Below are 57,528 nucleotides of genomic sequence, written 5' to 3' on the forward strand. Positions count from 1 at the left end.
CGGGCGGCGCGTCACCCAGGTGGTGGTCGTGACGCGGGAGATCTCGTCCAGCAACTGCACCGCCGAGATGCCGCCGCCGACGACGAGCACGTGCTGTCCCGCGAAGTCCTGCGCCGAGGAGTAGTCCTTGGTGTGCACTTGGCGGCCGGCGAACGACTCGGCGCCGGGGTACCGGGGAATGAAGGGGCGTTCCCACGTACCCGTCGCGTTGATCAGACCGCGGGCCGATACGACGCCGCGGTCGGTCTCGATCCGCAGACGCTCGCCGCGGGCACACACCACCCGCGTGTGCACGGGACGGTGCACCGGCAGTTCGAACTGTTTCTCGTACGTCGCGAAGTACTGGGGAACCGCGGCCGCCGCATGCACCAGTGCGGCCTCCGGGTCGTTCGGGTCCACGCCGATCGTGTCGGCGAAGCCGAGCCCGGGAAGGTCGTGGACACCGTTGACGGTGCTCAGTGTCAATGACGGCCACCGGAACTGCCACGCGCCGCCGGGCCCCGGGGCGTGATCGAGCACCACGAAACCGGATTCCGGTTCCACCCCGAACCTGCGCAGATAGTAGGCGGCAGACAGCCCCGCCTGCCCCGCGCCGATCACGGCCACGTCCACATCGCTGTTCATGTCGGTCCTCACCTCCACCCTCACAACTACCGGAGAGCCTCGTGTGTTCCGGCCGATTCGGTTGTGGTTGGCTGACAGACGTCCAGTCGGGTGGGCAGGGGAGAATTCGTCAGTGGACAGCAATCACGAAGAAAGCGAGTGGACATGATCGGGACGAGTCGTGACGGCGACGTCTTCACCCTCGAACTGCAACGCCCCGACCGTCGCAATGCGTTGAACACCGAGATCTGCGAACTCCTGCGGGAGGAAACCGAGAAGTCCGTCACCGACGGCGCGCGGGTGATCGTCCTCACAGGGCAGGGCAGCGCGTTCTGCGCCGGCGCCGACCTGTCGGGCGACGTGTACGCCGACGGATTCACGGACACCCTGCTCGAGATGCTGCACACCATCGACTCGGTGCCCGTCCCCGTCATCGCCGCGATCAACGGCCCCGCGATCGGCGCGGGCAGCCAACTGGCGCTCGCCGCGGATCTGCGTGTGGTCGCTCCCGAGGCGCGCTTCGCCATCCCGGCCGCCAAGCTCGGCATCTCCGTGGACCGGTGGACGGTGCACCGTCTGGCCGCCCTGATCGGCGGCGGACCGGCACGAACGATCCTGCTCGGCGCGGAAGAGGTCGGCGCCGACGAGGCGCTCGGGCACGGCCTCGCCAACAAGCGCGGCGACCTCGCCGTCGCGCGGCAGTGGGCGCACTCGATCGCGCGCCTGGCGCCGCTGTCGCTGCAACACCTCAAGATGGTGCTCAACGACGACGGCACCCAGAGCCCGCCGCCGCCCGAGCAGCTCGCGGCGTTGCATGCGGCGTGGAAGAGCTACGACGCGCAGGAAGCGCGCGCCGCGCGCGCCGAGAAGCGTCCGCCGGTGTTCCGGGGTCAGTAGCCGCTCGCCGCACCTTTCCCGCACGCGTGGTTACAGTTGTCGGGGTGAAAGCGAAGAACGCTGTGACGACAGTTCTGGCCACCGCCGCCCTCGGGTGGCTGACGCGGGCCGCGTGGGGGCTTCCGTCTCAGATCGGTGCGTCGCGTGCCAAGGTGCGCCCGTACGCCGCGACGTCGCCGCGGTACCGCGACCGGCAGTTCCACAACACCGATCCGAGCAGCACGATGATGCCCGGATCGGAGTCCGGGATCGTCAAGGCACTGATCACGCGGGGCAGCGCGGGCCGCCCGCGCAGGCCGATCCCGCTCGCCACACCCCTCGCGCCCGTCGAGGCCGCCGACGCAGCGGTCACCTGGTACGGCCATTCGAGCGTGCTCGTCGAGGTCGACGGGTACCGGGTGCTGGCCGACCCGGTGTGGAGTCATCGCGTGTCGCCGTCCGCGATTCTCGGTCCGTCCCGCATGCACCCGACCCCGGTGCCGCTGGCCGACCTGCCCGTTCTGGACGCCATCGTCATCTCGCACGACCATTACGACCACCTCGACATGGCCACCGTGCAGCAACTCGCCGCCACCCAGAAGGCGCCGTTCGTCGTTCCGGTGGGGCTCGGCGCGCACCTGCGTCAGTGGCGGGTGCCGGAGGAGCGGATCGTGGAACTCGACTGGGACGAGTCGACCACACTCGGCGAACTCACGCTCACGTGCACCGAGGCCCGGCACTTCTCCGGCCGCGGGCTGGTGCGGAACACCACCCAGTGGGCGTCGTGGGTGCTCGCCGGACCCAACCGGAAGGTGTTCTTCGGAGGCGACAGCGGGTATACGCCGCGATTCGCCGACCTGGGCCGCCGGTACGGACCGTTCGATCTCACACTCCTGCCCGTCGGCGCCTACGACACGCGGTGGGCCGACATCCACATGAACCCGGAGGAGGCGGTGCAGACGCACGCCGACCTCAACGGCGGCGACGGCACCCGTGGACTGCTGGTTCCGGTGCACTGGGCCACGTTCAATCTCGCGTTCCACTCGTGGTCCGAGCCGATCGTCCGGTTGCTCGCCGCCGCGCAGGACAAGGGCACCCCGGTGGCCGTCCCGATGCCCGGACAGCGCATCGACGCGTTGAAGCCGACGGCCCAGACACCGTGGTGGTCCGCGCTCGGCTGAGTCCGGCGCGCATCCCCTCCGAGCGAAGCCGCGTTGCGTAGCCTTTGACCATGGCATACGACGAAACGGGCACCGACTACGTTGCAGTCGTCGCAGTGGAGGGGCTGACGGCCGCCCAGGTGGCGGAGCGGGTGGCGGCAGGCAAGACCAACGACGTGCCCGATCGGGCCAGTCGATCGGTACGCGACATCGTGCGCGCCAACGTGTTCACCCGGATCAACGCGATCCTCGGTGTCCTCCTGATCATCGTGCTGGCCACCGGTTCGATCATTGACGGCATGTTCGGCCTGCTGATCATCGCCAACAGCGGGATCGGCATCATCCAGGAAGTGCGGGCCAAGCGGACCCTCGACAAACTTGCGATCGTCAGCCAGACCAAACCGGTGGTGCGCCGCGACGGGGCCGCCGTCGCGATGGCACCCCGGGAGGTCGTGCTCGACGACATCATCGAACTCGGCGCCGGCGACCAGATCGTCGTCGACGGTGTCGTGGTGGAGGCGATGTCCCTCGACATCGACGAATCCCTTCTCACCGGTGAGGCCGACCCCGTGCACAAGGACGCCGGCCAGCAGGTGCTGTCGGGAAGCTTCGTCGCGTCCGGCAGCGGCTGCTACCGCGCCACGAAGGTCGGAAGCGACGCGTACGCCGCCAAGCTCGCGGACGAGGCCAGCAAGTTCACGCTCGTGCACTCGGAATTGCGCAGCGGCATCGACAAGATCCTGAAATTCATCACGTACCTGATGATTCCGGCGGGACTGCTGATCATCTACAACCAGTTGTTCTCCAGCGGCGAGTCGATCCGGCCTGCGCTGAGCGGGATGGTGGCCGCGCTGGTCCCGATGGTCCCCGAGGGACTGGTGCTGATGACGTCGATCGCGTTCGCGGTCGGGGTGGTCCGGCTCGGTCAGCGGCAGTGCCTCGTGCAGGAGCTGCCCGCCATCGAAGGTCTCGCGCGCGTCGACGTGGTGTGCGCCGACAAGACCGGAACGCTCACCGAGAACGGCATGCGGCTGTCCGAACTGCGTTGCGCCGACAGCGCCGACACTGCACCGTCCCGTGCGGCCCTCGCCGCGATGGCGGCGTCCGACCCGCGGCCGAACGCCAGTGTCCTCGCGATCAAGGAGGCGTTTCCCGACGACCCCGGGTGGGGTGACGCTACGGCGGACGCACCGTTCTCGTCTGCCAAGAAGTGGAGCGGGCAGTCGTACGGCGCCCACGGCAACTGGGTCCTCGGTGCGCCGGACGTGCTGCTCGACCCCGGCAGCGACATGGCCCGGCAAGCCGAGGACGTGGGGTCCTCGGGACTGCGGGTGCTCCTGCTCGGCAGTTGCGACGTTCCGGTCGACCACCCCGCGGCGCCGGGCGCGATCACACCCCGGGCACTGGTGATCCTGGAGCAGCGGGTGCGTCCCGACGCCCGCGGCACCCTCGAGTACTTCGCGAGCCAGAACGTCACGGTGAAGGTCATCTCGGGGGACAACGCCGTGTCGGTCGGTGCGGTGGCCGGATCGCTCGGACTGCCCGGCGGCGACCGTCCCGTCGACGCCCGCGCACTGCCCGACGACCGCGACGCCCTCGCCGAGACCCTGGAGACGTCCACCACGTTCGGCCGCGTGCGCCCCGATCAGAAGCGGGAGATGGTGGGGGCCCTGCAATCTCGCGGGCACACCGTCGCGATGACGGGCGACGGTGTCAACGACGTGCTCGCCCTCAAGGACGCCGACATCGGGGTGTCGATGGGCTCGGGCAGCCCCGCCACCCGCGCGGTGGCGCAGATCGTGTTGCTGGACAACAAGTTCGCGACCCTGCCCTACGTGGTGGGTGAGGGCCGTCGGGTGATCGGCAACATCGAACGCGTCTCGAACCTGTTCCTCACCAAGACCGTGTACTCGGTGCTGCTGGCGTTCCTCATCGGCATTACCGGTGTGCTGTCGCAGATCTTCCACTTCGAGCCCGTGCCGTATCCGTTCCTGCCGCGGCACGTGACGATCGCCGCCTGGTTCACCATCGGCATTCCCGCGTTCATCCTGTCGCTGGCCCCGAACAACGAGCGGGCGCGCTCCGGGTTCGTGCCGCGCGTGATGCGTCTCGCCGTGCCGTCGGGCGTGATCATCGGTGTCACGACGTTCATTTCGTATCTTCTCGTCTACGCGGGACCGGATCAGACGGAGACGGAGAAGGTCCAGGCGAGCACGTCGGCACTGATCACGCTCATCATGATCGCGCTGTGGGTGCTGGCGGTGGTCGCGCGGCCGTACGTGTGGTGGAAACTGGTGCTGATCTTCGGATCCGTAGCGGGATATCTCATCCTGTTCGCGTTGCCGTTCACACGGGAGTTCTTCAAGCTCGATCCGACGAACGTCGGAGCCACCACGTCCGCGCTCGTCTGCGGGCTCGTGGGAGTGGTTCTCGTCGAGATCGGTTGGTGGGTGACGGGCCGCCTGCACGGTGAGCATCGCCGCCTGTTCGCCGCGCCGGAAGACCTGCCGGGCGTGCACTGACGCGAGTACCGCTCGCGACGATTCGAACGGTTGGCGTCGCCGAGTCAATGCTGTGAGACTGGTGGCACGGCGAGTGATCGAACTCGCGCGGACAGTGCGTGCGCATGCACCGGAGGAGGAAGAACGATGAGTTTCGTCGACACACTGAAGGGCCTGCTCGGCAAGGGGAGGGAAGCCGCTTCGCAGAACGCGGACAAGGTTCACGGCGCCATCGACAAGGCCGCCGACGTCGCGGACAGCAAGACCGGCGGCAAGTACAGCGACAAGATCGACAAGGCCGCCGACGCGGCGAAGAAGGCTGTTCCTCCGAAGGAGTGAACACTTCTCGTACAGACGCGCGTGGGCCCCGGTTCTCGGACCGGGGCCCACGCGCGTCTTCGGAGATGACCCGCACACGGCGGGCGGGCGCGGCAGAATCGGTGTCGTGAACGGCGTCCTCGTGCTCCTCGTCATCATCGCGGCCATTGCCGTGACGAGTTTCGCGAAGCGCCGCGACCTCCAGGCGCCGCTGGTCCTCGTCACCATCGGGTCGGTGGCGTCGTTCATCCCCGGGATGCCGCGGCTCGAACTGGACCCGGACGCGATCCTCGGTGTGGTGCTGCCGCCGCTGCTGTACTCCGCGGCGCTCAAGTTCTCGGTGGCCACGTTCCGGCGCCACCTCGCACCGATTCTCCGGCTGGGGATCTTCACCGTCCTGGCGACCGCCATCGGGGTGGCCTTCTTCGCCAACTGGCTGGTCCCCGAATTCACCCTCGGCGCCGCGCTGGTCCTCGGCGCCGTCGTCGCGCCGACGGACGCGGTCAGTGCCGTCGCGGTCGGCCGCAGGCTCGGCCTGCCGAACCGGGTGATCGCAATCCTCACCGGCGAGGGACTCGTCAACGACGCCACCGCGCTGACCGTGTTCACCGTCGCCGTCTCCGCCGTCGTCGGGGCGAAGATCCCGGTCCATCCCGTCGTGTTCTTCGGCTACGAGGTGGTCGGCGGGGTCCTGATCGGGCTGGTGCTCGCGAAGATCGTCGAGTGGGTGCGCCATCGCATGTACGACTCCCCGCTGGAAACGGTGCTGGGGCTGATGCTCCCGTTCGCCGCCTACCTCGCCGCCGAGGAGGTGCACGCGTCCGGTGTGCTGTCGGTGGTCGCCGCGGGGTTCCTGATGGGGCACAAGGCCACCGACGCCTCCGTGGCCACCCGCATCCAGGAACGGTCGCTGTGGGAGAGCGTCGATCTCCTGCTCGAGATGTTCGTGTTCGCCTACATGGGACTGCAACTGAAGTTCGTCATCGACGACGTCCGCGACCAGGGCCTACCGGTGCACCACGTCTTCTTCTACGGCTTCGCGGTCCTCGCCGTGGTCATGGCGATACGGCCGGCGTGGATCCTGCTGCACTGGCTGCGCCGCCGAGTCGGGCTGGCGATCGAGGCGCCCGGCGGCTCGGTGGAACTCGGGTGGCGGGAAAGCCTCGTCGTGTCCTGGGCGGGGATGCGCGGGGTCGTCACCCTCGCCGCCGCGTCCGGTGTGCCCGTGGTGATCGCGAGCGGACAGCCGTTCCCGGGACGCGAGGTGATCCAGGCGATCGCGTTCGTCGTGGCCGTCGGCACGCTACTGATCCAAGGTGCCACCATGCCGCTGCTGATCCGGAAACTCGATCTGGCGGATCCCGGCGAACGCGAGCGCGAGGAGGAACAGGTGAAACTGGCCCGCGCGATCTCCCGCGACGCAGGCGAACGGGCGCTCGTCGACTTCACCGAACACCCGCCGGAGGGAATCGACCGAGCCGACCTGACCGACATCCTCGAACGGGTGCGGCGGTCGATGCGGGCCAGGCTCCAGGCCGAGGAGGCGGAGGACGCCGCGGAGAAGCAGCGGGCCGGCGCACTGTTCGACCACTACCGTCGCGCCGCCCTGCGCGCGCAGCGCGAGGCGATCATCGCCGCCCGCGACGCGGGAACGCTCGACGACGAGGTGATGCGTAGCGTGTTGGAAGGCCTCGATGTGGAGGAGGCAGCAGCCGAGGAGCGGGTGCGGAGACGTCGCGAATGAGGTGCGAGGTGGGTGTGCGTCCGGTGCGAACCGCCGTGGTCGCACTTACCGCTGTCGTGGCGCTGACCGCTTGCACCACGGACGAGGCGTCCCCGAGCCCATCTCCCACCACCTCGGTGGCCGCACCCTCCGCCCCTTCCGTTCCGCAGGCGCCGACAGGGGATCAGCGTGGCGCTCTGATCAGCCAGGAGCCGGTGCCCGACATCGATCCGGCGATCACCGCCCTCGGCGCGACGGCCACACGGGTCGTCTACCGGTCGACGTCCGGTGTCGACGGCGGCGGCTCGGAGGTCGTGGGCACGGTGTTCACTCCGGCCGGCCCCGCACCGGACGGCGGCAGGCCCGTCGTCACGGTCGGGCACGGCACCACGGGCGTCACCGACGAGTGCGCCCCCTCGTCGTCACCGACCCTGCTGGGCACGACGAACCTCGTCCGCCCGCTGCTGCAGCGGGGCTACGTCGTGACCGTCACCGACTACCAGGGACTCGGCACCGACGGCCCGCATCCCTACCTCGAACCCGACACCGCCGCCTACGACCTGATCGACGCGGTCCGGGCCGCGCGCAACGTGGTGCCGGAGGCGTCGACGCGCTGGGCGGCGATCGGGGTCTCGCAGGGCGGTCAGGCGTCGTGGTCCGCGGCCGAGCACGCCGAGAACTACGGCGACGGGCTCGAGTTCGTCGGCTCGGCGAACCTGTCACCCGCGGCCGATCTGTCGGGGATCGTCGCCGACGGGACCGTCGAACCACTGTCGTTGCCGCAGAAGATGTTCCTCCCGTACCTCCTCGAGGGACTGAAGGTGGTGCACCCCGAGCTGAATCCGGACGACTACATGCGCGGCGCCCTCGCCGCCACACCCGACGTCACGCTGTCGTGCGTCGCCGCGAAACTCCCCGAGAAGTGGACGGTGGCAACCCAACTCACCCCGGCCGACACGGGACCGCGGACGGAGGCCGACGCCGAGCGCATGCGAGGATGGCTCGAGGACATCGCCGTGCCGAAGAACGGCGCGGGCGGGCCGATGCTCGTCGTGGTGGGAGAGCGGGACAACCTCATTCTGCCGCAATGGACTTCGCAGGCCGTCGACCGCGCGTGCGCACTCGGCGACATCGTCGAGTTCGACTCCCGGCCCGGGGAAGGGCACGCCGACGGGCGCTCCGTCCCCGGCGCGGTGCAGTGGATCGCCGACCGCTTTGCCGACGTGCCCGCCCCCGACACGTGTCCCGAGGGAGGAACACCGTGAAGAAAGCCGACCTCGAACGGCTGCGGACGCTGTGCCTCGCCCTGCCCGAGGCGACGGAACGGGTCAGTCACGGCGAACCGGCGTGGTTCGTCCGCAAGGCGCCGCAGTTCGCGTCACTCGCCGACCGCCACCACGACGACCGGGTGGCGTTCTGGGCGGCGGCTCCGCCGGGCGCGCAGCAGGATTGGGTGCAGCGTGACCCCGGCAGGTTCTTCGTCCCGCCGTACGTCGGGGGACGCGGGTGGATCGGCGTCTATCTCGACGTCCCGCAGGACTGGGACGACGTCGCCGACATCGTCGAGGACGCCTACCGCGCCGTCGCCCCGAAAACCCTGATCGCCCGACTGGACGCCGGCGAATGACGGGAACCGTCGTCGCCGTCGTCGCGTTGCTCGTCCTCATTCCCGTCGTCGCGTTCACCGCCGTGTGGCTGCGCGCCCGGCGCGAGCTGACGACACCCACCGAACGGGCCGTTCACACGACCCTCCACACGGCGTCGCTGGCGGCGCGGCCGTTGCGGCGGGGGCTGGACGAGACGTCAGCGGAGGAGGCCGCGCCGCACCTTCGCCAGCTGACCGGCGCGCAGGCGCTGGGTGTCTTCGACGCCGGCGGTGACCTCCTCGCGTGGAGCGGACCGCACGAGGCCATGACCGAACAACTGCACGACGCGGCCGCCCGCGCCGTCGACGGGGAGCGTCGGGTGCTCGTCGCGTACGGCGGCCTCGTCCGGGGCGCGGGTGACAACGCGGTGCGAGGGTTGATCGCCCAGCCCCTGCTCATCGAGGCCATCGGCGTGGTCGGGGTCCTCGGCATCGTCACCACGGAAGACCCCGGCCCGGGCATGCTCGGCGCCGTCACGGAAGTCGCCCGGTACGCGTGCAGCCAGATCGAACTCGCCGACCTCGACGCGTCCCGCGCCCGACTCGACCGCGCCGAGGTCCGGGCGCTGCGCGCACAGATCAGCCCCCATTTCATCTACAACGCGCTGAACACGGTGGCGTCGTTCGTCCGCACCGACCCCGATCGCGCCCGGGAGCTGATCCTCGAGTTCGCCGACTTCACGCGGTACTCGTTCCGTTCGGCGGGGGAATTCACCCTGCTCGCCGACGAACTGCGCAACATCGACCGGTACCTCACCCTCGAGCGCGCCCGGTTCGGCGACGCCCTCGCCGTGAAATTGCAGGTGGCGCCGGAGGTGCTGAACGTGGTGCTGCCGTTCCTCGCGCTGCAACCGCTGGTCGAGAACGCGGTGCGGCACGGAATCGCCGCCAAACCGGACGGCGGCACCGTCAGCATCGTCGCCGCCGACGAGGGCACCGACTGCGTGATCAGCGTCGAGGACGACGGCGTCGGCATGGATCCCGAACTGCTGCGGTCGGGGTCGCTGGACTCGGTGGCCGAGACGTCGGGGGTGAAGGAGGCGGCGCACGTCGGGCTCGCCAACGTCGACGACCGCCTGCGCGCCGCGTTCGGCGACGACTACGGACTCGTGGTGGAGACCGCCCCCGGTGCGGGCACCAAGGTGAGCATGCGTGTCCCGAAGTTCCGGCGGGGGATCTCGACATGAACAGGGAGGGTCCGTGCGACGATTGCTGTCGTTGTGAACCACACTGACGACAAGTCTCCGGACGCACCCCTCACCGTGCTGGCCGTCGACGACGAGAAACCCGCCCTCGACGAGCTGGCGTTCCTGCTGCGCGCCCAGGACGCGGTCGGGGACATCCGGACCGCGGGAGATGCCACCACGGCGCTGCGCATCCTCCGCGACGGCGAGATCGACGCCGTCTTCCTCGACATCAACATGCCCGGACTCGACGGACTCGAGCTGGCCGGGATCCTCGCGAATTTCGCGTCCCCACCGCAGGTGGTGTTCGTGACCGCCCACGACGACCGGGCCGTCGCCGCCTTCGACCTCGGAGCCGTCGACTATCTCCTCAAACCCCTGCGCGAGGAGCGGCTGGCGGAATCCGTGCGCCGCATCGTCGAGGGGCGCCGCCGGCGGGTCGACGCGGGACCGGCCGCCCCCACCGACGAGGTGATCCCGGTCGAACTCGGCGGTATCACCACACTCGTGCACCGGTCCTCCGTCGAGTGGGTCGAAGCGGACGGCGACTACGCCCGACTGCACACCGCGGACGGCTCCCACCTCGTCCGCATCCCCATCTCGGCGCTCGAGACGCGCTGGGCGGACGCCGGGTTCCTGCGGGTCCACCGCTCGTACCTCGTCGCGTTGCCGCGGGTCACCGGAATCCGGACCGTCGGCAACGGTCTCGTCGTGTGCCTCCGCGCGCACGGCGACCACCCGCCCGTCGAACTGCCCGTCAGCCGCAGGCACACCCGGATGCTCAAGGACCGGCTGGTCCGGGCGCCGAAGCAAACCTGGACCGCGCGATGAGTTCGCCCGAGCGGGTGCGGGTCGTCCTCGCCCAGCGCCGCGGTGCGCGGATCGTCCGCACCCGCGTCGAGGTGCAGGAACAGACCGCGGTCGGGGACGCGATGATCCGGGGGCTCGTGCGCACCCAGCTCGTGCTGGCCGTCAGGCTCGCGCTCCTCGCGGCGTGCCTGCTGTGGGCGGTGCCGCTCGTGATGTTCCTGTTCCCGGCGTTGTCGGACGTGGCGGTGCTGGGGATCCGGCTGCCGTGGGTGGTGCTCGGGGCGCTCGTGTACCCGGTGCTCCTGACCACCGGCTGGATCTACGTGCGGCAGGCCGAGCGCAACGAACAGGAATTCGCCGACCTGGTGGACGACTGAGCATCCCGTGACCCCCGACCAACCCATTCCCTGGCTGACCCTGGCCGGGCTCGCCGCCGCCGCGATCGCGACGGTGGCCATCGGCATCTACGGAGTGCGGTTGGCGCGCACCACCTCCGACTTCCTCGTCGCGTCCCGCAGCGTCGGACCGCGGTGGAACGCCGCCGCCATCTCCGGCGAGTACCTCTCGGCCGCATCCTTTCTCGGCGTCGCCGGCCTCATCGCGAAATACGGTGCGGACGCCCTCTGGTACCCGATCGGGTTCACGGCCGGCTACCTCGGGCTGCTGCTGTTCGTCGCCGCACCGCTGCGACGCTCCGGCGCGTACACGGTGCCCGACTTCGCCGAGTTCCGGCTCGGCTCCCGCCGGCTCCGCACCCTCGCGATGCTCGTCGTCGCCGCCGTCTGCGCGCTGTACCTCGTCCCGCAACTCCAGGGCGCAGGGCTGACCCTGAACATCCTGCTCGGGGTGCCGACCTGGGTCGGGGCCGTCGTCGTCGGGCTCATCGTCATCGCCAACGTGGTGGGTGGCGGCATGCGGTCCATCACATTCGTCCAGGCCTTCCAGTACTGGCTCAAACTCACCGCGGTCGCGATCCCGGCGCTGGTGCTGTCGGTGTACTTCTTCGGCGACCACCACGAGCTGGGCGCGGCCGCACCCCCCACCGTGAGCGAACAGACCACCGTCGACATCACCACCGACGTCGTCGTGCAGGTGTCCGAACCGGTGACCGTCGGCGGGTCGGGGACGATCGACGGGGCCGCGGCGACCGGTGACGTTCTCCTCGAGCCGGGCGAGCATCACCTCGGCGAGGGCACGTCGATGACCCTCGAGGCGGGCGCCCCGGTGCCCGTGGTCGCGGGCGCTCCCGCCGACAACTCCGACTGGATCGCCCCCGGCTGGGGATTCGGCGGCGACCACCCGATGTACCAGGTGTACTCGCTGATCCTCGCCACGTTCCTCGGCACGCTCGGGCTGCCGCACGTGCTCGTCCGGTTCTACACCAACCCCGACGGGCGGGCCGCGCGGCTGACGTCGCTGGCCGTGGTCGGGCTGCTCGGAGTGTTCTACCTGTTCCCGACGCTGCTCGGGGTGTTCGCCCGGCTGTACGTGCCGCAACTGCTCATCACCGGCACGTCCGACGCCGCGGTCCTGCTGCTGCCCGGCTCCGTGATCTCCGGGTGGGCCGGGCAACTCCTCGCCGCACTGGTGGCCGCCGGGGCCATCGCGGCGTTCCTGTCCACGTCGTCCGGTCTGCTCGTCAGCATCGCCGGGGTCCTCAGCACCGACGTCCTACGCGGACGGATCCGGGACTTCCGCATCGCCGCAGTCCTGGCCGGGGCGGTGCCGCTGGTGCTGTCGCTGGCGGTGACGTCGCTGGACCTGTCGCGCACGGTGGGGCTGGTGTTCGCGGTCGCGGCGTCGACCCTCTGCCCGCTGCTCGTGCTCGGCATCTGGTGGCGTGGTCTGACCGCCGCCGGGGCTGGTGCCGGGATGGTCGCAGGCGGGCTCGTCGCCGGCTGTGCCGCCGGGATCTCGGTGCTCGGCGGCTTCACCGTCGACGTCTGGAACGGCTGGCCCGCGGCGATGGTCGCGTATCCGGCCGCCGTCAGCGTTCCGCTGGCCTTCGTCACGATGGTGCTGGTCAGCAAGGTGACGAAGCGTCAGATTCCCGCCGACCTCAGCCGGATCTTCACCCGCATGCACGCCCCCGAGCGCCTCGAGGTGGGCTCCGACCGCGAGAGGGAGCTCCGCTCCCCGTGAGCCTTTTTGGTAGCTCCCGCAACCAGAAAGGCGCACGGGTGGCGGAGCCGCTTGTCGCGGTCGGGTGACCGTTCGGCGCACAGTCCGGCAGCTCGCCGTGTGACAGACACCACAACCTATTTCTGTGACTCAACTCTCACTAACGTCGGTAACCAGTTCACTTCACACGACCAAGGAGTCTGCAGTGACCACAGCCGATCTCAGTGAGGGCGCACCGCAGAAGCGGAGCGCTCCTGATGCGCAAGCCTTCGTAGACATGCAGGCGAGCCCCGAGTTCCAGGAGTTGCGACACCGCCTGCGTAGTTTCGTCTTCCCGATGACGGCGTTCTTCCTCGCCTGGTACGCGGCGTACGTCCTGCTGGCCACGTACGCGCCCGAGTTCATGGCCACCAAGGTGATCGGCAACATCAACCTCGGCATCATCCTCGGTCTCGGCCAGTTCGTGACCACGTTCGTGATCACCGCGCTGTACGTCAAGTTCGCCAACCGGGAACTCGACCCGCGCTCCGCCGCGATCCGCGACGAGCTGGAAGGACCCCTCAAGTGATCACCACGCTCGCAGTCGGCACCGACGTCGGCAACCCGCTCCTCAACATCGCCATCTTCGTGGCGTTCGTCGTGATCACGATGACCATCGTGATCCGGGCGAGCCGCACCACCAAGAAGGCCTCGGACTTCTACACCGGCGGCGGTCAGTTCTCCGGACCGCAGAACGGTTTCGCCATCGCCGGCGACTACCTGTCGGCCGCCTCGTTCCTCGGCATCGCCGGCGCCATCGCCGTGTACGGCTACGACGGCTTCCTGTACTCGGTCGGCTTCCTCGTCGCCTGGCTGGTGGCCCTGCTGCTGGTCGCGGAACTGCTCCGCAACACCGGCCGGTTCACGATGGCGGACGTGCTGAGCTTCCGCCTCAAGCAGCGTCCCGTGCGGATGGCCGCGGCGCTGTCCACACTGGTGGTCTCGTTGTTCTACCTGCTCGCGCAGATGGCAGGAGCCGGCGGACTCGTCGCCCTGCTGCTGAACATCGACGGCAAGGTCGGTCAGGGCGTCGTCGTCGCGGTCGTGGGTGTGCTGATGATCGTGTACGTGCTCGTCGGCGGCATGAAGGGCACCACCTACGTGCAGATGGTCAAGGCGGTGCTGTTGGTCGCCGGAGCCGGCATCATGTTCTTCCTCGTGCTGTTCGCGGTGCGCGGCAACTTCTCCCAGCTGCTCGCCGACGCCCAGGCGACGGTCAGCACTTCCACGAACGAGGCCATCGCGGGCCGCGACATCCTCGCTCCCGGCGCCAAGTACGGCATCAGCTCGATGAGCAAGCTCGACTTCATCTCGCTCGGCATCGCACTCGTCCTCGGCACCGCGGGCCTGCCGCACGTGCTGATGCGGTTCTACACCGTCCCCACCGCCAAGGAAGCCCGCCGCTCCGTCACCTGGGCGATCGGACTGATCGGCGCGTTCTACCTGTTCACGCTCGTCCTCGGCTACGGTGCCGCCAAGATGGTCGGCCCCGACGTCATCCTCGCAGCACCCGGCAAGGAGAACGCGGCGGCGCCGCTGCTCGCGTTCGAACTGGGCGGCACCATCTTCCTGGCGATCATCTCCGCGGTCGCGTTCGCAACGATCCTCGCGGTCGTGGCGGGGCTGGCGATCACGGCGTCCGCGTCGTTCGCCCACGACATCTACGCCAGCGTCATCAAGCGCGGACACGCGTCGGAAGAGTCCCAGGTGCGGGTTTCCCGGATCACGGTCGTCGTGATCGGTCTCGTGTCGATCGTCCTCGGCATCATGGCCATGGGCCAGAACATCGCGTTCCTGGTGGCGCTCGCCTTCGCGGTCGCTGCCTCGGCCAACCTGCCGACGCTGCTGTACTCGCTGTTCTGGAAGAAGTTCAACACCACCGGCGCCCTGTTCAGCATCTACGGCGGCCTGGTCAGCTGCCTCCTGCTGATCGCGTTCTCCCCGGCCGTGTCCGGCAAGCCGTCGTCGATGTTCCCGAACGCCGACTTCGACTACTTCCCGCTCGCCAACCCGGGCATCGTCTCCATCCCGCTGGCGTTCGTTCTCGGCATCGTCGGCACCTACATCGGCCGCGGCAAGACGGAGGATCCCGCCAAGCAGGCCGAGATGGAGGTCCGCTCTCTCACCGGTGTCGGTGTGGAGAAGGCCGTCTCCCACTAATGCCTTCGGCCTGTGAGTACTTATTAACCGCCCGCGGTTAATAAGTACTCACAGGCCGTTAGGCTGCACCAATGGCGAAACTCACGGTCAAGACCGATGTTCCCCTCAGCCCCCAGGACACCTGGGACAAGGCCTCGAATTTGCAGGACTTCGACAAGTGGTTCGTGGTCCACGACGGCTGGCGCGGCGAACTTCCCGAGACCCTCACGGCCGGAACCGAGATCAGTTCCGTCGTGACGGTCAAGGGACTCCGCAACCGCGTGAAGTGGACGATCAAGGAGTACGACGCCCCGAACCGCATCGTTCTCAAGGGTGACGGCAAGGGCGGCGTGAAGCTCGGAATGGTGCTCGACGTCAAGGCGAAGGGCGACGCCTCCGAGGTGGCGTTCACCATCGAACTCGGTGGCGCACCGCTGTTCGGGCCCATCGGCTCGGGTGTCGCGAAGGCACTGAAGGGCGACATCGAGAAGTCCCTGAAGACGTTCGTCGACTTGTACGCCTGATCAGTCGAGGACGTGCGCGCCGCCGGTGTCGGTGATCCACTCGGCGGCAAGGGCGTCCAGCGTCCCGTCGGCGTAGAGCGAATCGACGGCCGCCGAGACGCACGCGGTGAGCGGGCTGTTCTTCTCCAGCACGAGGCCGAAGAATTCGGTGACGGCGTTGGGGCGCGGGAACTGTCCGACGAGGACACTGTCCTTCACCTCGTTGGCGGTGATCTGAAATCCGGTCGGGATGTCCACCACCAGCGCATCGATGTCGCCCGCGGCCAGGGCGGCCTTGGCGTCGTCGGTGGTGGTGAAACTGACCGGCGCCTGGCGGGGCTGCACGGTCTCGGTGATGGCGTCGAAACTGGTGGACCCCACCTGCGCCCCGAGACGGAACGGCGCGAGGTCGGCGAGCGATTTGGCTCTCGCGGCGGGAGAGTTCTTCAGCGCCAGCACCGACTGCGTGACGGCGTAATAGGGCGAACTGAAATCGACCGTCTCGCGCCGGGTGTCGACGATCGTGAACTGGTCGATGGCGAAGTCGAAGTTCTTCTCGCCGGGCGCCAGCGCGTCGTTGAACCCGACTGTCTCGAATTGCACCTGGTCCGGACCGTATCCCAGCTTCTCGACCACTTCCCGGGCGACGGCGCCCTCGTAGCCCTTGCCGTTGGACGGGTCACCGTCGACGAACCACGGCTGGTACGACGGACTGTCGGTGGCGATGGTGACGACGCCGTCCCGCGCGGTGACGCCGCTGCCGGGGGCGCAGTCGCCGACCGCGCGGGTGGACGGAAGTTTGGTGAACGCTTCGGGAATCGTCGAGGCTTCGGCCTGGGCGTCGACCTCCGACGTGGTGTCGGTGGAGCAGGATCCGGCGAGCAATGTCAGTGCAGCGGATATGGCGGCGACGGCTGTCTTGGGACCTCGGTGCACCCCGCCATCTTGCCTGGCGGGTAGCGATCCGGCCAGCGAAGCGGCCGCGCGGCGCACAATATGTATGTATTGGCGGAGGGAGGCGCGCGTGGCCACTGCGGGAACCCGGCAACTGACGGTCGACGGACATCGCCTGTCCCTGACCAATCTCGGCAAGGTCCTCTACCCGGAATCGGAAACGACGAAGGGCGAGGTCATCGACTATTACACGCGGATCGCGCCCGCCATGCTCCCGCACGTCGTCGACCGCCCCGCCACCCGGAAACGCTGGCCCAACGGGGTGGACAGCGAGCCGTTCTTCGAGAAGAACCTCGCGGCCTCCGCACCGGCGTGGTTGGAGCGCCGTGCGATCGAGCACTCGGATCGGTCCGTGCACTATCCGCTCCTGAACTCGGTCGCGGCCCTGGCGTGGGCGGGGCAGCAGGCCGCACTCGAACTGCACGTGCCGCAGTGGCGGTTCGACGGACCACATCGGGGTCCCGCCACCCGGATCGTCTTCGACCTCGACCCCGGCCCCGGTGTGGGCCTGGCCGAATGCGCGGAGGTGGCACGGGCCGTGCGCGACCTGGTCGCGAACCTCGGCTGGACCGCGTACCCGGTCACCAGCGGCAGCAAGGGTATTCACCTGTACGTGCCGCTCGACCGGAAGCTGGACGGTTCGGGCGCGTCGACCGTCGCGAAGCAGGTGGCGACGGGACTGGAGAAGCTGCGGCCCGAACTCGTCACCGCCACCATGGCCAAGGCGGTGCGCGCGGGAAAGGTCTTCGTCGACTGGAGCCAGAACAATCCGTCCAAGACCACCATCGCGCCGTATTCGCTGCGGGGGCGCGCCCAGCCGTATGTGGCGGCGCCGCGGAGCTGGGACGAACTCGACGACCCCGACCTACGACAGTTGCGGTTCGAGGAAGTGCTCGAACGGTGGGAGTCGGACGGCGACCTGCTCGCCGGACTCGATCCGCCGATCGAGGACGACGCCACCCTCGCCGAGTACCGCCGCAAGCGTGATCCCGGACGGACACCCGAGCCGATGCCGGACACGGTGCAGCCGGGGGCGGGCAACAGCTTCGTCATCCAGGAACACCACGCCCGGCGTCTGCATTACGACCTGCGGCTCGAACGCGACGGGGTGCTGGTGTCGTGGGCGGTGCCGAAGAACGTGCCGACGACGACGGGGGAGAACCGGCTCGCCGTGCACACCGAGGATCACCCGCTCGAATATCTCACGTTCTCCGGGACCATCCCGAAGGGCGAGTACGGCGGCGGCGAGATGACCATCTGGGACACGGGAACCTATGACACCGAGAAGTGGCGGGACGACGAGGTGATCGTCCAGTTGCACGGCGAGCAGGTGGAGGGCCGGTTCGCGCTGATCCGCACGAAGGGCGACCAGTGGCTGATGCATCTGATGAAGGATCAGACACCGGGTGGGTCGCACACCTCCGAATTGCCGCGCGGACTGTCGCCGATGCTCGCGAGCCCCGGCACCCTCGACGGACTGGACGCCGACGAGTGGGCGTTCGAAGGGAAGTGGGACGGGATCAGGGTGATCGCCGAGATCGGTGGCGGCGAGCTGAAGCTGACGAGCCGGGCGGGCAACGACAAGACCCGCGACTACGCCCGATTAGGTTGGCTGGCAGACGCTCTCGGCGACCACGAGGTGGTCCTCGACGGTGAAGTGGTCGCGTTCGACGAGCGGGGTGTCGCGAACTTCGGCCTCCTGCAGCAGGGCAACGAGCCGCACTTCCTTGCGTTCGACGTGCTGTATCTCGACGGAGTGTCGTTGTTACGCAAGAAGTACACCGACCGGCGCCGCGTCCTCGAAGCCCTGGCGGCCAAGGTGGACGACCTGGTCGTTCCGCCGCAACTGCACGGGTCCGCGCAGGACGCTCTGGACGAGAGCCGCGGCAAGGGCTGGGAAGGTGTCGTGGCAAAACGCCGCGAGTCCGTGTACTTGCCGGGCAAGCGGGGGTCGAGCTGGATCAAGGTGAAGAACTGGCGCACACAGGAAGCGGTGATCGGCGGGTGGCGCCGGGGTCAGGGCGGGCGGTCCACGGGAATCGGGTCGGTCCTGCTCGGCGTCCCCGAGGACGGTGGGCTGCGCTACATCGGGCGCGTCGGAACCGGCTTCACCGAACGGGATCTGCAGGAACTCGCGTCCACCCTGGGGCCGCTCGAAACCGACACCAGCCCGTTCGTCGAAGACCTGCCCACCGCCGACCGCAAGGGGGCCGTGTGGGTCACCCCGACACTGGTGGCGGAGGTGCGGTTCATGGATTGGACCGGCTCGAAGAGACTGCGGCACCCCAGCTGGCGTGGGCTCAGGGACGACAAGGCACCCGAGGACGTCGAAGTGGAGGTCTCGTGATGACCGGTATCCGATTCCAATCGACCCCGGAAAACGAGATCCCCGTCTCCGTGTCGGTCGACACCGTGCTGGCCCGCACCGAGTCGCTCGTGCTGTGGCTGACCGACGTTCACGTGTACAGCTGTGGTGTCGAGTTCACGATCCAGGCACGCAGGTCCGAGTCCACGGTGCTGCTCGACATGTTCGGATTCGGCAAACCCGGGTCGGCGAAGAGCAGCGGGCCGTTTCTGTTCGGAATCGAGTACGCGGACGGCAGTGTGTTCACGAACCTTCCCGGTGCCCGCATGACCGACGGCCTGCATGGCGGGGCAGGGCGCGGCGGACCGCTCACCGCGGACAAGACGTACTTTCTCCAGCCGCTCCCGCCGCCGAAACGCTGGTCGATGATCACGGCGTGGCCCTACTTCGGGGTTCCGGAATCTCGGACCGACCTCGATGCCGCCGTTTTCGCCGAAGCCGCGGAGCGGGTGGAGACACTGTGGCCGGAACCGGTCCACGTGCTCGTCGAGGCACCGGACGACCGACAGCAGCCGCCGGAACTCGAGCTACCGCCAGGGGGCTGGTTCGAATGGGCCGGCCGACGCGGTGTCGAATGACCCGGGCGGTTCCTGTGTCGGGGTGTGCAGCGCCGGCGGGGTGAAGACCGGCAGGGGCGTGGACGTCGTGTCCTCGTCCTGGTGCTGCTCGGTGACACTCACCTCGGCGGTCGGTGATGCCGTGCCGCTGGCGACGGCGATTCCGGCGGCTCCGACGACCGAGAGGACGAAGGCTGCGCCCCCGCCGATCGCGATGCGGGTCTTGGTGTGGGACATGGTGTGGATTTCCTCCGGTGATCAGGGGCCGACGACGGTTCCGCCGTCGACGGGGCCGACGCCGCCGGGTGACTGCGGGGCCGCGGGCGGGGCAGGCTTCGGGCCGCCGCCGACGGGGAACGGATTGGTTTCGGGTTCGAGAACGCCCGGCTCGACCTGGCCCGGTCCTTCGAACGGACCCTTCGGCGGGTGAACGGGGTCGACGACGACCGGCGGATCGACGACGACGGGCGGGTCCACCACGACGGGCGGCTGGGCGACGGGCGGCTGCGCAACCGGCGGCTGGGCGATGGGCTGCTGGACAATCGGCGACTGGGCGATCGGTGCTCGGACGATGGGCGGTGCCGCCACGACGGGCGGAACGACACCCGGTCCCGGCGCCACCGTTTCGGTGTCGGCCGAATAGCCGGGCGCCGAGTACTCGGGATTCACCGAGTAGCCGGGGTCTGCGACGACGATCCGACTCGGGGCCGGCGCGATCGCCGGAGCCGGCTGCTGCTGCGAGACGGCCCCCTCCGAACTCGGGGTCGGAGCCCCGTCGGTATGTCCACCGGCAAGAACGATCACTGCGGCTCCTGCGAGGGAGAACGTGAGGGCGGCGGTTGCGCCGATCGCGATGCGAGTTGCGGTGTGGACGATGGGGTGCCTCCGGTGGTTTGAGGTGTCTAGCTGGGCTGATAGACCAAGCTTGCGCCGGGCGCGAGCCTTTCGACAGGCACCCCAGGGTGCGCATCTCCCACCCCGCGGCGGAACCGCGGGCAAACCTGCACAGAATCTTCACAAGCTCTGACGGGGATCCGCACGTGCGCCCAATACAGTCGGGGAATGAGCCAGCGAGGAGTGCTCGTCGTCGACGACGAGGCGACGATCTGCGAGGCGGTCGTGGCGCGGTTGCGGGCGGAAGGCTTCGACGTCGTGACGGCGTCGGACGGTCCCTCCGCCGTTGCGGAGTGCGCGGCCTCGTCGCCCGACGTGCTGGTACTGGACGTGATGCTGCCGGGATTCGACGGCCTCGAGGTGTGCCGGCGCGTCCAGGCGTCGCGGCCGGTGCCGGTGCTGATGCTCACCGCGCGCGCCGACGAAACGGACATGCTGATCGGTCTCGGCGTGGGTGCCGACGACTACCTGAGCAAGCCGTTCAGCATGCGGGTGCTGGTGGCGCGGGTGCACGCACTGCTGCGGCGGGCCGATCGTGCCCAGGAACCCGTGCCGGCTGAGCGGGACGGACTGTCCGTCGGCGACATCGAGGTGGACCTCGTGGAGCGTCGCGTCCGGCGCGGCGCCGACGAAATTCATCTGACACGAACCGAATTCGACCTGCTGGCCTACTTCGCCTCCCGGCCGCGCGCGGCGATCGCACGGGAGTCGCTCCTCGCGGAGGTGTGGGGGTGGGGTGACGGGGCGGGTAGCCGGACCGTCGACAGTCACGTCAAGGCGCTGCGCCGAAAACTCGGCGGCGACCTGATCCGCACCGTGCACGGCGTCGGCTACGCACTGGACGTGCAGCGGTGAGCGCGGGCCGGATCCTGGACAGGATGCCCCGACCTCTCGATCCGCTGCGGTCGTTCAAGGTGAAGACCGGTCTTCTCGTCGTGGCCGCGCTGTTCTTCGCGTCGCTGACGTTCTGGGTCACCGCTCGCTGGCCGTTCCGATACGCGCTGGTCCTGGCGTTGCTGGTGTCGTTGGCCGTGACCCAGATCCTCGCGCACGGCATGACGTCTCCGCTCCGCGCGATGACCGCCGCGGCCCGCGCGATGGCGACCGGCGACTATTCACGCCGGGTTCGGTCGACGTCGCGGGACGAGATCGGCGAACTGGCTCGCGCGTTCAACCAGATGGCCGAGGACCTCGAGGCCGCCGATCGGTATCGCCGCGAACTCATCGGCAACGTCTCGCACGAACTCCGCACACCGATCTCCGCTCTGCAGGCACTCCTCGAGAACGTCGTCGACGGGGTGGAGGCGCCCGACCCCGCCCGGATGCGGGTGGCGCTCGACCAGACCGAGCGGCTCGGGCGCCTCGTCGCCGAGTTGCTGGACCTGTCGAGGGTGGAAGGCGGGGCGGTGCAACTCGAGCGGGAGAACTTTCCGGTCCGTGAGTTCCTCGAGGATGTGGTGCGGCAGTCGGAGGACCCGCTGCGACCGCGGCGGGTGACCGTCGACGTGCAACCGCCGCATTTGCGCGCCGACGCGGACACCGCACGCTTGCATCAGGTGGTGACGAATCTCGTGGACAACGCGTTTCGGCACGGCCCGGCGCGCACCCGCGTGGTCGTCCGTGCCAGACCGGACGCCGGCGGCGTGATCATCGAGGTGGAGGACGACGGCCCCGGTATCGCGCCCGGCGAGCGGTCGCGGGTGTTCGAGCGGTTCACCCGCGGCGGCTCCACCGACGGTGGGACCGGCCTCGGTCTCGCCATCGCACGCTGGGCGGTGGATCTCCACGACGGCCGCATCGAGGTCGTCGACACCGCCGAAGGCTGCTGTATCCGGGTGAGTCTGCCCGCCGCCTGATTACCGATCCACAACCGGGACGCGACGTCCCGCGATGACGCCTGCCTTCATCCGGCAGCGACAACCAGGGAGGGAACCATGACCATCGCACCCCCACAACCCGCCGCGCCCACGTCGGGCGACTTCTGGCCGAGACGTGCCTGGCGCCGCGACCGGACGTCGATGGCTCCACGGCCGATCGTCCTCGCGGCCTTGGCGGCAGGCCTGGTCGCGGCGCTGACGCTGCAGGTCACGGTGGTCGGCCTCGGCTACGTCGTCACCGGCACTGCGGTGGCCGTCGCGGTGTTCGCCACGCGCAGGACGATGCCGACGGCTGTTCAGTCTGTCGCGATCCTCGGTGCCCTCGCCCTGCTGGCCGTGCTCAGCGTCCGCGGTGCGGGGTGGCTGGCCGCGGTCTGTGTGGCGCTGAGCTGGGTGGTCGGGTCGTTCGCCCTCGTCGGCGGACGCACGTGGACGGGGTTGGCGGCCGGGTCGTTCGCGTTGTGGTTCACACCGCTGCGGGTGGCGCGGTGGACGCGTCGAGGTGCGAGGCGGTGGCATTCGAGCGGGAAGGTGCCGGTGGGCCGCGCTCTCGGTGTCGCGGCAGTGACGGCCGTGCTGCTCCTGGTCTTCGGTTCGCTGTTCGCCGGCGCGGATGCCGGTTTCGCCGCCTTGCTCGGCAGGGCCGCACCGACCGTCCACGTGTCGAATCCGTTCGGGCGGTTCGTGCTCGGTGGCCTGGTGTGCGGGGGCACGCTGGGTGCCGCGTACCTGCTGAGGCGGACGCCCCGCGTCGACGCACTCGCCCCCGGGCCGGGGCGCCCGGTTGCCCGGTGGGAGTGGGTGTTTCCGCTCGCACTGCTGGATCTGTTGTTCCTCGGATTCGTCGCGGTGCAGTTGACGGTGCTGTTCGGTGGGAGCACGCACGTGCTGACCACGGCAGACCTGACGTACGCCGAGTACGCGCGACAGGGCTTCTGGCAGTTGCTGGCGGTGACCGCGCTGACACTGGTGGTGATCGCCGTCGCGGTCCGGAAGGCGGCGCGAGTGGAGGTCGTGGATCGCATCCTCGTGCGGGTGCTGCTCGGACTGCTCTGCGCGTTGACGCTCGTCGTCGTGGCCTCGGCGATCCACCGGATGTCGCTGTACGAGAACCAGTACGGGTACACGCGGTTGCGGGTGACCGTGACGGTGACGGAACTGTGGCTGGGGTTGGTGTTCGTGTTGCTCATCGCGGCAGGCGTCCGGTTGTCGGGGCGGTGGTTGCCGCGTGCCGTCCTGGCGTCCGCGGTGGGTGGGGTGCTGCTCCTCGCCGCGATCGATCCGGACGCCTACGTTGCCAGGAAGAACGTGGAACGGTTCGGCGAGACCGGGCGGATCGACGTGAGCTACCTCGGTTCGCTGTCCGTCGACGCCGTCCCCGCTCTGGATCGGCTGCCCGAACCGGAACGGTCGTGCGCCCTGTACCGACTCGACCGGCAGGTGAGGGGGGAGTCGCAGTGGTACGAGTACAACGCGGCACGCAGTCGCGCGAAGGAACTGCTGGCCGCGCATTCCGTCGGCTCGTGTGAGCGGGTGGGGTCGTAGCGGTTCTCGCGCCGTTTGCCGACGGATTTGCCGGAATCACAGGCAATTGCGTGGGAATCCGGCCAATGTCCGTGCGGCTGTGGCGCGCCGAGCGCGCGCCATACCCACCAGTGTGCACCGCGTCGGCGGTTATCCGACCGTCTCGGGCACCCGTGTCTGCGCGACCCACCGGCCGCGTTGCCGGGTGATCTCGATCGGGTGGTCGAAGCATTCGCTGATGTTGCCGGTGGTGAGGACGTCCGTGACGGGGCCCTGTGCGATCACCCGGCCGTCGCGGATGAGGACGGCGTGGGTGGTGGTGGTCGGGATTTCCTCGAGGTGGTGGGTGACGAGGATGCTGGCGAGGCTCGGGTACGTGACGCGCAGTTCGTCGAGTGCGGTGAGGAGTTGTTCTCGCGCAGCCAGATCCAGGCCGGTGGCGGGCTCGTCGAGCAGGAGGAGTTGCGGCTCGGCCATGAGCGCCCGCGCGATCAGGGCCCGTCCGCGTTCGCCCTGGGACAGGTTGGGCCACAGGGCGTCCGCGTGCTTCTGCATGCCGAGGGAGGCGATGAGTTCGTCGGCGCGGGCGACCTGGCCGGCGGTCGGTGCCCACCTCGGCACGAACTCGGGCGTGTTGGTGAGGCCGGTCAGCACGACGTCGCGCACCGTCAGCGGCGCGTCGATCCGGTGTCGCGGGTTCACGTGCCCGATGTGGGCGCGCAACTCCCGCATGTCGACCCGGCCCAGCTGATGGCCGAGGACGTGGACGGTGCCGTGGGTCGGATGCGCGAAGGCGCCGAGCATGCTCAGCAGCGTGCTCTTGCCCGCACCGTTCGCGCCGAGCAGCACCCAGTGCTGTCCGCGTTCGATGTGGAGGGTGATGTCGCTGAGCAGGTATCGCCCGCTCCGCACGAGGTCGACGTGGTCGGTGCTGACGACCGAGTTCGGGGTGGTCACTGATGTTCGCCTTTCCGCAGAATCGACATGGTCGGATCGAGGTTGGCGGCGGTGGCGGCGACAGCCGCCTCGGCATCGCCTGCTTCCAGCGCGCGCACCAGGTCGTCGTGTGCGCAGCTGGTGTCGGGTCGGCCCGGTTCGTGGTCGACGAGTTCGGCGAGCGCGTCGACGAGCAGCGGCCGGATCGAATCGAACAGGGCGGACAGGAGCGAGTTGCCTGCGATCTCCAGGATCGCGGCGTGGAAGTCGAGGTCGGCCGCGACGAAGACGGCGGTCGACTCGGTGGTGCTGTCGTGCCGGGTCGACAGCTGCTCTCGCAGTCGACGAAGGTCCTCGGGGCGTGCGCGTTCCGCGGCGAGCCGGGCGGCCTCGATCTCGAGGGCGCGACGCACCTCGTACACCTCGAGCAGGCGGGCGCGGCGTAGCAGCTTCTCGAGTCCCGCACCGCCCGTGGGTGGTTTCGCGACGAACGTGCCGACGCCGTGCCGTACGTCGAGCAGGCCGTCGCGGGCGAGCAGCCGGACGGCCTCGCGGACGGAGGAGCGGCCGACGCCGAGTTCGGTGGCCAGTTCGGCCTCGCTGGGGATGCGACTGCCGAGTGTCCACTTGCCTTCGCGGATCCGGGCGGCGAGGAGTTCCTCGAGCTGGGGAACCAGCGGTCCGCTGCGGAGGGTGTGACTTCCGGCCATTCGGCGACGCTAGCACAGTCCTCAGACGTCTGAGGACTGTGGTGGAGCCTATGGTGAACCGGAGAGAATCAACGCAGCAGAGGAGAGGTGCACCATGGCCATCGCCACCGCAGACCGTGTCACGCGGGAAGAGTTGCTCGACTTCGTCCGTCCGCGCCATCGCAGCGTGCTGATCACCCGGAAGCGCTCCGGCGGCCTGCAGATCTCCCCGGTCACGTCGGGACTCGACTCGGAAGGCCGGATCGTGGTCTCCACCTACCCGCAGCGCGCCAAGGCCGCGAACGTGCGACACGACGCCGCCGTGAGCGTGTGCGTGCTGTCCGACGAGTTCAACGGCGCCTACGTGCAGATCGACGGCACGGCCGAGGTACTGGACATGCCCGACGCACTCGAGCCGCTGGTGGAGTACTTCCGCGGCATCTCCGGCGAGCATCCCGACTGGGACGAGTACCGGGACGCCATGCGGAAGCAGAACAAGAGCCTCATCCGGATCACCATCGACGAGTGGGGACCCATCGCGACCGGCGGCTTCCCGCCGGACGCCGATCGCGGATAGGTCCCCGCCACCTACTCGACGGCACCCGCCGAGCGCAGGTGCTCGATGCCCGACGGGTCGTAACCGGCCTGCGCGAGGATCGCATCGGTGTCCTGCCCGGGCCGCGGGGCCGGCCGGGGAACGGGCGCCGGGGTGCGGCTGAAGCGCGGTGCCGGTGCGGGCTGGCGGATGCCGCCCACCTCGACGAACGTCTCCCGTTCCTTGTTGTGGGGGTGCTCGTGCGCCTCCCACGGCGACAGGACGGGCGACACGCACGCGTCGGAATCGGCGAAGACGGCTGCCCAGTCGTCCCGCGGCCGGGTCGCGAACACCTCGGCGAGACGCTTCTTCAGTTCCGGCGCCGCATCGAGGTCGTACTGCAACGGCAGATCCTCACCGCTCAACCCCAGCACGTCGAGGAGTTCACCGTAGAAATGCGGTTCGACGCATCCGACCGCCACGTGCAGACCGTCGGCGCACTCGTAGGTGTCGTAGAACGCGGCGGCCCCGTCGAGGACGTTCCGCCCCCGACCCTCCTGCCACAGACCGGCGGCGTTCATGCCGTGGACGAACGCCGTCAGCAGCGCCGCGCCGTCGACCATGGACGCGTCCACCACCTGCCCGCGGCCCGACCGGGAGCGCTCGTGCAGCGCGGCCAGGATTCCCATCGTCAACATCAGGCCGCCACCGCCGAAGTCGCCCAACAGGTTCAGCGGCGGCACCGGCCGCTCCCCGGCACGCCCGATGGGTTCGAGCGCGCCTGCGAGCGCGATGTAGTTGATGTCGTGCCCGGCCCGAGGTGCGAGGGGACCGTCCTGGCCCCAGCCGGTCATGCGCCCGTAGATCAGACCGGGATTGCGGGACAGGCAGTCGTCGGGGCCGATGCCCAGGCGTTCCGCGACGCCGGGACGGAAACCCTCGACGAGGATGTCGGCTGTTTCGACGAGTGTCAGGACGGCCTCCAGCCCCTCAGGAGTCCGCAGGTTCACGGCGATCGATCGTCGTCCCCGGTCGAGTACACCCGACGGCGCCATCAGCCCGCTGCCGCCGTCACCCGCCCGTTCGACGCGGATCACGTCCGCGCCGAGGTCGGCGAGGATCATGCACCCGAACGGGGCGGGCGCGAGGCTCGCGATCTCGACGACGGTCAGCCCGCTCAGCGGCCCGCCGGTCACGACACCCCCTGCGCGTCGCGGGGCAGTCCGAGCATGCGTTCCCCGATCACGTTGAGCTGCACCTCGGTGGTGCCGCCGTAGATGGTGGTGGCGCGGCCGGCGATCAACTGCTCCATCGCCTTGTCGCTCGGCTCCCCGGGAATGCTGACGGCGCCCGCTGCCCCCAGTTCGGCGACGACGAATTCGGCGATCGACTGCCCGAGGCCCATACCGAGCAGCTTCCCGACGCTGGACGTGATGCTCACGTCCGCCCCCGACAGCTGCTTCAGCACGATCCGTGAACCGATCAGATCGATTGCCTGGCTCTCGGCCACCAGTTCGCCGACGCGGAAGCGTGCCAGCGGGCCGAGGTCGCGGCCGCGGGCGAACTGCAGCAGATCCTTGTCGGTGGCGTAGGCCTCCATCTTCTGGCTCAGGGCCACCCGCTCGCCGGCGAGGGTCGTGCGGGCCACGTTCCAGCCGTCGTTCACGTTCCCGACCACGTTCTCGTCCGGGATGAACACGTCGTCGAGGAAGACCTCGTTGAACAGGGCCGAGCCGGTCATCTCGCGCAGCGGCCGGACGGTGACCCCCGGCGTCGACATGTCCAGCACGAAGTACGTGATGCCCTCGTGTTTCGGCCTGGACGGGTCGGTGCGGGCGATCAGCATCGCCCAATCGGAGAACTGTGCCACCGTGGTCCAGATCTTCTGCCCGGTCACCGTCCAGCCGCCGTCGACCTTCTCGGCCTTGGTGGTCAGCGACGCCAGGTCGGAACCGGCCCCCGGTTCGCTGAACAGCTGGCACCACACGAGATCTCCGCGCAGCGTGGGGACGGCGAGATCCCGCTTCTGCGCGTCCGTGCCGTGGGCGACGACGGCCTGCACCGCCCAGCCGCCCATCAGCAGCTGCGGCATCGGGATTCCGGCGGCCTTGATCTCCTGGGCGATGACGATCTGCTCGAGCGGGGACGCGCTGCGCCCGTACGGTTTCGGCAGGTGCGGCTGCACCCAGCCGCCGTCGCCGAGTGCGATCAGCTGGTCGTCCTCGTCGAGGCCCACCAGCGGGGCGAGTTCCGCCCGCACCTCGGTGCGGATCGTGTCGGCTTCGTCCGGCAGTTCCAGTTCGGAGGTGCGGGCGGTGCCTGCGAGGGACTGGTCGGCCACCCGGGTGGCCCGCTCCTCGCGGGTGCCGAGGAGCCCCCGGATGGCCAGCGCCCGGCGGTAGAACAGGTGTGCGTCGTGCTCCCAGGTGAATCCGATGCCGCCGTGGACCTGGATGCAGTCCTGTGCGCACTGCACCGCGGCGTCGGGAACGACGACGGCGGCGATGTCCGCGGCGAAATCGGCGGTGTCGTCGCCGTTGTCGAGGGCGGAGGCGGCATCCCACAGCACCGCGCGCGCCTTCTCCAGGGCGATGCCCATGTGGGCGCACTTGTGCTTGACGCCCTGGAACTGGCCGATCGGTCGCCCGAACTGCACCCGCGTCTTCGCGTACTCGGATGCGGTGGACACGCACCAGGACATCACGCCGATCGCCTCCGCACCGAGGACGACGGTGGCGACGGACCGGACGCGCTGCTCGCTCAGACCGTCGAGGATCCGGTCGGCGCCCACGTCGACGGCGTCGACCGTGATCCGTGCGGAACCGCGGAGCACGTCGATGCTGTCCTGCACCGTGACGGTGATGTCCGCGGAATCGACGACGGCCCAGCGAATGTCGTCGCCGACGGTGATCGGGAGTAGCAGAATATCGGCGTGTTCGCCGCCGAGAACCGCGTCCGCGACCCCGGTGACGCGGTATCCGCCCTCGTGCGCCGATGCGTCGAGTGGGCGGCCCAACGCGACTGCGGCGGTGTGTGATCCGTCGAGAAGACCCGGCATCACCTCGATGCCGACCTTGGAATCCGCGGCCGCCACGAGCGCGGCGGACAGTGCGGTGGGGACGAACGGACCTGGGGCGGCCGTCCGCCCTAGCGCTTCGAGAGCCACCGCCAACGTGAGGAGCCCGGCGCCGTGACCGCCCTTGTCCTCGGGGACGTGCAGTCCCAGCAGGTCCTGGCCGACGAGTGCATCCCAGAACGGCGGAAACTTCTCCTCGCTCGTGGACTCGACCGCGGACCGGACATGATCGGAGGTGATGGTGTGTTCGGCGAAAGCGCGGACCGAGTCGGCGAGGGCCCGGTGTTCCTCGGTCAGCCCGAGCCCGAGCTCGTACGTGTTCTTGGCCATGTCGCGGCCCTTCAGCCGAGCCGGTCGGCGAGGTCGGCGACGGTCCACGGGCCGTCGCTCTCGATGGTCGTGACGTCGTGCCAGCCGGCGAGCTCGGAGATGGCACCGCCCTGCACGGCGAACACCTTGCCGGTGATCTTGCAGTTCGCGTCGGCGAGACGCGCGACGAGCGGAGAGATGTTGGTGGGGCTGAACGCGTCGAACTCGCCCTCCGGCACCTCCTCGGCGAACAGCGCGCCCATACCCGGGGTGGCCAGCGTGAGCCGGGTGCGGGCGATCGGGGCGATCGCGTTGACCCGGACGCCGTAGCGTTCGAGCTCGTCCGCCGCGACCAGGGTGAGTGCGGCGATGCCCGCCTTCGCGGCGCCGTAGTTGGCCTGGCCCGCATTGGGCATGAACGTGCCCGACGCCGACGCGGTGTTGATCACGGACGCGTTCACGGTCTCACCCGCCTTGGTCTGCGCCTTCCAGTACGCCGCCGCGTGATGCAGAGTGGCGGCGTGTCCCTTGAGATGCACGGCGATGACGGCGTCCCACTGGCTTTCGGTCATGCCCGCGATGAAGGCGTCCCGCAGGATGCCCGCGTTGTTGACGAGGACGTCGAGGCGGCCGAATTCGCTCACCGCTTGGCCGACGAGTCCTTCGGCGCCGTCCCAGGACGCGACGTTGTCGGTGTTCGCGACAGCCCTGCCGCCCGCGGCGACGATCTCGTCGACCACCTGCTGAGCCGGGCCCGCGTCCTCGCCGGTGCCGTCGTTCGCGCCGCCGAGGTCGTTGACGACCACGGCAGCGCCCTCACGGGCGAAGAGCAGTGCGTGTTCCCGGCCGATTCCGCGTCCGGCGCCGGTGACGATGGCCACCCGTCCGTCGAGTGTTCCCATGTGCGTACTCCTAGGTTTCTGTGTCCGCGATGACGGCGAGGCCGTCCTTGATGACGAGTTCGTTGCCGACGCTGGTCTCGTAGGCGTACGACGTTGTCCCGCGCGTGGACTCGCCGACCTGCCGGAACTGCGTGGCGATGTCCTGGCCGGGCAGAACGGGTTTCGCGAACCGCACCGCGAGCCGGCGGAGCCGTTCGACCCTGCCGTCGGCGAGTTCGGTGAGCGCCGCCCACGACGTGAACGCCATGGTGCACAGGCCGTGGTTGATGATTCCGGGAAGTCCGGACATCCGGGCGATCTCGTCGTCCAGGTGGATCGGCATCGGATCACCGGAGGCGGGCGAGTACCGGAACGTCTGGTTCTCGTCGATGTGCTGGGTGATCGACGCGACCGGGGCCTGTCCGCGGAGGGACTCGTCGAACCGGTGGGCGGGTGCCTGCTCGCCGAGTCCGGCTCCCGCGTCGACCTTCCGGAAGAACGCGGTCATCCACTGCTCGTTGACCAGTTCGCCGCCGTCCGTCGTTGTTTCGACGTAGACGACGACGGTGGAGCCGTTCTCCCGGCCCTCGAATCCGATCGGTCTCGCGCGGACCACGAGGTTGTCGCCGGGACGAATCGGACGGTGGAAGTGGAAATCCTGCTCCCCGTGCACGAGTTTCATGAGCAGTTCGACTGGGGCGACGGACAGTGCCGCCGGTGCCATCGACGTGAACGCGGGGACCACGGCGAACACCGGTGGTGCGACCTCGCCGGCGAGGTGGCGTTCGATGGGATCGTTGGTGGCCGCGGCGTAGTCGGCGATGCGCTCGGCGGTGACCTCGAACCGCTGCGGATCGGTCCACTCGCCGAGGCCGCTCGTGTCGAATTCGACTGTGGGGGTGGTCATGCGGTTCAGCCCACCATGTCGGCGAACCCCGCCAGGGACGCCTCCAGATCCGCCTTGGCGTTCTTGGCGACGGCCTTGCCGATGGGGCCGACGATCATCGTGCCGGTGAAGCTCGCGTCGATGATCGCCGTGGATCCGGCGCCGTCCGGCTCGACCTTCAGCGTGAATTCGACGGTGACCCCCGCCATGCCGGTGCCGGAGATCTTCACCATCTCGGGCACCTGCACCTCGGTGACGGTCCACTCGATCTTGTTGGCCATGCCCATCACGGAGACGACCTCGGTGAACTTCGATCCGAGTGCCACCTCGGCGGGGATCTCGCTCTTCCACGACTGGTGGATGGTGAGCCACTCCTCCCAGCGGGACAGGTCGGAGAGCGCGTCCCACGCCTTGTCGGGGGAGGCGGGAAGGGACGCTGCGACGGAAACGGAAGCCATGGTGTACTCCTGGTGTTCGAGGTGGAAGGAATTGTGAGAGAGACGGATCAGAGTGCGTGGTAGGCGGTGACGACGACGGCACCGCCGAGTCCGATGTTGTGCTGAAGGGCGACCGCGGCGCCGTCGACCTGGCGCTTGTCGGCCGTGCCGCGGAGTTGCCAGGTGAGTTCGCTGCACTGGGCGAGTCCGGTGGCGCCGAGGGGATGTCCCTTGGAGATGAGACCGCCGGACGGGTTGACCACCCAGCGCCCGCCGTACGTGGTGTCGTCGTTGTCGACGAGTTTGCCGCCCTCGCCCTGGCCGCACAGGCCGAGCGCCTCGTAGGTCAGCAGTTCGTTGGTGGAGAAGCAGTCGTGGAGTTCGATGACGTCGATGTCGTCCGGTCCGATGCCGGCCTGTTCGTACACGCGGGCCGCGGCCGTGCGGGTCATGTCCGCGCCGACCAGGCTGATCGCGCTCCGGTCGTCGAATGTGCTCGGGAGGTCGGTGACCATGGACTGGCCGACGATCTCCACGGCCTGCCCGGCGAGGTCGTGCTTGTCGACGAACTCCTCGCTCACGACGACGACGGCGCCGGAGCCGTCGGAGGTGGGGGAGCACTGCAGTTTGGTGAGGGGCCCGTAGATCGGCTTCGAGCCGAGGATCTCGTCGAGTGTGTACTCGTCCTGGAACTGGGCGTACGGGTTGTTCTGTGAGTGGCGGTGGTTCTTCACGCCGATCTTGGCGAACTGTTCCGCCGTGGTCCCGAAGCGTTCCATGTGTTCCTTGCCCGCGGCGCCGAACATGTAGGGGGCCGGCGGCATCGCGAACTCCTGAAGTTCGGCGAGCGCGAGGAGATGGCGCATCATCGGCTGTTCCCGGTCGTCGTACGTGGACCCGAGCGAACCGGCCTGCATCTTCTCGAAGCCCAGCGCGAGCGTGCAGTCGACCTGACCGCTCCGGACGGCCTGCGTGGCGAGGAAGAGTGCGGTCGACCCCGTCGAACAGTTGTTGTTGACGTTCACGATGGGAATGCCGGTGAGGCCGAGTTCGTAGACGGCCCGCTGTCCCGACGTCGATTCGCCGTACACGTATCCGACGTACGCCTGCTCCACGAGCCCGTACTCGATTCCGGCGTCCGCGAGTGCCCTGCCGCCGGCCTCGCGCGCCATGTCGGGGTAGTCCCACTCGCGTGCACCCGGCTTCTCGAACTTCGTCATCCCGACGCCGACGACGAACACCCTGTTACCCATTGCGGCTCCCTAGAGTCCGGAGAAATGTGTGTGTGACACCCTGTCCCACCAAAGTATGTGAGACAGTCTGTCCAGTCAACAGTTGGATGGGTAACGTGTGCGTGATGCCGGACAAAGTGGAAACCGCCGCGTCGCCCCAGGGCGACGGCCGCGCCACGCGCTGGGAGGACCACAAGGCGGAACGCCGAAGCCGGATTCTCGAAGCCGCGATGGACGCCATCAACGAGGACGGACCCGACGTGGGCGTCCAGCAGATCGCGAACCGCGCCGACGTGCCGCGGTCGGTGGTCTACCGGATCTTCACCGATCGTGGCGACCTCGACGAGCAGCTGCGCGGACGCATCATCGAACGACTGATGGCGGACCTCGCGCCCACGTTGACACCGGAGGGGACCGTCGGCGAGGCGATCGCGCGCGCCGTCGAGACGTACCTGCGGTGGATCGTGGAATATCCACGGCTCCACCAATTCCTCGGCACCGGATCGCCGAGCAGGCGCACCACCGGCTCGCGTGTGGTGACCGGAACGAAGACCGCGATCGCGCTCCAGCTGTCCGGTCTGCTCGCGACGGTCCTCGACACGGTGGCCGGCAATTCGGATCTCGCCGAGTCGCTGGCCTTCGGGTTGGTGGGACTCGTGGATGCCAGCGTCAACCGGTGGCTGAGCAACCCGCAGTCGGCGCTCGGCAGCGACGAGCTGGCCGAGTTCCTGGAGGTGTCGATCTGGCAAGTGCTGCACGGCAATCTGGCGCGGATCGGCGTCACCATCGACCCGTCGACCCCGGTGTCGGAACTGCAGTAGTCGGCCGGCCGTGGCCAGCTACCATGGCTTTCATGCCCTCCCGGCGAGGTTCACCGGCCGCTTCCGAGCAGGCCTGGGTGTCGGACACGGCGGTCGGCGACGCCGTCGCGCGCTTCGCCAGTGCCTGGGAGTCCTCGTCGTCCGCGCCCGATCTGGTCGCCTACCTGCCCGCGTCTCCCGCGCTCCGCCGGGTCACGCTCATCGAACTCGTCAAGGTCGACCTCGAGAACCGCTGGCTGCGCGGCGACCACCCGAAGCGGCTCGACCAATACTGTGAGGAGCTGCCGGAACTGCGGCGGTGGCCGTTGCCGCCGGATCTGCTGTACGAGGAGTTCCACATCCGGCGGCGCAGCGGGGAGTCGGTCGAGGCGAGCGAATACACGCAGAATTTTCCGGGTCAGGCCGGTGAGCTCGACGAACTGCTCGGCACCGGCGAGTACCAGAGCACGGCGCTCCATCGCGGGGAGACGACGCTGTCGGTGTCTGCGGGAAGCGCAGGCACCCTCGACGATCTCGAGGTGGGCCAGCGGATCGACGATTTCGACCTGATGACCGGTCTCGGCCGGGGCGCGTTCGCGCGGGTGTTCCTGGCCCGGCAGCGGTCGCTGCAACGGATGGTCGCCGTCAAGATTTCCCTGGACCACGGCACCGAGCCGCAGACTCTGGCCCAGTTCGACCACGACTACATCGTCCGGGTCTTCGATCAACGCCTCCTCGCGGGCCGTGACCTGAGACTGCTGTACATGCAGTACGTGCCGGGCGGCACCCTGCTCGACGTGGTCGGGCGGGTCCGTGAGACTCCGCCGGAAGCGCGCAGCGGCGCCGTGCTGCTGGACGCGATCGACCGGGCCCTGGTCGGGCGAGGCGAGATCCGGCCCAGCGAATCCGGGGTGCGCCGGGAGATCGCGACGCTGACCTGGCCGGAGACGGTCGCCTGGCTCGGCCGGCGGCTCGCGGAGGCGCTCGACTACGCCGGACGCCACGGCGTCCTGCACCGCGACGTCAAACCGGCGAACGTGTTGCTGACGACGGAGGGCGTCCCCAAGCTCGCCGACTTCAACATCAGCTTCAGCCGCAACGTCGCCGGGTCGAGTCCGGTCGCGTACTTCGGCGGCTCGCTGGCCTACATGTCACCCGAACAGCTCGAGGCGATCCACCCGGACCGGCCGGGCGCACCCGGCGATCTCGACACCCGCAGCGACCTGTATTCGCTCGCGGTCGTCCTGTGGGAGTTGCTGACCGGCAGACGGCCTTTCGACGACAGCGACGCCGAACTGCACTCCCACCCGCCCGGCGACCGCACCACTCTCGACGCGATGCTCGCGCGGCGGCGCGGACCGGACGAACCGGCCGCCGACGCGCTGCCCGCCGACTGTCCGAACGCGCTGCGGCGAGTGTTGCTGAAATCGCTGGCGCCGGCACCGAAGGATCGGTTCTCCTCCGGTGCCGAACTCGCCCAGCAGCTCGACGTCTGCCTCGACGCGCACGCCCGAGATCTGGTCGATCCGCCGCCGGGAAGCTGGCGGCTGCGGATGCGGCGGTGGACGCACCCGATCATGTTCCTGGCCATCGCAGTTCCCAACCTGCTGGCGATCCTCTACAGCTACCAGCACAACAGCACCCTGATCATCAGCAAGCTGCCGCCCGCCGCGCAGGAGAACTTCGAGCGGATCACCCGGATCGACTACACGGTCGCGTTCCTCATCGGAGCCGTGGGCACGGTGTCGATGGTGATCTACCTGACGATGGTGGCCGGCGGGCTGCGCCGGGGGCGGGTCTACACCGGCGCCCAGCTCGCCCGGGCGCGCCGGGACACCCTGCTGCTCGGCCAGCGGTGTGCACTGCTCTGCCTCGGGCTGTGGATCGTCAGCGGCCTCGTCGTGCCGATCACGTTGGAGGTGAGCGGCAGTCAGGTTCCGTGGAACACGATCGTCCACTTCACCGCATCTCAGCTCGTGTGCGGAGCGATCGCGGTGGTCTACCCGTTCTTCTTCGTGAACTTCTACGCCGTCCGCTGCCTCTACCCGGTGTTTCTGCGGCACGGCGAGATCAGTGCGTCCGACGCCCGGATGTTGAAGCGGTTGGGGCGCCGCAGCACGTTCTTCCTCGCCGCGGCCGCCGCCGTGCCGCTGCTCGGGATCGCGGGAGCCACGTTCATTCCCCCGGAGGACCTGCCCCGGGTGATCGTCGCGCTCCGCGTCCTGTGCGTCGGCAGCGTCGTCGCGTTCGTGGCGGCCTACTGGATGTTCCGGTTGCTGTCCGAGGACCTGCACGCGCTGGAGCGCGTCGTGTCAGGCGCGCCGCGGCACGAGTGATCAGGCCGAACCCGTGAATGTCAGCCACAGCAGCGAGACGTTGAGCACGACGATCAACGACGCCGCCACCCAGGCGGCGACCGTGGTGGCCGTCGCGTTGCGGTGGACGCCCATCAGGTCGCGGCTCGACGTCATCCGCACGAGTGGAATCACCGCGAACGGGATGCACAGGCTGAGAACGACCTGACTGAGGACGAGCGCGAACGTGGGATCGACGCCGATCGCCAGCACGACCAGTGCGGGAATCAGGGTGACCACCCGGCGCAGCAGCAGGGGGATGCGCATCGACAGCAGGCCGTACATGATCTCGGAGCCGGCGGCGCAGCCGATCGACGTGGACGCCAGGCCGGACGCCAGCAGTCCGACGGCGAAGACGACGGCGACCGTGGGGCCGAGCGAACTCTGGATGGCGGCGTGCGCGCCGTCGATCGAGTCGGTGCCCGGAATGCCGCGCAGGGCGGAGGCGGCGAGCAGCAGCATGCCGATGTTCACCGCGCCCGCCACGATCAGGGCACCGACCACGTCCCACTTCGTCACCCGCAGCAGTCGCGCGAGGCGGGGGCCTTCCAGGTCGTTCCCGTGCCGGTCGCGGGCGAGGGCGGAGTGGAGGTAGATCGCGTGCGGCATCACGGTGGCGCCGAGCATGCTCGCGGCGAGCAGGACCGTCTCGGTGCCCTCGAAACGCGGCACGAGTCCGGCGAGCGCGTCCGTACCCGACACGTCGGTGAACGCGAGCCCGGTGAGGAACCCGACGGTGATGATCGTCAGGAGTCCCATCACGACGAACTCGAACGTCCGCTGACCGCGGCGGCTCTGGATCGACAGGATGCCCATCGACACGACGCCCGTGATCAGCCCTCCGACGAAGAGGGGAACGCCGAACAGGAGATTGAGTGCGATCGCGCCGCCGATCACCTCGGCGAGGTCGGTCGCGATCGCCATCGCCTCCGCCTGCAGCCAGAACGCGCGACGGTTCCCGGTCCGCAGGCGGGTCCCCAGCATTTCGGGCAGTGATTTGCCGGTGACCAGCCCGAGTTTCGCGGACAGGTACTGCACCAGCACGGCCATGGCATTGGCGAGAACGAGGACCCAGACGAGTAGGTACCCGTACTTCGCGCCCGCGGTGAGGTTGGCGGCCACGTTTCCGGGGTCGACGTACGCGATGGCAGCCACGAAGGCGGGCCCGAGGAGCGCGACAGTTCGGATACTGCCCTTGCGGGGCGTGCGGCGCGGGAGGAGAGGGCGGGGTGCCTCGATGCTCACGGAGCTCCTGGTCGTGGTCTGCGGATCTACCTGCTGATTCGTATATCCGCACTATAGATTTAGGGATAACGAACTTTCAAGCGTGGGGTGCGGATCGGCCCGGAATTGCCACCTCCGGCGCTATATTGACTAGAACGTGTTCTACTCGCGGTGGAAGGGAGTCCCGATGGGACAGGTTCTCGACAGAATCGACGGCGTCGCCGAGGAGATTCGCGGGCAGGCCGTCCGGTCGGAGGCGGATTGCCGGCTCACCGACACCGCCGCAGCCCTCCTGCGCGACTCCGGCGCGATCCGGTTGCTGCAGCCCAAGCTCTACGGCGGCTACGAGGTGCACCCCCGCGAGTTCGCCGAGACCGTCATGGGCGTCGCCGCACTCGACGGGGCGAGCGGATGGGTCACCGGGATCGTCGGCGTGCACCCGTGGGAACTGGCGTTCGCCGACCCGCAGGTGCAGGAGGAGATCTGGGGCGAGGACAACGACACGTGGATGGCGTCGCCGTATGCGCCCATGGGTGTCGCGACACCGGTCGACGGCGGGTACGTCCTGACGGGACGGTGGTCGTTCTCGTCCGGAACCGACCACTGTCAGTGGGCCTTCCTCGGGGCGATGGTCGGCGACGGCGAGGGTGGCATCGCGGTGCCGCCGTCGTCGCTGCACGTGATTCTGCCGCGCACCGACTATCAGATCGTCGAGGACACGTGGGACGTCATCGGCCTGCGCGGAACGGGAAGCAAGGACCTGATCGTCGACGGTGCCTTCGTCCCGGGCTACCGGACGTTGAACGCGGCGAAGGTGATGGACGGACGTGCGCAGAAGGAGGCGGGCAGGCCGGAGCCGTTGTTCAACATGCCGTACTCGTGCATGTTCCCGCTCGGCATCACCGCCGCCGTCATCGGCATCACCGAGGGCGCGCTGGCCTGTCACATCGCGGTGCAGAAGGACCGCGTCGCCATCACGGGCCAGAAGATCAAGGAGGATCCCTACGTGCTCAGTGCGATAGGAGAGTCCGCCGCCGAGATCAATGCGTCGCGGGTCTCCCTCATCGAGACCGCCGACCGGTTCTACGACAAGGTCGACGCGGGCAAGGAGATCACGTTCGAGGAGCGGGCGATCGGACGCCGCACCCAGATCGCCGCGGCCTGGCGTGCGGTGCGTGCCGTGGACGAGATCTTCGCGCGCGCCGGCGGCGGCGCGCTGCACTACAAGACGCCGATGCAACGGTTCTGGCGGGACGCGCACGCCGGCCTGGCCCACGCGGTTCACGTTCCCGGACCCACCAACCACGCGAGCGCGCTCACCCAGCTCGGCGGCGAACCGCAGGGGATGATGCGCGCCATGATCTGAAAGCGCCGGGAGGCCGAGGCGCGCGCCCCGGCCTCCCGGCATCGGATCAGACTGCGGCTGCGGTGAATCCGGTCTCGAGGTCGGCGAGGATGTCGTCGATACCCTCGATGCCGACAGCCAGCCGGACCAGTCCGGGAGTCACACCGGCGGCGAGCTGCTCCTCCGGGGTGAGCTGCGAGTGCGTCGTCGACGCCGGGTGGATCACCAGCGAGCGCACGTCGCCGATGTTCGCGACGTGACTGTGCAGGGTGAGCGCGTTCACGAACTTCTTGCCGGCATCGACACCACCGGCCAGTTCGAACGTCACGATCGCACCCGGACCCTTCGGGGTGAGCTGCCGTGCGCGCTCGTGCCACTGCGAGGACGGCAGACCCGCGTACGCCACGGACGTGACCTCCGGGCGGGCCTCGAGGAACTCGGCCACCTTCTGGGCGTTGGCGACGTGCCGCTCCACGCGCAGGCTGAGGGTCTCGATGCCCTGCGCGATAAGGAATGCGTTGAACGGGGCGACCGCGGAACCCAGGTCGCGGAGCAACTGCACGCGAGCCTTCAGCGCGTAGGCCGGGGCGCCGAGGTCCGCGAAGACGACACCGTGGTAGCTCGGGTCCGGCGTGGTGAAGTTGCCGTGGCGGCCCTGGGTCCAGTCGAACGTGCCGCCGTCGACGATGACACCGGCGATCGCCGTGCCGTGACCGCCGAGGTACTTGGTGGCCGAGTGCACCACGATGTCGGCGCCGTGCTTCAACGGCTGCAGCAGGTACGGTGTGGCCACCGTGTTGTCGACGATCAGCGGGATCCCGTTGTCGTGGCCGACCTTCGAGATTCCCGGGATGTCCAGGATGTGGTTCTTCGGGTTGGCGATCGTCTCGCCGTAGAACGCCTTGGTGTTCGGGCGGACGGCGCTGCGCCACTGCTCGAGGTCGTCGGGGTCCTCCACGAACGACACCTCGATGCCGAGCTTGGGCAGCGTGTAGTGGAAGAGGTTGTAGGTGCCGCCGTACAGGTACGGGCTGGAGACGATGTGGTCGCCCGCCTCCGCGAGGTTCAGCACCGCAAAGGTTTCCGCGGCCTGCCCGGAGGACAGCAGCAGTGCGGCGACGCCGCCCTCGAGGGCGGCGATGCGCTGCTCGACCGCGTCCTGGGTGGGGTTCATGATGCGGGTGTAGATGTTGCCCGGCTCGGCCAGACCGAACAGCGCGGCAGCGTGATCGGTGCTGTCGAACGTGTACGAGGTGGTCTGGTAGATCGGCAGCGCCCGCGCCTTGGTGGTCGCGTCGGACGTCTGCCCGGCGTGGATCTGCTTGGTCTCGAACGACCAGTTGACGTTGGGATCGATGCTCTCGGTCACGAGTGGTGTGCTCCAGATTCGGTGAGGTGGATGTGGTGAATCAGTTTTCGCCGGTGAGTGTTTCGACCACGGTGCGGACCGGGGTCTGATTGCGGGTCAGGTCGAGGACGGGGCAGTGCGCATCCACCGCCTCCTGCAGTTCGAGGTAGCGTTCCCGCGATTCCGGGCCGGTCAGCGTCACGACGACCCGCACCTCGCCGAACCCGGCACGGACGGCGTCGTCGAAGCCGAAGAACCCGCGTACGTCGAGGTCACCCTCCGCCCGCGCCGAGATGTCGTCGACGCGGACACCGAGCTTCTCGGCCCAGAAGCGGTACGTGACCACCTGGCACGAGAGCAGCGACGCGAGGTAGTACTCCACGGGATTGGCCGCCGAATTGTCGCCGCCGAGCGCCGGAGGCTCGTCCACCTCGACGCTGTACTTGCCGAGCGTGACGGTGCTCCCGACGGCGTCGTGCGCCTGCGCGGAGGCGCGGAAGACGACGTGAGCGTTCGCGGAATCCTCGGACACGGCGTCGCGGCTGGCGCCGATGACCGACGCGAGATGCGAAACGGATGCAGTGGTCATGACAGTACGAATCCTTCGAAAACGAGGGTGTGCAGGAAGAACCCGGCGTGAAACGTCACGCCGGGACGGGTCCGATCAGGAGATCGGACACCTCGAGGTACACACCAGTGCGAAATCGACATGGCGACGCCGCGTCAGCAGCTCACCTGAGTCGATCACGCCGGATTCGGTCACGGATCAGACTGTAACCGCACGACACGCATTCCGACCAGTCCCATAGGAAATTCTGCTCACGGAGTAGGCAGCGCGCGGCACAGGGCGTCGAGAGTGGCCGAGAAACGCGCGGACGACGGCGTGCTGTAGCCGACGACGAGTCCGTCGGACCGGTCCGCGCGACCGTCGGGATGACGGAACGTGCGCAGACCCTCCACTGCGAGACCGAGGGACGCGGCCCGGTCGACGGTGGCCGCCTCGGTCCCGTCGGGAAGTTCGAGTACGGCGTGCAAACCGGCCGCGATGCCGGTGACGTGCACGTGTGGTGCACGGGCGGCGAGGGTTTCGACGAGGGTGTCGCGCCGGCGACGGTAGAGGGTGCGCATCCTGCGGACGTGCCGATCGAATGCGCCCCTCTCGATGAAGTCTGCCAGGGTGAGCTGGTCCGTCGAGCTGACCCATCTCTCGTATCCGCCCTTGACTGCCAGAACACGGTCGATCAGGCGTTCCGGCAGCACCATCCAGCCCACGCGGATCGCGGGGGAGAGAGTTTTGCTCACCGTGCCCAGATAGGCCACCTCGTCCGGGGCCAGACCCTGCAGCGCGCCGACGGGTTGGCGGTCGTACCGGAACTCCCCGTCGTAATCGTCCTCGATCACGATCGCGTCCGCCGCACGTGCCCATTCCACGAAAGCCGTTCTCCTGCCGGGATGGAGTGGCCCGCCGGTGGGGAATTGATGAGCCGGGGTGAGCAACGCCGCCGACAGTTGCCTGCCCGTCGCATCCGGGGGTTGCGCTCCGCGGTTGTCGAGGTGCAGGGGGACGGTGGACACGCCGGCATCGCCGAGCAGCTCGCGATGAAGGTGCAACCCATACCCTTCGACGGCGATCGGCCCCTTCACGGCGCGGGCGAGCAACCACAGTCCGTGCCCCGAGCTCGCACTGACCACGATGTGGTCGGGATCGGTGCGCACTCCTCGTGCCCGAGAAAGGTATTCGGCGAGAGCGTGACGGAGCTCGGGACGTCCCCGCGGATCACCCGGTCCGAACGCGTCGTTGGGTGCCGCGGTGAGCGCGCGGCGGGCCGACGCCGTCCAGGCGGCACGCGGAAATTCCCCGACGTCGGGAGAACCGGGCATCAGGCTCAACGCCGGTCGGGGCGCGGCGGTGGAGCGGGTGTGCGGACGCCGGGCCGGCTCGCCTGCCCGATCGGCGACCCGGGTCCCCGACCCCTGCCGGGCGGTGAGCCAGCCCTCGGCCACGAGTTCGGAGTACGCCTCGGCGACGGTGTTGCGGGCGATGCCGAGGTCGAGGGCCAGGGTGCGGGACGGCGGGAGGGTGGTGCCTGCGACGAGCCGTCCCGATCGAATCGACTCGCGCAGAGCGGAAACCAGGTTCGCGCGCACCCCCGGCGCCCGTCCGCCGCCGGACGCGGTGAGGTCGAGATGGAGGTCGCGGCCCAGACCCGAATTGGCCCAAGTTTCCATGCACGAATTGAACCATACAGATGGGCTATTTCGCGCTTACTGTTCTCGTATGACCACAACAGAGCGCAAGACCCGCGTCGACCTCGCCCGCAAGGCCCCCGCCGTCTACAAGGCGATGATCGCCCTCGACGCCGCGGCACGGCAGGGCCTCGACCCGGAGCTGGTCGAGCTGGTGCTCACCCGTTGCTCTCAGATCAATCACTGTGCGTGGTGCATCGACATGCACACCGCCGATGCCCGCAAGATCGGCATCAGCGAACAGAAGCTGTACCTGCTGGGCGCGTGGGAGGAGGCGCACGGGCTGTACACCGACAAGGAGCGTGCCGCGTTCGCGCTCGCCGAGGCGATCACCGTGCTGACCGACGGCTTCGTCCCCGACTCGGTGTACGAGGAGGCGGAGGAGTACTTCGAGGAGACGGAACTGGCGCAGCTCATCTCGCTGGTGCTCACGATCAACGCGTGGAATCGCATCGCCGTGAGCACGCGGAAGTCCCCGCGGGTGCGCTGATCCCGGGTAACGGACCCGCCGCCTCGCGCCCGCTGCACTGCCGCCCGCTCAGAAGTTTCCGCGGGCGGCTTGTTCGCGTTCGATGGCTTCGAAGAGGGCTTTGAAGTTGCCGATGCCGAAGCCGAGGGAGCCGTGGCGTTCGATGAGTTCGAAGAACACGGTGGGCCGGTCGACGAGGGGTTTGGTGAAGATCTGCAGCAGGTAGCCGTCCTCGTCGCGGTCGACGAGGATGCCGCGTTTCTGCAGTTCGGCGATCGGGGCGCGGACGTTGCCGATCCGGGCCCGCAGGTCGGGGTCCTCGTAGTAGGAGTCGGGGGTGGCCAGGAATTCGACGCCCTCGGCGGTCAGCTGGTCGACGGCGGTGAGGATGTCATTGGTGGCCAGCGCCAGGTGCTGGGCGCCGGGGCCGCGGTAGAAGTCGAGGTATTCGTCGATCTGCGACCGTTTCTTGGCGAGGGCGGGTTCGTTGAGGGGGAACTTGACCCGGTGGTTGCCGTTGGAGACGACCTTGGACATCAGGGCGGAGTAGTCGGTGGCGATGTCCTCGCCGACGAACTCGGCCATGTTCGTAAAGCCCATGACCCGGTTGTAGAAGTCGACCCAGTGGTCCATCTTGCCGAGTTCGACGTTGCCGACGACGTGGTCGAGGGCCTGGAACAGCCGCTTGGGGGCCCCGTCCCGTTTGGTGTGCGACGACGCCCGCTCGACGTAGCCGGGCAGGTAGGGGCCGGTGTAGTTGCTGCGGTCGACGAGGGTGTGGCGGGTGTCGCCGTAGGTGGCGATCGCGGCGAGGCGGACGGTGCCGTGCTCGTCGGTCACGTCGTGGGGTTCGTCGAGGACGGTGGCGCCCTGGGCGCGGGCGTGGGCGATGCACTTGTCGACGTCGGGGACGGCGAGGGCGATGTCGACGACGCCGTCGCCGTGGGTGCGGTGGTGCTCGATCAGGGGGCTGTCCGGGTTCACGGCGCCTTTGATGACGAAGCGGACGGCGCCGGATTCGAGGACGAAACTGTGGTGGTCGCGGTTGCCGGTGGTGGGTCCGGAGTAGGCGACCAGGGTCATCCCGAACGCGGACTGGAAGTAGTGGGCGGTCTGGGTGGCGTTGCCGACCACCCAGACGACGGCGTCCCAGCCGCTGACCGGGAACGGGTCGCGGGTGCCGTCGTACTCGACGAGCCCGACCAGTTGCTCGAGCTGGCCGAGGTCGAGACCTGCCAGGCGTTCCTTGTCGGTGAGAGTCTGCTCGATCGTCATGATGGTGCCTTTCCTTGCAAGGGTTTTCGGATACCGGGGATGTGCGTGCGACTGCGCACCGGGGGAGTGGCGAATGCCTGACACAGAGGTAACCGGGCCCCGATCCGGTCGTCAACCGACACCCGGACAACTAGCCGCATCGACGGATGCGGGCGGTCGCGCACTGGCTTTCCTATACAATCTGAATACTTCAATGGGGCAATAGAAATGGACTGCGATGGTTGCGCGGAGTGAGATCGGCGTCGGAGTGCTCGCCCGTGCGGTGGCGATCCTCGACGTCGTCGAGTCGAGCCCGATGGGCGCGAGCGACCTCGCCCGTGAACTCGACCTGTCCCTCTCGACCACGTACCGGCTGGCGACCGACATGGTCAAGCACGGCCTCCTGCGCAAGGATCAGGAAGGCCGTTTCTATCTGGGGCAGCGATTCGTCACCACGGCGTTGAGCGACCTCGCGATCCCGGCGCTGCGGGAATTGAGTGAAACGACAGGGGAATCCGCGCAGTTGTGGGTTCGCCGGGGCGAGTCCCGTCTCTGCGCCGCGAGCGTCGATTCCCAGCACGAACTGCGGGTGGCACTGCCCGTCGGAACGTTGGTCCCGCTACCGCAGGGGTCGAGCGGCCACGTGCTGTCCGGAGACTGGGAGGCCGACCCCGAAGCCGTGAAATCGGGTTGGTGGGTGTCGGTTTCGGAACGGACACCGGGATCCGCGTCCATCAGTGCGCCGGTCCGCAGGCACGGCGAGATCGTGGCCGCCGTCTGCGTGTCGGGTCCCGAGGGGCGGATGGGTAAGAACCTGGGTGCGTCGATGGGCCGCGCGGTCGTCGCTGCCGCGCGGCAGATCGAGAAATCCGTCCCGGGCGACTGAGTCGCTCAGGCGATGTCGAACGTGGTGACGTCCGCCGACCGATGTTGCTGCGCCAGTTGACGGTAGACCGCGGCGTTGACGGCGTTGTGGGCCACCTCGTCGTCGGTCAGTTCGCGACGCACCTTCGCGGGCACGCCGGCGACGAGTGAGCGCGGCGGAATTCGCGTGCCCTCGAGTACCAGCGCGCCGGCCGCGACCAGCGACTGCTCGCCGATCACCGCTCCGTTGAGGACGGTGGCCCCCATGCCCACGAGGGCGCCGTCTCCCACGGTGCAGCCGTGCAGGACGGCGTTGTGCCCCACACTGACGTCCCGGCCGACGACGACGGGGAAGCCCGGGTCGACGTGAACGGCCACACCGTCCTGAATGTTGCTGCCCTCGCCGAGGGTGATGGAATCGCAATCGGCACGCAGCACCGCGCCGTACCAGACGCTGGTCTCCGCGCCGAGTGTTGCGGCGCCGATCACCGCGGCGGTCGGCGCGACCCACGTGGTCTTCTCCGCGCGCGGCGAACGTCCATCGATCGCAACGACGTGTGGTTCTCTCACCGTGTTCTCCTCCTGTCGAGCAGCAAATTCCTGCTGCATTTCGCAGCGTCCCGACGTCCATTGTCGTGTGGCGCGGACTCCGGGCATTGCCAATTGTGACTGCTACCACTACCGTCATTCTTATCAAACGGGAATCTAACTGCCAAATAATGAGAATCAGCAGGTAGGAACCCAGTCGTCATCCAGTACAGATCGACGAGGGAGAACTCTCACATGCAGGTCCCAGAGAACGGCCCACTGCACGGCATCCGTGTGCTGGAACTCGGCAACTTCATCGCAGCCCCCATGGCGAGCCGCATCTTCGCCGACTTCGGCGCCGAGGTCGTCAAGATCGAGCGACCGGGCGTCGGCGACGAACTGCGGGGCTGGCGTCGCCGCCGCGGCGCGACGTCGATGATGTTCCGCACGATCGCGCGCAACAAGCGGTCCGTCACCCTCGACCTCCGGACCGACGAGGGCCGCGCGATCATTCTCGACCTCGCCGCGAAGTCGGATGTCGTCATCGAGAACTTCCGTCCCGGGACGCTCGAGCGGTGGGGAATCGGGCCCGACCAGCTGACGGCCGCCAACCCCGACATCGTGCTGGTCCGGATCTCCGGCTACGGGCAGACGGGCCCGTACCGGGAGCGCACCGGCTTCGGCGGCGTCGCCGAGGCCTTCGGTGGACTGCGGCACGTCACCGGCTATCCGGACCGTCAATCGGTCCGGGCGGCCGCCCCCATCGCCGACACGCTCGCCGGACTGCACGGCGCGATCGGCGCCCTGATGATGTTGCTGGCCAAGGCAAGGCAGGGCGATCACTCGACCCCGCGCGTCGCGGACGTGGCCCTCTACGAATCGGTGTTCATGGCGATGGAATCCCTCGTCCCCGACTACGACGCGTACGGCATGGTCCGAGAACGGACCGCGGGCAACCTGCCCGGCGTGGTGCCCAGCGGCGTCTATCCATGCGACGGTGGATCCGTCATCATCGCCGGCAACTCGAGTGGCGTGTTCGGCCGGTTGATGCAGGCCGTGGGGCGCGGCGATCTGGCCGACGATCCCGAGCTCGCCGACGGTGATCAGCGATTCCGTCGGGAAGCCGAACTCGACGAGGCCATCTCGTCGTGGACGTCGGTGCGTCGCCCCCGCGACGTCGTCGCCGAACTCGGTGCCGCCGGTGTGCCCGTGGGCGAGGTGTACGACGCCGTGCAGATCGCCGACGACGAGCACTACAACGCCCGCGGCATGCTGCAGAGCCTGAAGGTGTCCGTCGACGGGGAACCCGAAGAGGTGCGCTTCCCCGGAGTGGTCCCGCAGCTCGACGGCGAACCCACGCAGATCCGCTGGGCCGGCCCCGAGCTGGGTGAGCACACCGACGAGATCCTCGGCGGATTGCTGAATCTGTCGGATGATCAGCTCGACGACTACCGCGCCCGCAACGTCATCTGAACCGGAGGAAAGTGAAATGTCAGTCACCATAACGGATGTCGTGCTGCGAGACGGACTGCAGGACGAGGATGTCGTCGTCTCCACCGACCACAAGATCGCCGTCGCGGACGCCCTCGTCGCCGCCGGTGTGAAGCACATCGAAGCGGCATCGTTCGTCTCACCCACGCGTGTCCCGCAGATGGCGGACGCCGACGACGTCATCGCCCGGCTGCCCCGCACCGACCCGTCCGTCACGTACAGCGCTCTGGCACTCAACCCGCGCGGGGTGCACCGTGCGATCGCGACCGGCATCGACGAGATCCAGGTCGTGACGTCCGCCAGTGCCGGGCACAGCACGGCGAACACGGGCCGGAACCCGGACGAGGCGCTGCACGGACTTGCCGAGGCATTGCAGAAGTACCCGGACCGGAGTTTCCTCGGAGGTGTGTCGACCGCGTTCGTCTGTCCGTTCGAGGGCATCATCGCCCCCGCCACACTGGTACGGGTGGCCAGCGCGATGGCCGCAATGGGTGTGCGCCGGCTCGGGCTGGCCGACACACTGGGGACGGCCACCACCGAGCAGGTGCTCGCATCGGCCGGGGCGGTACGCGACGCCCTCCCCGACATCGAACTGAGCCTGCACCTCCACAACGCGCACGGTCAGGCCCTGGGCACCGTGATCGCCGCCCACCGGCAGCTCGGCATCACGCACTTCGACAGTGCCATCGGCGGGTACGGCGGCTGCCCGTTCGCGCCCGGCGCCCACGGCAACCTCGCCACCGAGGAACTGGTCGCGCACCTGCACGCGCACGACATCGACACGGGGATCGATCAGCAGGCCCTCGGCCTCGCCGTCGACACCGTGAAACACGCTCTGGCCCAAGCTCGGCCCCTCACCGCAGTGTGATCTGCGAACTCACCTCGAAAGGCCGACCATGGTCTACACAATCTCCATCGTCGCTCTGATCGCGATCTTCACAGTGGCGACCCTCACCCCGATCAACATGGGCATCCTCGCGTTCGCCGGAGCGTTCGTCATCGGCGGCTGGGTGTCCGGGATCCCGGTCGAGGACATCATCGACGCCTTCCCCGGCAGCACGTTCATCATCGTCGGCGGCATCACGCTGCTGTTCGCCATAGCCAAGACGAACGGGACCATCGACCTCGTCATCGAGGCCTCGCTCCGACTCGTGGGCGGCAGGCGGTGGGCGATCCTGTGGATGATGTTCCTGCTGTCCGGACTGCTGATGGCCCTCGGGTCCGTCCTCGCGGTCGGGATGCTCGCCCCCATCGCGATGCCTCTCGCGGCCAAGAACAAGATCAACCCGTTCCTGATGGGCATGGTCATCAGCCACGGTGCCCTGGCCTGCGCGTTCTCACCCATCAATCTCTACGGCGCATTCATCAACGGGCTGATGGACTCGACCGGCGTCGGATCGAATCCCCTGGTCCTGTTCGCTCTGCCGTTCGTCCTCAACCTGGCCATCGCGATCGTGCTGTTCCTGATCTACGGCCTCGACCTGATCGGTCGCCGCACTCCCCGCCCCCTCGAGGAGACGCCCGACGGCGGAGGATTCGGCGGTTCCTCGCGCCGGCCGTCCGGGGGCGTGGCGTCGGGCAACGGCCCGGGCGGGAACACCGCGACCCTCACCGATCGCGAGGTCATCGAGGAGGCGCTGATCCACGAAGGCGTGAAGCCGGTGAAGATGAATCGGTACCGGTTCGCGACGCTCGCCGGCATCGGCTTTCTCGTCGTCGGGTCGGTCGCGTTCGGAATCGACGTCGGCGTCAGCTCGATCTGCATCAGTGCGGTGCTGCTGCTGATGGCGCCCAAGTCACACCCCAAGGTCATCGACAACGTGGCATGGCCGGCCGTGGTGCTCGTGTGCGGGATGCTCACCTACATGGCGGTCATGACGCAGAACGGCACGCTCGACTTCCTCGGCGATGCGGCGTCGGCTCTCGGATCGCCGTTGCTGACCGCGTTGATCCTCTGCTACGCGGTTGCGATCATCTCCGCGTTCGGATCGTCGATCGGTACCCTCGGCATCGCGTTGCCCCTCGCCGCGCCGATGCTCGCGATGGGAGAGGTCGGCGCCGTGGGATTCGTCGCGGCCCTGGCATTCTCCGCGACGGTGGTCGACGTCAGCCCGTTCTCGACGAACGGCGTGATGGTGCTCGCCAACGCGCAGGTCGAGGACAAGGGCCGTTTCCAGCGCAAGATGCTCGCCTACTGCGGTCTGATCGTGCTGTCGGCCCCGATGTTCGTCTGGGCACTGGTTGTCGTGCCCACGTCCGTCTAGGTCCGACCGGCCGTGCCGGTCACCGTTTTCCCTCGGTGACCGGCACGTCTCACAGTGTGGGAGCGGGCAACGTGAACTTTGTGAACTTTAAGCTTCATGTAATGGACTGTTGTCCAATAGTTTTCGATTCAACTGGGTGAAAAGTGCTGTCACCGTGACACATGCCACAAGACCCCGTCCGTTTCGGGCGTTTCGTCGTTCTCCGCCCGTAAGGTGTCGTCATGTCGATCCTCGAGAACGAGAAAGCACCCCCATCCGGTGCACCCGCCCCCGGACCGACCCTCGGCGAAAGGTTGCGAGATAACGCGCGATACGACCTACCCGCGTCGCTCGTCGTCTTCCTCGTCGCACTACCACTGTCGCTCGGTATCGCGATCGCGTCCGACGCCCCGATCATGGCGGGGCTCATCGCGGCGATCGTCGGCGGTGTGGTGGCGGGTTCCATCGGTGGCTCACCACTCCAGGTCAGCGGTCCTGCTGCCGGATTGACCGTGGTGGTAGCAGAATTGGTCGCCACATTCGGCTGGAAGGCCACGTGCGCGATCACCGTCGCGGCCGGATTCCTCCAAATCATCTTCGGGCTCAGTAGAATTGCCCGTGCAGCCCTAGCCATCGCGCCGGTCGTGGTCCACGCCATGCTGGCCGGTATCGGAATCACGATCGCCCTCCAGCAGATTCACGTCCTACTCGGTGGCAGCTCGCACAGCTCGACCGTCGAGAACATCACTCAGCTCCCCGGCCAGCTGACGTCCGCCCGCTACGGCGACGTCCTCGTGGGATCGGTGGTCATCGCCGTCCTACTGTTCTGGAAGAAGATCCCCGGCAAGCTGCAGGTGCTCCCCGGCCCGCTGGTCGCCGTCGTCGTCGCCACCGTTCTGTCCCTTGTCCTCCCACTCGACATCGATCGAATCACGTTGGACGGCTCCCTGTTCGACGCCGTGGCACTGCCTTCGATGCCGGACGGCCCGTGGCTCGCAGTGGCCACCGGTGTACTCACCGTCGCGCTGATCGCGAGCGTCGAGAGCCTGTTGTCCGCGGTCTCCGTCGACAAGATGCACGGCGGAACGCGTTCGGAGTTCAACCGTGAACTCGTCGGTCAGGGCTCGGCCAACATGCTCTCGGGTCTCATCGGCGGCCTGCCGGTCACCGGTGTGATCGTGCGCAGTTCCACCAACGTGGCCGCCGGGGCGCGCACCCGGGCGTCCGCCGTGCTGCACGGCGTGTGGATCCTCGTCTTCGCCGCGCTGCTCACCGGACTCGTCGAGCAGATCCCGATGGCAGCCCTGGCCGGCCTCCTGATCGTGATCGGCATCCAGCTCGTCAAGATGGCTCATCTGCGGACGGCCCGGCGCACCGGCGACCTGTGGGTGTACGGCGTGACCGTGGCCGGCGTGGTCTTCCTGAACCTGCTCGAGGGCGTGATCATCGGCCTCGCACTCGCGGTGGTCCTGCTGTTGTGGCGGGTCATCCACCCCAAGATGCGGGCCGAACCCGTCGGCTCCGAGGATTCCGGGCGGTGGCGCGTGACCGTCGAGGGGTCGTGCAGCTTCCTGTCCATGCCGGCGTTGACGGGGATCCTCGCGAAGGTGCCCGAGGGCGCGCACGTCACCGTGGAACTGGCGGTCGACTTCCTCGACCACGCCATGTTCGAGGCGATCGACGACTGGAAGCGTCACCACGAGCGGAACGGCGGAACGGTCGTGATCGACGCGCTCGGTCCCGTCGACATGGACGCCGTCGGCGCGTCGCCGCCCCGGCGCGGCATCGGCGTGGTGAGCCCCCGCGGGTTCGCCCCGTGGAAGAGCTGGCAGCCGCGGCACACCGACACCGAGAACTCCACCACCACACCGGCGGCACTCCGGCCGGTCCTCGCGGGAGTGTCGGAATATCACCGGCGGAACGCGGCTCAGCTGCAACCGCACCTCGACGAACTGCGGGACGGGCAGCGCCCCGACTCGTTGTTCCTCACCTGCTCCGATTCACGCATCGTGCCGAACGTGATCACCAGCAGCGGTCCGGGCGACCTGTTCACGGTGCGCAACGTGGGCAACCTCGTCCCGACCGGAAAGCAGGACGTCTCCGTCGAGGCCGGACTGGCCTTCGCCCTCGACGAACTCGAGGTCAGCTCGGTGATCGTGTGCGGCCACTCCGGCTGCGGCGCGATGAAGGCCGTGCTCGCGAGTGCACCGACCGAGACCGACGGGTCCGATCGCGACGCCGTCGAACAGTGGCTGACGTTCGCGCAGCCGAGCCGGAACGCGTTTCTCAGCGGTCATCCGGTGGCACGGGCAGCGGCCGAACTCGGATTCGACGAGGTCGATCAGCTGGGCATGGTGAACGTGGCGGTCCAGGTGCAAACGCTCGGGCGCCATCCCCTCGTCGGCGCGGCGGCGGCCGAGGGTCGAGTACGCGTCGCGGGAATGTTCTTCGACATTCCGTCCGCGCGCGTACTCGAGATCACCTCGACCGGTGTGTCCTACCTGGACCACGTCCCCACATGAGTCAGAGGAGATGGACCCTCTTGTAGAGGCGCTTGGACGGGCCGCCGACGAGGCCGACGCCATCGAGGAACTGCATCAACTTGGAACCGGACGTGCGAACGGTGTCCTTGTAGTGCTGGTTGTTCTTGGCCTCGGCGGCGGCCCGCTCCGGGTCGAGTCCGGCGTTCGCATACACGTCCTTGCGGATCATGCTCTTCATCACGAAGTACACGACCACCGCGGTGTTGAGGCGCTCGAACTGCAGTCGTGCCCAGCTGGCACCCTCGATGCGGCGGCCGACCTCTTCGCGGGCGAAGCGGATGTGGCGGGCCTCTTCGAGGACGTGGATCTTGCTCACCGTTCGGGTGACGGGCTGGACGCGCTCGTCCTTCATGAAGTCGCGCTGCATCATGTCGAGGATCTCCTCGGCGGCCATCACGCTGGCGTACGCGTTGGCGCCCCGGAATAAGCCGCCCCAGATGCGTCCGAGCTTGTGGATCGCGGGGTGCGGGCCGTAGCTCGGCATGTTGAGGCGTTCACCGGCGCGGGCGAACATCACCGAGTGGCGGCATTCGTCGGCCACCTCGGTGAGCGCGAACTGGACGTGGCGCGAGTGCTTGTCCCGGCCGTACACGTCGCGCAGCAGCATCTGCATGAGCAGGATCTCGAACCACAGTCCGACGCTGGAGACACTGGCGGCCTCGTGCTTGGTGAGCTCGATCTTCTGCTCTTCGGTCATCTCGTCCCAGAGGGCGGTGCCGTACAGCGTGCTCCACTCGGGGGTGAGACCGAACTTGTCGTCGGGGATCGGTGCTTCCCAGTCGACCTCGACCATCGGGTCGTAGGACTTGCGTGCCGACGACGCCAGCAAGCGCTGGGCGGTCTCTTCGCGGTCGGAGACGACGATCGATGCGGTCATCACTACCCCTTGTTCTGTGACTAGGCGGTCAACTAACTGTGACATTCAGTAACTGATACTGAACGATACAATGACGGCGGTCACAAGGGCAACGTCCGATCAGTCGACGTCGGCCAGTTCCTCGTCCTTCCGCGGCGCCGGAGACGACCCTTTCCGGCCCGGCGCCCACACCGCGAGCACCACCGCGGCCGCAAAGCACACGCAGGCCAGGGCGATGGACGCCTCGTCCATTCCCTCGAGGAACGCTTTCCGGGCGAAGCTCGCGAGCTGCTCGCCCTGCGGTCCCGCCGACTGGGCGACGTGCAGCGCGGCGGCCAGGGAACTCGACACGGGCTCCTTCGCGACGTCGGGGACGGCGTCGACGGCCGGCTGGACGTGCCTGCCGTACCCCGCGGCCAAGATGCTGCCTGCCAGTGCGACGCCGATCGCCGCCCCGATCTCGCGTGCCGTGTCGTTGACCGCGGACGCCACTCCCTGTTTCTCATCGGGAGTGTTCTGCACGATTGCGGTGGTGGCGGGTGCCGTGCACAGGCCGATGCCGAACGCGGCCACGACCAGCGGCAGAGCCACCTGGGGGTAACTCGAGTACTCGTCGAGCCGGACCATCAGCAGGATTCCGACACCGAGAATCGCGGCGCCGACGGACAGCAGCGGGCGGAGGCCGACATAGGGGAGGACGAACGGCATCCCCGCGGACAGCATCATCACGGGTACCGCGATGGGGGCGAGCGCGAGCGCCGACTCCAGCGGCGAGTAGCTCAGCACCAGTTGCAGGTACTGCACCGCGAAGAAGAAGAGCCCGAGGATGGCGAGGAACTGCATCAGCAACGACATCGACCCCGACCCGAAGGCGCGGTTGGCGAAGAGCCGGACGTCGAGGAGCGGATGCTCGCGGCGCAACTCGACGAGCGCGAACGCCACCGCGGCGGCGACGCCACCCGCCATGAGCCCGACGACGGCAGGGTCCAGCCAGCCGCGGTGCGGCGCCTCGATCGTGCCGAGCACGAACAGGCCCACCGCCGCCGCGATCGTCACGGTGCCGGGAAGGTCGAGCGGCGCCTGGTCGGTCTGGCGTGAGGAGGCGATGGTGAATCCGGTGAGGAAGAGGACGCCGGACACCACGGCGAGGCTCACGAAGATCGCCTTCCACGACCACTGTTCGAGCAGCAGTCCCGAGACCAGCAGTCCGGCGATCGCGCCCGACCCGGCGACACCCGACCAGATGCCGACGGCCCGGCCGCGCTGGGACAGTGGAAAACCGGCGGTGAGCAGCGACAGCGTCGCCGGCATCACGAAGGCCGCGCCGATGCCGGCGACCGCGCGGGACCCGATGATCCACTCCGGGCTGTCGTTCAGGATCGGAATGGCGGCACCCAGGCCGAAGATCAGCAGTCCGAACATGAGGAGGCCGCGGCGGCCGTAGCGGTCGCCGAGTGCGCCGGCGGGAAGCAGGAGTGCGGCGAGGGTGAGGGTGTAGCCGTCGACGATCCAGGTGAGCTGGCTCTGGCTGGCGCCGGTGTCGCGGGCGAGGTCGGGCAGGGCGGTGTTCAGTGCGGCCATCGCCGCAACGACGAGTGCGACCGCGCAGCACGCGACGGTCAGCATCCAGATCTGCCGAAGGGTCCAGCCGGTGGTGTTGCTCTGTTCGGTGTCCTGCGGTGGTGCGGAGTCCCGAGAGCGCACGATGTAATCCCTCCGTGGAAGTAACGAGACTGTCAGTATCGTTGGTAGACTGGTAGTTCACAAGAGGTGCGGCAGTGGCAGGAACGGGCGGTGCAGATGACCGAGCAGGATCCCCGCAGGCAGCGCTCTCGCGCGAGACTTCTCGACGCCGCGACAACTCTTCTCGCGAAGGGTGGCACCGACGCCGTGACGATCGACGCCGTCACCAAGCTGGCGAACGTGGCTCGGGCCACGCTCTACCGGCATTTCGGCAACGGCACCGAACTGGTCGCCGCGGCGTTCGGGCGGCTGCTCCCACCCGCGCCGACCGTGCCCGCCGACGGCGACCTCCGCGACCGGCTGGTCGAGCTGATGGTCAGTCAGGCGAAACTCATCGAGAGTGCCCCCATGAACGTGACGGCCATGTGCTGGCTCGGCATGGGCCCCGCGCTCGACGACTACTCGAGCGCGACCGCTGTCGAGTCGGACAAACCGGAACTGCGGACGCTGAGGCAGACCATCGTCGAGCAGTACCGGGCGGCATTCGACCAGGTCTTCGGCACACGGGAGGCGGCCGAACGCCTCGGCGAATTCGACTACGACCTCGCTCTCGCTCAACTCATCGGACCACTCGTCTTCACCCGGCTCGCGACCCTGACCCCGCTGGGACGGACCGCGTGTGAGCAGATCGTCGACGACTTCCTCGCCGCACGCGCCGCCCAGGTCGCCGCGGGTCCCGCGAAGCCGACGCTCCTCGAGATACCGCCTGCTCAGGCGTTGTGACGTCGACAGCTCCGCGCGTCGTCATTACCGTGGCACGTGCGCGCGGCACCGGATGCCGCGCGTATCGAATGAATGGTGTGGGAAGGTTTCTCGATGATCACTGATGCACTCAACTGGCTCCTCGGTGCTTGGGGCGGCGTCGCCGCCGGCAGCAGCGGATACTCCATCCCGCCCGGAACCCTTCCCTTCGGAAGCTGACGGTCGCTAGGCGTCCCGGTCTCGACGCAGCACGAACTGTTCGAGTCGTCGAATCCCTCGAACGCGTCGTGGACGTAGCTGCTTGAGGTAGTAACCGGGAGCGTCGGCGAGTTCGTGGGCGAGCGCCTCGTCGATCAGCACCGTGCCGGGACGCGCCGAACCGGTGAGTCGCGCCGCGGTGTTGACGACGGAGCCGTAGAGGTCGCCGAACCGGACGAGCACCGGACCCATCGCGAGTCCTACCCGCAGTTCGGGGTCCGCCTCGTCCGGCAGAACCTTCTCCTGCAGCTGCAGGGCGATCTCCGCAGCATCGGACGGCGACTCGACGGCGAACATCACCTCGTCGCCGACCGTCTTCACCACCCACCCCTGATGCCGGCCGATGACCGACGTCGACGCCGACTCGAATCGTTCCAGAAGGTCGCTCAGTTCCCGGGCACCGAGCTGACGGGTCAGCGACGTGTACCCGACGATGTCCGCAAAGCCGACCACCAGTTTCCGGCTCGCGACCTCCTCGCCGGGATTCCCGACATTGCGACCGGTGGTCGAGGCGATGTGCCTGCGCCACACGTACGCCTGCAACGACTCGACCGCTGGAAGGATCTCGGCGGTGAGTTCGCGCACCTGCTCCCGGATGGCCTGCTCGTCGCTGCCCGCGGACCCCGCGAGCTGATCGACGATGTGGGTGCTGATCAACGAGACCTGCCATTCGGCGAGCCGCGACATCGACTGGCCGAGAGCACGAGCCGCCGCCACCTCGCGTTCCGGTGAGATGATCCCCTGACCGACGAGCGACGCGATCGTGCGCAACGCGGCGGCGTCCCCCTCGGTGAACATGACGCCGTCCGGATCGGTGTCGACCGCGAAACCCATCGACACCCACAGGCGGTCGGCCCGTTCGAGGGACACCCCCGCGAAGTCGGCGATCTCGGCCCGCGTGTAGCGGCGGGGCCCGCCCAGAAGCGACTCCTCGAGATCGGCCTGGACGTCGCGGAGCAGGCTCGGTGAGATCTGCGTCGTCGTTGCGGTCTCGTCGCCGTTCTCCGGTGCTTCCGAGGTCACGTCGTTCCTCTCATTACGTTCGATCCGCCCGCACGATCGCCGGTGCGTCCGCCCTCTCAATCTGCCACTGTGCGAGCCCGTCCGATGCGGAACCGTCGGTGGGGTGTGCGAGAGTTGCGGTGCTCACGAGCGTAACCAGGAGACAGACCAGAAAGGACAGCGCATGCCGCCCCGTAGACGTTCCGGTGCCGCCGCACCGGATCACCTGACCGCGGAGAATCTCGAGACCCTCGCTGCCGCGATCGCGGAAGGTAAGCGGGCCACCGTGTATCTGCGCGAGGCGATGCCCAGCCTCGGGCTCGAGGCCGGAGCCTCGGCGAAAGTTATCTCGGTGCAAGGCAATACGCTCTTGATCCGACCCAAGGGCGTCGACGACGAGCTCCCCTTCGAAGCGGAGGAGCTTCTGATGAGACGAATTCCGGCACCCAAGCCTGCGCCCGCACCCGCCGCCCGCGCGACACCGGTCGTGCACCAGGAGATCGAACCCGGCCCGCCCCCTGCCCCCAAGGCACCCGCCGCCAAGACCGTCGCGACGCCTGCGCCCACCGCTGCCGCGGTCCCGAAACCCGCCGCGGCACCGGCCAAACGCACCAGCAAGAAAGTGCCCGCGGGGGTCAGTGTCACCATCCACGCCGGCGCCGACAACGACTGGAGCGTCACCGTCGCGCACGGCGCCAAGCGCCCCGGCAAGGCCGTCCCCGTCTCTCCGGACGCCGTCGAACGCGCCGTCCGGGAACTCGGCGAGGAGACGGCGATCGAGGCCGTCGAGTCGATCATCGTGGCGGCACGCAACCTCGCGGCGGCCCGGGTGGACGAGCTGAGCCGGCAACTCGAGGACGCCCGCAAGGCACTGGAGGCACTCGGCGCCGTCGAGTAGCGCCCGGGTGAGTAACGGTCGCGGTCTCTACATCGGCATTCCCCCCACAGGTCTTGCGTGGGGTGGGATTCTTATGGGGAGACACGCGGCCGTCGGGGCTCATCCGGGAAGGTTCGAAAAATGTTGAAACGATTCGCGGCGGTTGTTGCGGCGACAGCGGGAATTCTGGGATTCGTTGCGGCGGGGTCCGCGACAGCAGCTCCGGCCGCCGTCTTGGGGGGCGGTTCGGGGATCGTGGTGAACGACGAACTCGTCTGCTCACTCACCACCATCGGACACGACAACGCGGGCAGGCTCGTCGGCCTGACGGCGGGCCATTGCGGTGAACCGGGCTCCTACGTGGTGCCCGAAGCCAGTCAGGACAGCGGCATCGTCGGAGAGTTCGTCGTCTCCAATCCCGCTCTCGACTACGCGGTGATCCAATTCGACCCGGCGGAGGTCGTCCCGGTCAACCGGGTCGGCGGCGTCACCATCACCCACATCGGCGCACCGGCAGCCTTCCCGCAGGTGGCGTGCAAAGAAGGCCGCACCACGGGAAACACCTGCGGCATCGTCTACGGCGACCTCATGCAGACAGGGGAGACG

Annotated in this window: 53 protein-coding genes (2 of these 53 running past the window's edge); 32 read left to right on the forward strand and 21 right to left on the reverse strand. The window is 68.5% G+C overall.

What is annotated here, in order from left to right; all coding sequences use genetic code 11:
* A protein-coding gene (locus QM693_RS04385) for an NAD(P)-binding domain-containing protein (RefSeq protein WP_283351531.1) crosses the window boundary here: on the reverse strand, window positions 1–624 show its 5' portion. Its footprint begins 486 nt before the window's first position; 624 of the gene's 1,110 nt are visible here — the first part of the coding sequence; the start codon lies at window positions 622–624; its stop codon lies off the left edge, out of view.
* A 144-nt stretch (window positions 625–768) separates the two neighbouring features.
* Here QM693_RS04385 and QM693_RS04390 point away from each other — a divergent pair, with 144 nt between their 5' ends.
* The 14 genes from QM693_RS04390 (at window position 769) to QM693_RS04455 (ending at window position 15,643) form a co-directional block, all read left to right on the forward strand.
* Window positions 769–1,500, forward strand: coding sequence for an enoyl-CoA hydratase (locus QM693_RS04390; RefSeq protein ID WP_283351532.1), 732 nt, complete (start codon window positions 769–771; stop codon window positions 1,498–1,500).
* Window positions 1,501–1,544: 44 nt separating this feature from the next.
* Window positions 1,545–2,660: an MBL fold metallo-hydrolase gene (locus tag QM693_RS04395; RefSeq protein WP_283351533.1), complete on the forward strand. Its 1,116-nt coding sequence runs from the start codon at window positions 1,545–1,547 to the stop codon at window positions 2,658–2,660.
* A gap of 50 nt (window positions 2,661–2,710) precedes the next feature.
* Entirely contained in the window at window positions 2,711–5,161 is a 2,451-nt protein-coding gene (locus QM693_RS04400; protein WP_283351534.1) for an HAD-IC family P-type ATPase, read from the forward strand.
* Window positions 5,162–5,287: 126 nt separating this feature from the next.
* Complete coding sequence (locus QM693_RS04405; RefSeq protein WP_005244012.1) at window positions 5,288–5,479, forward strand: antitoxin; 192 nt, start codon at window positions 5,288–5,290, stop codon at window positions 5,477–5,479.
* 106 nt (window positions 5,480–5,585) lie between these two features.
* Window positions 5,586–7,202, forward strand: a complete 1,617-nt coding sequence (locus QM693_RS04410) for a Na+/H+ antiporter (RefSeq protein WP_283351535.1) — start codon at window positions 5,586–5,588, stop codon at window positions 7,200–7,202.
* Window positions 7,199–8,446, forward strand: a complete 1,248-nt coding sequence (locus QM693_RS04415; RefSeq protein WP_283351536.1) for a lipase family protein — start codon at window positions 7,199–7,201, stop codon at window positions 8,444–8,446. Before QM693_RS04410 ends, QM693_RS04415 begins: the two co-directional genes overlap by 4 nt.
* Window positions 8,443–8,808 (forward strand): MmcQ/YjbR family DNA-binding protein, encoded by a 366-nt coding sequence (locus QM693_RS04420; protein WP_283330778.1) that lies wholly within the window; start codon window positions 8,443–8,445, stop codon window positions 8,806–8,808. Before QM693_RS04415 ends, QM693_RS04420 begins: the two co-directional genes overlap by 4 nt.
* Complete coding sequence (locus QM693_RS04425; protein ID WP_280778555.1) at window positions 8,805–10,013, forward strand: sensor histidine kinase; 1,209 nt, start codon at window positions 8,805–8,807, stop codon at window positions 10,011–10,013. Before QM693_RS04420 ends, QM693_RS04425 begins: the two co-directional genes overlap by 4 nt.
* A 33-nt stretch (window positions 10,014–10,046) precedes the next feature.
* Window positions 10,047–10,841 (forward strand): LytR/AlgR family response regulator transcription factor, encoded by a 795-nt coding sequence (locus QM693_RS04430; RefSeq protein WP_005244000.1) that lies wholly within the window; start codon window positions 10,047–10,049, stop codon window positions 10,839–10,841.
* On the forward strand, window positions 10,838–11,197 hold the full coding sequence (locus QM693_RS04435; protein ID WP_283351537.1) for a hypothetical protein: 360 nt from the start codon (window positions 10,838–10,840) through the stop codon (window positions 11,195–11,197). The genes QM693_RS04430 and QM693_RS04435 overlap by 4 nt, the downstream gene beginning before the upstream one ends.
* Before the next feature lie 7 nt (window positions 11,198–11,204).
* Entirely contained in the window at window positions 11,205–12,962 is a 1,758-nt protein-coding gene (locus QM693_RS04440; protein ID WP_283351538.1) for a sodium/solute symporter, read from the forward strand.
* Window positions 12,963–13,146: 184 nt separating this feature from the next.
* Window positions 13,147–13,509 (forward strand): DUF485 domain-containing protein, encoded by a 363-nt coding sequence (locus tag QM693_RS04445; RefSeq protein ID WP_105414256.1) that lies wholly within the window; start codon window positions 13,147–13,149, stop codon window positions 13,507–13,509.
* On the forward strand, window positions 13,506–15,140 hold the full coding sequence (locus tag QM693_RS04450) for a monocarboxylic acid transporter (RefSeq protein ID WP_283330781.1): 1,635 nt from the start codon (window positions 13,506–13,508) through the stop codon (window positions 15,138–15,140). The genes QM693_RS04445 and QM693_RS04450 overlap by 4 nt, the downstream gene beginning before the upstream one ends.
* 71 nt (window positions 15,141–15,211) lie before the next feature.
* A complete protein-coding gene (locus tag QM693_RS04455; RefSeq protein ID WP_283351539.1) occupies window positions 15,212–15,643 on the forward strand; it encodes a type II toxin-antitoxin system Rv0910 family toxin in 432 nt (143 codons plus the stop codon).
* Here QM693_RS04455 and QM693_RS04460 read toward each other — a convergent pair whose 3' ends face one another.
* Window positions 15,644–16,558, reverse strand: coding sequence for an ABC transporter substrate-binding protein (locus tag QM693_RS04460; RefSeq protein WP_283351540.1), 915 nt, complete (start codon window positions 16,556–16,558; stop codon window positions 15,644–15,646).
* Between the two features lie 88 nt (window positions 16,559–16,646).
* On the opposite strand from QM693_RS04460, the gene QM693_RS04465 reads away from it, so the two are divergent.
* Together QM693_RS04465 and QM693_RS04470 are read left to right on the forward strand one after the other, a co-directional pair.
* Window positions 16,647–18,923, forward strand: coding sequence for an ATP-dependent DNA ligase (locus QM693_RS04465; RefSeq protein ID WP_491932172.1), 2,277 nt, complete (start codon window positions 16,647–16,649; stop codon window positions 18,921–18,923).
* Window positions 18,923–19,519 carry a hypothetical protein gene (locus tag QM693_RS04470; protein ID WP_283351541.1) on the forward strand — a complete coding sequence of 199 codons (597 nt, stop codon included), beginning with the start codon at window positions 18,923–18,925 and terminating at the stop codon, window positions 19,517–19,519. Before QM693_RS04465 ends, QM693_RS04470 begins: the two co-directional genes overlap by 1 nt.
* On the opposite strand, the gene QM693_RS04475 is transcribed toward QM693_RS04470, so the two are convergent.
* Together QM693_RS04475 and QM693_RS04480 are read right to left on the reverse strand one after the other, a co-directional pair.
* Entirely contained in the window at window positions 19,469–19,735 is a 267-nt protein-coding gene (locus QM693_RS04475; RefSeq protein WP_280778547.1) for a hypothetical protein, read from the reverse strand. The genes QM693_RS04470 and QM693_RS04475 overlap by 51 nt on opposite strands.
* A 21-nt stretch (window positions 19,736–19,756) precedes the next feature.
* Window positions 19,757–20,302 (reverse strand): hypothetical protein, encoded by a 546-nt coding sequence (locus QM693_RS04480; RefSeq protein ID WP_283351542.1) that lies wholly within the window; start codon window positions 20,300–20,302, stop codon window positions 19,757–19,759.
* Window positions 20,303–20,560: 258 nt separating this feature from the next.
* On the opposite strand from QM693_RS04480, the gene QM693_RS04485 reads away from it, so the two are divergent.
* The 3 genes from QM693_RS04485 (at window position 20,561) to QM693_RS04495 (ending at window position 23,814) form a co-directional block, all read left to right on the forward strand.
* Window positions 20,561–21,247 (forward strand): response regulator transcription factor, encoded by a 687-nt coding sequence (locus QM693_RS04485; RefSeq protein ID WP_283351543.1) that lies wholly within the window; start codon window positions 20,561–20,563, stop codon window positions 21,245–21,247.
* A 23-nt stretch (window positions 21,248–21,270) separates the two neighbouring features.
* The gene (locus QM693_RS04490) at window positions 21,271–22,248 is read left to right on the forward strand and encodes a HAMP domain-containing sensor histidine kinase (RefSeq protein WP_283351544.1); all 978 of its coding nucleotides are present in this window, start codon (window positions 21,271–21,273) and stop codon (window positions 22,246–22,248) included.
* Window positions 22,249–22,326: 78 nt separating this feature from the next.
* Window positions 22,327–23,814: a DUF4153 domain-containing protein gene (locus tag QM693_RS04495; protein WP_283351545.1), complete on the forward strand. Its 1,488-nt coding sequence runs from the start codon at window positions 22,327–22,329 to the stop codon at window positions 23,812–23,814.
* A 129-nt stretch (window positions 23,815–23,943) separates the two neighbouring features.
* On the opposite strand, the gene QM693_RS04500 is transcribed toward QM693_RS04495, so the two are convergent.
* Window positions 23,944–24,750: an ABC transporter ATP-binding protein gene (locus tag QM693_RS04500; protein ID WP_283351546.1), complete on the reverse strand. Its 807-nt coding sequence runs from the start codon at window positions 24,748–24,750 to the stop codon at window positions 23,944–23,946.
* Window positions 24,747–25,439: a FadR/GntR family transcriptional regulator gene (locus tag QM693_RS04505; RefSeq protein ID WP_283351547.1), complete on the reverse strand. Its 693-nt coding sequence runs from the start codon at window positions 25,437–25,439 to the stop codon at window positions 24,747–24,749. The genes QM693_RS04500 and QM693_RS04505 overlap by 4 nt, the downstream gene beginning before the upstream one ends.
* 94 nt (window positions 25,440–25,533) lie before the next feature.
* On the opposite strand from QM693_RS04505, the gene QM693_RS04510 reads away from it, so the two are divergent.
* Window positions 25,534–25,995 (forward strand): PPOX class F420-dependent oxidoreductase, encoded by a 462-nt coding sequence (locus tag QM693_RS04510; RefSeq protein ID WP_283351548.1) that lies wholly within the window; start codon window positions 25,534–25,536, stop codon window positions 25,993–25,995.
* An 11-nt stretch (window positions 25,996–26,006) separates the two neighbouring features.
* Here the strand turns inward: QM693_RS04510 and QM693_RS04515 are convergent, their stop codons facing one another.
* Genes QM693_RS04515 through QM693_RS04540 form a run of 6 tightly spaced genes read right to left on the reverse strand, consistent with a single transcriptional unit; the run spans window position 26,007 to window position 32,795 of the window.
* Window positions 26,007–27,149 (reverse strand): CaiB/BaiF CoA transferase family protein, encoded by a 1,143-nt coding sequence (locus QM693_RS04515; protein ID WP_283351549.1) that lies wholly within the window; start codon window positions 27,147–27,149, stop codon window positions 26,007–26,009.
* Window positions 27,146–29,359, reverse strand: coding sequence for an acyl-CoA dehydrogenase family protein (locus QM693_RS04520; RefSeq protein WP_283351550.1), 2,214 nt, complete (start codon window positions 29,357–29,359; stop codon window positions 27,146–27,148). Before QM693_RS04520 ends, QM693_RS04515 begins: the two co-directional genes overlap by 4 nt.
* Before the next feature lie 11 nt (window positions 29,360–29,370).
* Entirely contained in the window at window positions 29,371–30,240 is an 870-nt protein-coding gene (locus tag QM693_RS04525; protein WP_280778537.1) for an SDR family oxidoreductase, read from the reverse strand.
* A gap of 10 nt (window positions 30,241–30,250) precedes the next feature.
* A complete protein-coding gene (locus QM693_RS04530; protein ID WP_283351551.1) occupies window positions 30,251–31,126 on the reverse strand; it encodes a MaoC/PaaZ C-terminal domain-containing protein in 876 nt (291 codons plus the stop codon).
* Between the two features lie 5 nt (window positions 31,127–31,131).
* On the reverse strand, window positions 31,132–31,563 hold the full coding sequence (locus QM693_RS04535; protein ID WP_280778535.1) for a type II toxin-antitoxin system Rv0910 family toxin: 432 nt from the start codon (window positions 31,561–31,563) through the stop codon (window positions 31,132–31,134).
* A gap of 47 nt (window positions 31,564–31,610) precedes the next feature.
* On the reverse strand, window positions 31,611–32,795 hold the full coding sequence (locus QM693_RS04540; protein WP_283351552.1) for a lipid-transfer protein: 1,185 nt from the start codon (window positions 32,793–32,795) through the stop codon (window positions 31,611–31,613).
* 104 nt (window positions 32,796–32,899) lie between these two features.
* Between QM693_RS04540 and QM693_RS04545 the strand changes: the two genes are divergently transcribed.
* Entirely contained in the window at window positions 32,900–33,595 is a 696-nt protein-coding gene (locus QM693_RS04545) for a TetR/AcrR family transcriptional regulator (RefSeq protein WP_025431932.1), read from the forward strand.
* Window positions 33,596–33,618: 23 nt separating this feature from the next.
* Window positions 33,619–35,910, forward strand: coding sequence for a serine/threonine-protein kinase (locus QM693_RS04550; RefSeq protein WP_283351553.1), 2,292 nt, complete (start codon window positions 33,619–33,621; stop codon window positions 35,908–35,910).
* Here the strand turns inward: QM693_RS04550 and QM693_RS04555 are convergent, their stop codons facing one another.
* Entirely contained in the window at window positions 35,911–37,173 is a 1,263-nt protein-coding gene (locus QM693_RS04555; protein WP_280778532.1) for an Nramp family divalent metal transporter, read from the reverse strand.
* A 166-nt stretch (window positions 37,174–37,339) separates the two neighbouring features.
* Between QM693_RS04555 and QM693_RS04560 the strand changes: the two genes are divergently transcribed.
* Window positions 37,340–38,518 carry an acyl-CoA dehydrogenase family protein gene (locus QM693_RS04560; RefSeq protein WP_105414235.1) on the forward strand — a complete coding sequence of 393 codons (1,179 nt, stop codon included), beginning with the start codon at window positions 37,340–37,342 and terminating at the stop codon, window positions 38,516–38,518.
* A 46-nt stretch (window positions 38,519–38,564) separates the two neighbouring features.
* Here QM693_RS04560 and QM693_RS04565 read toward each other — a convergent pair whose 3' ends face one another.
* The 3 genes from QM693_RS04565 to pdxR form a co-directional block, all read right to left on the reverse strand.
* Window positions 38,565–39,866, reverse strand: coding sequence for a bifunctional o-acetylhomoserine/o-acetylserine sulfhydrylase (locus tag QM693_RS04565; protein WP_283351554.1), 1,302 nt, complete (start codon window positions 39,864–39,866; stop codon window positions 38,565–38,567).
* A gap of 40 nt (window positions 39,867–39,906) precedes the next feature.
* On the reverse strand, window positions 39,907–40,434 hold the full coding sequence (locus QM693_RS04570) for an OsmC family protein (RefSeq protein ID WP_283351555.1): 528 nt from the start codon (window positions 40,432–40,434) through the stop codon (window positions 39,907–39,909).
* Window positions 40,435–40,664: 230 nt separating this feature from the next.
* Window positions 40,665–42,074 carry a MocR-like pyridoxine biosynthesis transcription factor PdxR gene (pdxR, locus tag QM693_RS04575; RefSeq protein ID WP_283351556.1) on the reverse strand — a complete coding sequence of 470 codons (1,410 nt, stop codon included), beginning with the start codon at window positions 42,072–42,074 and terminating at the stop codon, window positions 40,665–40,667.
* Window positions 42,075–42,123: 49 nt separating this feature from the next.
* On the opposite strand from pdxR, the gene QM693_RS04580 reads away from it, so the two are divergent.
* Entirely contained in the window at window positions 42,124–42,582 is a 459-nt protein-coding gene (locus QM693_RS04580; protein ID WP_005260497.1) for a carboxymuconolactone decarboxylase family protein, read from the forward strand.
* A gap of 48 nt (window positions 42,583–42,630) precedes the next feature.
* On the opposite strand, the gene hppD is transcribed toward QM693_RS04580, so the two are convergent.
* On the reverse strand, window positions 42,631–43,836 hold the full coding sequence (gene hppD, locus QM693_RS04585) for a 4-hydroxyphenylpyruvate dioxygenase (protein ID WP_280779618.1): 1,206 nt from the start codon (window positions 43,834–43,836) through the stop codon (window positions 42,631–42,633).
* Between the two features lie 217 nt (window positions 43,837–44,053).
* Between hppD and QM693_RS04590 the strand changes: the two genes are divergently transcribed.
* Window positions 44,054–44,701, forward strand: coding sequence for an IclR family transcriptional regulator (locus tag QM693_RS04590; RefSeq protein ID WP_009478110.1), 648 nt, complete (start codon window positions 44,054–44,056; stop codon window positions 44,699–44,701).
* A 5-nt stretch (window positions 44,702–44,706) separates the two neighbouring features.
* On the opposite strand, the gene QM693_RS04595 is transcribed toward QM693_RS04590, so the two are convergent.
* Window positions 44,707–45,249 carry a gamma carbonic anhydrase family protein gene (locus QM693_RS04595; protein WP_283351557.1) on the reverse strand — a complete coding sequence of 181 codons (543 nt, stop codon included), beginning with the start codon at window positions 45,247–45,249 and terminating at the stop codon, window positions 44,707–44,709.
* Between the two features lie 213 nt (window positions 45,250–45,462).
* On the opposite strand from QM693_RS04595, the gene QM693_RS04600 reads away from it, so the two are divergent.
* From QM693_RS04600 to QM693_RS04615, 4 genes are all read left to right on the forward strand, one after another.
* On the forward strand, window positions 45,463–46,680 hold the full coding sequence (locus tag QM693_RS04600) for a CaiB/BaiF CoA transferase family protein (RefSeq protein ID WP_283351558.1): 1,218 nt from the start codon (window positions 45,463–45,465) through the stop codon (window positions 46,678–46,680).
* Window positions 46,681–46,696: 16 nt separating this feature from the next.
* Complete coding sequence (locus QM693_RS04605) at window positions 46,697–47,566, forward strand: hydroxymethylglutaryl-CoA lyase (RefSeq protein WP_005561919.1); 870 nt, start codon at window positions 46,697–46,699, stop codon at window positions 47,564–47,566.
* A gap of 28 nt (window positions 47,567–47,594) precedes the next feature.
* Window positions 47,595–48,962: an SLC13 family permease gene (locus tag QM693_RS04610; protein WP_283351559.1), complete on the forward strand. Its 1,368-nt coding sequence runs from the start codon at window positions 47,595–47,597 to the stop codon at window positions 48,960–48,962.
* Between the two features lie 221 nt (window positions 48,963–49,183).
* Entirely contained in the window at window positions 49,184–51,463 is a 2,280-nt protein-coding gene (locus QM693_RS04615; RefSeq protein WP_283351560.1) for a SulP family inorganic anion transporter, read from the forward strand.
* A gap of 1 nt (window position 51,464) precedes the next feature.
* On the opposite strand, the gene QM693_RS04620 is transcribed toward QM693_RS04615, so the two are convergent.
* Both QM693_RS04620 and QM693_RS04625 read right to left on the reverse strand, forming a co-directional pair.
* On the reverse strand, window positions 51,465–52,361 hold the full coding sequence (locus QM693_RS04620) for an AurF N-oxygenase family protein (protein ID WP_283351561.1): 897 nt from the start codon (window positions 52,359–52,361) through the stop codon (window positions 51,465–51,467).
* A 99-nt stretch (window positions 52,362–52,460) separates the two neighbouring features.
* Window positions 52,461–54,044, reverse strand: a complete 1,584-nt coding sequence (locus tag QM693_RS04625; RefSeq protein WP_283330805.1) for an MFS transporter — start codon at window positions 54,042–54,044, stop codon at window positions 52,461–52,463.
* Window positions 54,045–54,134: 90 nt separating this feature from the next.
* Here QM693_RS04625 and QM693_RS04630 point away from each other — a divergent pair, with 90 nt between their 5' ends.
* Entirely contained in the window at window positions 54,135–54,806 is a 672-nt protein-coding gene (locus QM693_RS04630) for a TetR/AcrR family transcriptional regulator (protein WP_283351562.1), read from the forward strand.
* A gap of 204 nt (window positions 54,807–55,010) precedes the next feature.
* Here QM693_RS04630 and QM693_RS04635 read toward each other — a convergent pair whose 3' ends face one another.
* Window positions 55,011–56,066: an adenylate/guanylate cyclase domain-containing protein gene (locus QM693_RS04635; RefSeq protein ID WP_283330807.1), complete on the reverse strand. Its 1,056-nt coding sequence runs from the start codon at window positions 56,064–56,066 to the stop codon at window positions 55,011–55,013.
* Window positions 56,067–56,229: 163 nt separating this feature from the next.
* Between QM693_RS04635 and QM693_RS04640 the strand changes: the two genes are divergently transcribed.
* Window positions 56,230–56,943, forward strand: a complete 714-nt coding sequence (locus tag QM693_RS04640; protein ID WP_283351563.1) for a DUF6319 family protein — start codon at window positions 56,230–56,232, stop codon at window positions 56,941–56,943.
* Window positions 56,944–57,063: 120 nt separating this feature from the next.
* Window positions 57,064–57,528, forward strand: the 5' portion of a protein-coding gene (locus QM693_RS04645; RefSeq protein ID WP_283330809.1) for a S1 family peptidase. Its footprint extends 189 nt past the window's final position; 465 of the gene's 654 nt are visible here — the first part of the coding sequence; the start codon lies at window positions 57,064–57,066; its stop codon lies beyond the right edge, outside the window.

Source organism: Rhodococcus sp. IEGM 1305, from assembly GCF_030058635.1.
Taxonomy (GTDB): domain Bacteria; phylum Actinomycetota; class Actinomycetes; order Mycobacteriales; family Mycobacteriaceae; genus Rhodococcus_F; species Rhodococcus_F opacus_D.

What these genes read in the sequence shown, in the direction of transcription:
- QM693_RS04400 (WP_283351534.1), top strand. Translation starts at nt 2,711, where the DNA reads ATGGCATACGACGAAACGGGCACCGACTACGTTGCAGTCGTCGCAGTG.
- QM693_RS04490 (WP_283351544.1), top strand. Translation starts at nt 21,271, where the DNA reads ATGCCCCGACCTCTCGATCCGCTGCGGTCGTTCAAGGTGAAGACCGGT.
- QM693_RS04505 (WP_283351547.1), bottom strand. Translation starts at nt 25,439, where the DNA reads ATGGCCGGAAGTCACACCCTCCGCAGCGGACCGCTGGTTCCCCAGCTC.
- QM693_RS04495 (WP_283351545.1), top strand. Translation starts at nt 22,327, where the DNA reads ATGACCATCGCACCCCCACAACCCGCCGCGCCCACGTCGGGCGACTTC.
- QM693_RS04525 (WP_280778537.1), bottom strand. Translation starts at nt 30,240, where the DNA reads ATGGGAACACTCGACGGACGGGTGGCCATCGTCACCGGCGCCGGACGC.
- QM693_RS04425 (WP_280778555.1), top strand. Translation starts at nt 8,805, where the DNA reads ATGACGGGAACCGTCGTCGCCGTCGTCGCGTTGCTCGTCCTCATTCCC.
- QM693_RS04455 (WP_283351539.1), top strand. Translation starts at nt 15,212, where the DNA reads ATGGCGAAACTCACGGTCAAGACCGATGTTCCCCTCAGCCCCCAGGAC.
- QM693_RS04390 (WP_283351532.1), top strand. Translation starts at nt 769, where the DNA reads ATGATCGGGACGAGTCGTGACGGCGACGTCTTCACCCTCGAACTGCAA.
- QM693_RS04545 (WP_025431932.1), top strand. Translation starts at nt 32,900, where the DNA reads ATGCCGGACAAAGTGGAAACCGCCGCGTCGCCCCAGGGCGACGGCCGC.
- QM693_RS04520 (WP_283351550.1), bottom strand. Translation starts at nt 29,359, where the DNA reads ATGGCCAAGAACACGTACGAGCTCGGGCTCGGGCTGACCGAGGAACAC.
- QM693_RS04535 (WP_280778535.1), bottom strand. Translation starts at nt 31,563, where the DNA reads ATGGCTTCCGTTTCCGTCGCAGCGTCCCTTCCCGCCTCCCCCGACAAG.
- QM693_RS04510 (WP_283351548.1), top strand. Translation starts at nt 25,534, where the DNA reads ATGGCCATCGCCACCGCAGACCGTGTCACGCGGGAAGAGTTGCTCGAC.
- QM693_RS04550 (WP_283351553.1), top strand. Translation starts at nt 33,619, where the DNA reads ATGGCTTTCATGCCCTCCCGGCGAGGTTCACCGGCCGCTTCCGAGCAG.
- QM693_RS04640 (WP_283351563.1), top strand. Translation starts at nt 56,230, where the DNA reads ATGCCGCCCCGTAGACGTTCCGGTGCCGCCGCACCGGATCACCTGACC.
- hppD (WP_280779618.1), bottom strand. Translation starts at nt 43,836, where the DNA reads ATGACGATCGAGCAGACTCTCACCGACAAGGAACGCCTGGCAGGTCTC.
- QM693_RS04620 (WP_283351561.1), bottom strand. Translation starts at nt 52,361, where the DNA reads ATGACCGCATCGATCGTCGTCTCCGACCGCGAAGAGACCGCCCAGCGC.
- QM693_RS04560 (WP_105414235.1), top strand. Translation starts at nt 37,340, where the DNA reads ATGGGACAGGTTCTCGACAGAATCGACGGCGTCGCCGAGGAGATTCGC.
- QM693_RS04435 (WP_283351537.1), top strand. Translation starts at nt 10,838, where the DNA reads ATGAGTTCGCCCGAGCGGGTGCGGGTCGTCCTCGCCCAGCGCCGCGGT.
- QM693_RS04610 (WP_283351559.1), top strand. Translation starts at nt 47,595, where the DNA reads ATGGTCTACACAATCTCCATCGTCGCTCTGATCGCGATCTTCACAGTG.
- QM693_RS04415 (WP_283351536.1), top strand. Translation starts at nt 7,199, where the DNA reads ATGAGGTGCGAGGTGGGTGTGCGTCCGGTGCGAACCGCCGTGGTCGCA.
- QM693_RS04470 (WP_283351541.1), top strand. Translation starts at nt 18,923, where the DNA reads ATGACCGGTATCCGATTCCAATCGACCCCGGAAAACGAGATCCCCGTC.
- QM693_RS04405 (WP_005244012.1), top strand. Translation starts at nt 5,288, where the DNA reads ATGAGTTTCGTCGACACACTGAAGGGCCTGCTCGGCAAGGGGAGGGAA.
- QM693_RS04600 (WP_283351558.1), top strand. Translation starts at nt 45,463, where the DNA reads ATGCAGGTCCCAGAGAACGGCCCACTGCACGGCATCCGTGTGCTGGAA.
- QM693_RS04475 (WP_280778547.1), bottom strand. Translation starts at nt 19,735, where the DNA reads ATGTCCCACACCAAGACCCGCATCGCGATCGGCGGGGGCGCAGCCTTC.
- QM693_RS04605 (WP_005561919.1), top strand. Translation starts at nt 46,697, where the DNA reads ATGTCAGTCACCATAACGGATGTCGTGCTGCGAGACGGACTGCAGGAC.
- QM693_RS04615 (WP_283351560.1), top strand. Translation starts at nt 49,184, where the DNA reads ATGTCGATCCTCGAGAACGAGAAAGCACCCCCATCCGGTGCACCCGCC.
- QM693_RS04570 (WP_283351555.1), bottom strand. Translation starts at nt 40,434, where the DNA reads ATGACCACTGCATCCGTTTCGCATCTCGCGTCGGTCATCGGCGCCAGC.
- QM693_RS04590 (WP_009478110.1), top strand. Translation starts at nt 44,054, where the DNA reads ATGGTTGCGCGGAGTGAGATCGGCGTCGGAGTGCTCGCCCGTGCGGTG.
- pdxR (WP_283351556.1), bottom strand. Translation starts at nt 42,074, where the DNA reads ATGGAAACTTGGGCCAATTCGGGTCTGGGCCGCGACCTCCATCTCGAC.
- QM693_RS04580 (WP_005260497.1), top strand. Translation starts at nt 42,124, where the DNA reads ATGACCACAACAGAGCGCAAGACCCGCGTCGACCTCGCCCGCAAGGCC.
- QM693_RS04540 (WP_283351552.1), bottom strand. Translation starts at nt 32,795, where the DNA reads ATGGGTAACAGGGTGTTCGTCGTCGGCGTCGGGATGACGAAGTTCGAG.
- QM693_RS04530 (WP_283351551.1), bottom strand. Translation starts at nt 31,126, where the DNA reads ATGACCACCCCCACAGTCGAATTCGACACGAGCGGCCTCGGCGAGTGG.
- QM693_RS04485 (WP_283351543.1), top strand. Translation starts at nt 20,561, where the DNA reads ATGAGCCAGCGAGGAGTGCTCGTCGTCGACGACGAGGCGACGATCTGC.